At 44.9% G+C, this 57671-nt stretch carries 37 protein-coding genes and 2 pseudogenes (2 of these 39 cut by a window edge); 23 read left to right on the top strand and 16 right to left on the bottom strand.

Annotated features, from left to right (window positions below):
* On the top strand, window positions 1–1956 hold the 3' portion of the coding sequence (locus DWZ67_RS03015) for a response regulator (protein ID WP_022401361.1). Its footprint begins 1149 nt before the window's first position; the window shows 1956 of its 3105 coding nt (coding positions 1150–3105); its start codon lies beyond the left edge, outside the window; it ends in the stop codon at window positions 1954–1956.
* Between the two features lie 84 nt (window positions 1957–2040).
* Entirely contained in the window at window positions 2041–4137 is a 2097-nt protein-coding gene (dnaG, locus tag DWZ67_RS03020; protein WP_005829986.1) for a DNA primase, read from the top strand.
* A gap of 22 nt (window positions 4138–4159) precedes the next feature.
* Here the strand turns inward: dnaG and folE are convergent, their stop codons facing one another.
* From folE to DWZ67_RS03085, 13 genes are all read right to left on the bottom strand, one after another.
* Window positions 4160–4747, bottom strand: a complete 588-nt coding sequence (gene folE / locus DWZ67_RS03025; protein ID WP_005829983.1) for a GTP cyclohydrolase I FolE — start codon at window positions 4745–4747, stop codon at window positions 4160–4162.
* A gap of 9 nt (window positions 4748–4756) precedes the next feature.
* Entirely contained in the window at window positions 4757–5215 is a 459-nt protein-coding gene (locus DWZ67_RS03030; RefSeq protein ID WP_005829980.1) for an SPOR domain-containing protein, read from the bottom strand.
* A gap of 101 nt (window positions 5216–5316) precedes the next feature.
* Window positions 5317–6072, bottom strand: a complete 756-nt coding sequence (gene tpiA, locus DWZ67_RS03035) for a triose-phosphate isomerase (protein WP_005829974.1) — start codon at window positions 6070–6072, stop codon at window positions 5317–5319.
* Window positions 6073–6137: 65 nt separating this feature from the next.
* A complete protein-coding gene (locus DWZ67_RS03040) occupies window positions 6138–7430 on the bottom strand; it encodes a BT_3928 family protein (protein ID WP_005829971.1) in 1293 nt (430 codons plus the stop codon).
* A complete protein-coding gene (locus DWZ67_RS03045; RefSeq protein WP_005829969.1) occupies window positions 7420–7962 on the bottom strand; it encodes a DUF1599 domain-containing protein in 543 nt (180 codons plus the stop codon). The genes DWZ67_RS03040 and DWZ67_RS03045 overlap by 11 nt, the downstream gene beginning before the upstream one ends.
* Window positions 7963–8071: 109 nt before the next feature.
* Window positions 8072–8941 (bottom strand): M23 family metallopeptidase, encoded by an 870-nt coding sequence (locus tag DWZ67_RS03050; protein WP_005837478.1) that lies wholly within the window; start codon window positions 8939–8941, stop codon window positions 8072–8074.
* Between the two features lie 269 nt (window positions 8942–9210).
* A complete protein-coding gene (gene recG / locus DWZ67_RS03055; RefSeq protein ID WP_005829964.1) occupies window positions 9211–11307 on the bottom strand; it encodes an ATP-dependent DNA helicase RecG in 2097 nt (698 codons plus the stop codon).
* The gene (locus DWZ67_RS03060) at window positions 11295–11969 is read right to left on the bottom strand and encodes a 2-C-methyl-D-erythritol 4-phosphate cytidylyltransferase (protein WP_005829961.1); all 675 of its coding nucleotides are present in this window, start codon (window positions 11967–11969) and stop codon (window positions 11295–11297) included. Before DWZ67_RS03060 ends, recG begins: the two co-directional genes overlap by 13 nt.
* A gap of 34 nt (window positions 11970–12003) precedes the next feature.
* Window positions 12004–12558 (bottom strand): DJ-1 family glyoxalase III, encoded by a 555-nt coding sequence (locus tag DWZ67_RS03065; RefSeq protein WP_005829959.1) that lies wholly within the window; start codon window positions 12556–12558, stop codon window positions 12004–12006.
* Window positions 12559–12572: 14 nt separating this feature from the next.
* Complete coding sequence (locus tag DWZ67_RS03070; protein WP_005829957.1) at window positions 12573–13391, bottom strand: TonB family protein; 819 nt, start codon at window positions 13389–13391, stop codon at window positions 12573–12575.
* Between the two features lie 34 nt (window positions 13392–13425).
* Window positions 13426–13836 carry an ExbD/TolR family protein gene (locus tag DWZ67_RS03075; protein ID WP_005833355.1) on the bottom strand — a complete coding sequence of 137 codons (411 nt, stop codon included), beginning with the start codon at window positions 13834–13836 and terminating at the stop codon, window positions 13426–13428.
* A 34-nt stretch (window positions 13837–13870) separates the two neighbouring features.
* Window positions 13871–14587 carry a MotA/TolQ/ExbB proton channel family protein gene (locus DWZ67_RS03080; protein WP_005829951.1) on the bottom strand — a complete coding sequence of 239 codons (717 nt, stop codon included), beginning with the start codon at window positions 14585–14587 and terminating at the stop codon, window positions 13871–13873.
* Complete coding sequence (locus DWZ67_RS03085) at window positions 14587–15300, bottom strand: pyridoxine 5'-phosphate synthase (RefSeq protein ID WP_005829949.1); 714 nt, start codon at window positions 15298–15300, stop codon at window positions 14587–14589. The genes DWZ67_RS03080 and DWZ67_RS03085 overlap by 1 nt, the downstream gene beginning before the upstream one ends.
* A 104-nt stretch (window positions 15301–15404) precedes the next feature.
* On the opposite strand from DWZ67_RS03085, the gene DWZ67_RS03090 reads away from it, so the two are divergent.
* The 13 genes from DWZ67_RS03090 (at window position 15405) to DWZ67_RS03150 (ending at window position 38786) form a co-directional block, all read left to right on the top strand.
* Window positions 15405–16274 carry an NAD kinase gene (locus tag DWZ67_RS03090; protein WP_005829945.1) on the top strand — a complete coding sequence of 290 codons (870 nt, stop codon included), beginning with the start codon at window positions 15405–15407 and terminating at the stop codon, window positions 16272–16274.
* Window positions 16275–16757: 483 nt separating this feature from the next.
* Window positions 16758–17339 (top strand): RNA polymerase sigma factor, encoded by a 582-nt coding sequence (locus DWZ67_RS03095; RefSeq protein WP_005829818.1) that lies wholly within the window; start codon window positions 16758–16760, stop codon window positions 17337–17339.
* A gap of 53 nt (window positions 17340–17392) precedes the next feature.
* Entirely contained in the window at window positions 17393–18397 is a 1005-nt protein-coding gene (locus DWZ67_RS03100; protein WP_120138102.1) for a FecR family protein, read from the top strand.
* A gap of 225 nt (window positions 18398–18622) precedes the next feature.
* Window positions 18623–21946, top strand: a complete 3324-nt coding sequence (locus DWZ67_RS03105; protein WP_005833362.1) for a TonB-dependent receptor — start codon at window positions 18623–18625, stop codon at window positions 21944–21946.
* A 14-nt stretch (window positions 21947–21960) separates the two neighbouring features.
* Window positions 21961–23691: a RagB/SusD family nutrient uptake outer membrane protein gene (locus DWZ67_RS03110; RefSeq protein ID WP_120138103.1), complete on the top strand. Its 1731-nt coding sequence runs from the start codon at window positions 21961–21963 to the stop codon at window positions 23689–23691.
* Window positions 23692–23827: 136 nt separating this feature from the next.
* Window positions 23828–25708: an FAD-dependent oxidoreductase gene (locus tag DWZ67_RS03115; protein ID WP_120138104.1), complete on the top strand. Its 1881-nt coding sequence runs from the start codon at window positions 23828–23830 to the stop codon at window positions 25706–25708.
* 47 nt (window positions 25709–25755) lie between these two features.
* Entirely contained in the window at window positions 25756–27819 is a 2064-nt protein-coding gene (locus DWZ67_RS03120; protein WP_120138105.1) for an alpha-galactosidase, read from the top strand.
* 13 nt (window positions 27820–27832) lie between these two features.
* A complete protein-coding gene (locus DWZ67_RS03125; RefSeq protein WP_016273116.1) occupies window positions 27833–29125 on the top strand; it encodes an acetylxylan esterase in 1293 nt (430 codons plus the stop codon).
* Window positions 29126–29139: 14 nt separating this feature from the next.
* Window positions 29140–31134, top strand: coding sequence for a glycoside hydrolase family 97 protein (locus DWZ67_RS03130; RefSeq protein WP_120138106.1), 1995 nt, complete (start codon window positions 29140–29142; stop codon window positions 31132–31134).
* 39 nt (window positions 31135–31173) lie between these two features.
* Window positions 31174–32970, top strand: a complete 1797-nt coding sequence (locus DWZ67_RS03135) for a glycoside hydrolase family 2 protein (RefSeq protein WP_120138107.1) — start codon at window positions 31174–31176, stop codon at window positions 32968–32970.
* Window positions 32967–35687, top strand: a complete 2721-nt coding sequence (locus DWZ67_RS03140; protein WP_120138108.1) for a sugar-binding domain-containing protein — start codon at window positions 32967–32969, stop codon at window positions 35685–35687. Before DWZ67_RS03135 ends, DWZ67_RS03140 begins: the two co-directional genes overlap by 4 nt.
* Window positions 35688–35698: 11 nt before the next feature.
* Entirely contained in the window at window positions 35699–36469 is a 771-nt protein-coding gene (locus tag DWZ67_RS03145; RefSeq protein ID WP_120138109.1) for a hypothetical protein, read from the top strand.
* Between the two features lie 106 nt (window positions 36470–36575).
* Window positions 36576–38786: a glycoside hydrolase family 3 N-terminal domain-containing protein gene (locus DWZ67_RS03150; RefSeq protein WP_120138110.1), complete on the top strand. Its 2211-nt coding sequence runs from the start codon at window positions 36576–36578 to the stop codon at window positions 38784–38786.
* A gap of 70 nt (window positions 38787–38856) precedes the next feature.
* On the opposite strand, the gene DWZ67_RS03155 is transcribed toward DWZ67_RS03150, so the two are convergent.
* A complete protein-coding gene (locus DWZ67_RS03155) occupies window positions 38857–39405 on the bottom strand; it encodes an RNA polymerase sigma-70 factor (protein ID WP_119961204.1) in 549 nt (182 codons plus the stop codon).
* Window positions 39406–39558: 153 nt separating this feature from the next.
* Between DWZ67_RS03155 and DWZ67_RS03160 the strand changes: the two genes are divergently transcribed.
* From DWZ67_RS03160 to DWZ67_RS20645, 6 genes and pseudogenes are all read left to right on the top strand, one after another.
* Window positions 39559–40578, top strand: coding sequence for a FecR family protein (locus DWZ67_RS03160; RefSeq protein WP_057087273.1), 1020 nt, complete (start codon window positions 39559–39561; stop codon window positions 40576–40578).
* Between the two features lie 106 nt (window positions 40579–40684).
* Window positions 40685–43924: a TonB-dependent receptor gene (locus DWZ67_RS03165; RefSeq protein ID WP_016273123.1), complete on the top strand. Its 3240-nt coding sequence runs from the start codon at window positions 40685–40687 to the stop codon at window positions 43922–43924.
* A gap of 21 nt (window positions 43925–43945) precedes the next feature.
* Window positions 43946–45562 (top strand): RagB/SusD family nutrient uptake outer membrane protein, encoded by a 1617-nt coding sequence (locus DWZ67_RS03170; RefSeq protein ID WP_009037857.1) that lies wholly within the window; start codon window positions 43946–43948, stop codon window positions 45560–45562.
* Window positions 45563–45686: 124 nt separating this feature from the next.
* Window positions 45687–46796: pseudogene (locus DWZ67_RS20345) on the top strand (glycoside hydrolase family 105 protein); the annotation flags it as partial.
* A 1468-nt stretch (window positions 46797–48264) separates the two neighbouring features.
* A pseudogene (locus tag DWZ67_RS20350) lies at window positions 48265–49137 on the top strand (DUF4886 domain-containing protein); the annotation flags it as partial.
* A 495-nt stretch (window positions 49138–49632) separates the two neighbouring features.
* Window positions 49633–50358, top strand: coding sequence for a hypothetical protein (locus DWZ67_RS20645; RefSeq protein ID WP_410492076.1), 726 nt, complete (start codon window positions 49633–49635; stop codon window positions 50356–50358).
* 457 nt (window positions 50359–50815) lie between these two features.
* Here the strand turns inward: DWZ67_RS20645 and DWZ67_RS03185 are convergent, their stop codons facing one another.
* Both DWZ67_RS03185 and mdh read right to left on the bottom strand, forming a co-directional pair.
* A complete protein-coding gene (locus DWZ67_RS03185; protein ID WP_120138112.1) occupies window positions 50816–54073 on the bottom strand; it encodes a S41 family peptidase in 3258 nt (1085 codons plus the stop codon).
* Window positions 54074–54168: 95 nt separating this feature from the next.
* Window positions 54169–55110, bottom strand: coding sequence for a malate dehydrogenase (mdh, locus tag DWZ67_RS03190; protein WP_005829779.1), 942 nt, complete (start codon window positions 55108–55110; stop codon window positions 54169–54171).
* 230 nt (window positions 55111–55340) lie between these two features.
* Between mdh and DWZ67_RS03195 the strand changes: the two genes are divergently transcribed.
* Entirely contained in the window at window positions 55341–56219 is an 879-nt protein-coding gene (locus tag DWZ67_RS03195; RefSeq protein WP_005829777.1) for a hypothetical protein, read from the top strand.
* 121 nt (window positions 56220–56340) lie between these two features.
* A protein-coding gene (locus tag DWZ67_RS03200) for a TolC family protein (protein ID WP_008664221.1) crosses the window boundary here: on the top strand, window positions 56341–57671 show its 5' portion. 136 nt of this gene lie beyond the right edge of the window; only the first 1331 of its 1467 coding nucleotides appear in the window; its start codon is at window positions 56341–56343; its stop codon lies off the right edge, out of view.

Raw genomic sequence — 57671 nt, forward strand, 5'->3', positions numbered from 1 at the left:
CTTATCATAGCTTTAGTCATTTACCGGTTCCAGCAAAAGAAAATCACCTTGCTAAGTGCCCATGATACCCTTTTACGTAATATGCCGATATCTTATACTCAAATAGAGGTTTTCTTCGACAAAACGGGACAGATAGCAGATATGAGCTATCGATGCGGCAATATTATTTTCAACGACCAGTTTACGCCAACTACCGATGGTTCACAGAAAAATGCCTTCTCCCAAATAGAGCACCTGACACATTTCATGGAAATGGTATTCCAAGAAAAGCAAACGGTAACATTTACTCATTACTTCAAACAAACAAACAGCTTTTACGAATTCATTCTTTGCCCGGCATCCCAAAAACACACTTTGGATGTCTTTGCCGTAGATATTACAGCGCGCAAAGATGCCGAAAACACATTGCGAGAGATTAATAAAAAACTGGAAATGACATTGGGCATAGCACGCATCATACCATGGCGCTGGGATTTAAAGGAGGGTCTGATTTATTGCGAAGCACAAAAGATATTAGACCACATGAACTTTACAAAGGAGAAGAACTCTACAGTCCAAGTAGATATTATCAAGGCGTCAGAATATTTCCGAAAGATACACCCGGAAGACTTCGAACGTATGCACCATGTACATGAAAATCTCATTTCAGGCAAGTTGCAGCATATCAAAGAAGAATATCGTATCATCACCGAAGTAGAAGGGCGAAAAATAACAGATTGGATGGAAACCAACGCAGTAATTGACCAGCGCGACAAGAACGGCTATCCAATATCGCTTGTCGGCTCCCTTTTACTGATAACAGAACGCAAGAGGCAAGAAGAAGCGCTTATCCGAGCACGAGAAAAAGCCCAAGAATCCGACCGGCTGAAATCTGCATTTCTAGCCAATATGAGCCACGAGATACGTACCCCCTTGAATGCCATCGTAGGATTCTCCAGCCTGCTGACTGCAACCGAAAACGAAACCGAACGCAAAGAGTTCATCAGTATCATAGAAACCAACAACCAGTTGCTATTGCAACTGGTAAGTGACATCCTGGATCTTTCAAAAATAGAAGCAAATACACTGGAATTCAATTATCAGAATGTCGACTTAAATCAGTTGGCAAAAGATGTGGAAAACACTGTACGAGGCAGACTGCAAACAGGTGTTGCCCTACAATTCGTTCCTGAAGTACCAGTTTGTTATGTACAGACAGAACATAACCGTCTCTCTCAAGTCCTCATCAACCTGCTGGTCAACGCTGCAAAATTCACAGAGAAAGGTGAGATTATGTTTGGATACAAAATCCGTGGAGAAGAACTCTATTTCTACGTAAAAGATACGGGCATAGGCATATCACTAGAGAATCAGAAGAAAATATTTGAACGGTTTACCAAAGTAAACACCTTTATACAAGGAACGGGATTAGGGCTCTCAATATGCAAAAACATTGTCACAAAAATGAAAGGACGCATCGGAGTAGAATCCGAAGGAGAAGGTAAAGGAAGTACTTTCTGGTTTACAATACCTTATAAACCGAAAGAGGCCCAAAAGGAAAATAATCTAACTTTAATGCCTCTTCTGAACGAGAGAAGCAAGGAAAAGCCTATAATCCTGATAGCAGAGGACAACGAAAGCAACTATATGCTGTTCAAGTCTATCCTACAGAAAGATTATGAGTTGGTTCATGCTTGGGATGGGGAGGAAGCCGTGGAACTCCATCAGAAGTTTCATCCGCATGTGGTCATCATGGACATCAATATGCCTAAAATGGATGGATATGAAGCTACTCGCGAAATACGTAAAGTATCCAAAACGGTACCTATCATTGCAGTAACGGCATACTCCTTTGCTTCGGACAAAGAAAAGATTATGCAGAATGGCTTTAACGGATATATGTCCAAGCCGGTTGACATACAAAGATTGAAAGAAAAACTCGACTATACAATCCACGGGAATTTTATGATGATGTAGAGTTCCGGTCTGCTCTTTCCTATATGATATTTTTTGATTATCCAAGAAATATCATGTACTTTTGCACAAGTTAGAAAAGAGACAATGATAGACCAACCCACCATAGACCGCATACTTGATGCCGCACAGATATACGATGTCGTATCAGACTTTGTCACCCTGCGCAAACGCGGTGTGAACTATGTAGGTCTGTGCCCTTTCCACGATGACAAAACCCCTTCCTTCTATGTATCCCCCGCCAAAGGGCTCTGCAAGTGTTTTGCCTGCGGAAAAGGAGGAAATGCAGTGCATTTCATCATGGAGCACGAACAGATGTCTTATCCCGAGGCGCTGAAATATCTCGCAAAAAAATACGGCATTGAAATCAAAGAACGCGAACTATCCAGCGAGGAGAAGATAGCACAGGGTGAACGGGAAAGCCTCTTCATTGTGAACAACTTTGCCCGTGACTACTTCCAGAATATCCTAAAGAACCACGTAGACGGACGGAGTATCGGCATGGCCTATTTCCGCAGCCGCGGCTTCCGGGATGACATCATCGAGAAGTTCCAGTTGGGCTATTGTACCGAGAGCCACGATGCCCTTGCCCAGGAAGCTTTGAAGAAAGGCTATAAAAAGGATTATCTTGTCAAGACCGGCCTCTGCTACGAGACGGACGACCACCGACTGCGAGACCGCTTCTGGGGGCGCGTCATCTTTCCGGTACACACTCTCTCCGGCAAGGTGGTGGCTTTTGGGGGACGTGTGCTTGCCGGCGCCACCAAAGGCGTCAAGGTGAAGTACGTCAACTCGCCTGAATCGGAGATTTACCATAAAAGCAATGAACTGTACGGCATATATTTTGCCAAACAAGCCATTGTGAAACAAGACCGTTGTTTTCTGGTCGAAGGTTATACAGACGTCATTTCCATGCACCAATCGGGCATAGAGAATGTGGTTGCCTCTTCGGGCACAGCATTGACATCCGGACAAATCCGGATGATTCATCGTTTCACCAACAATATGACAGTGCTCTACGACGGTGACGCTGCCGGTATAAAGGCCTCTATCCGAGGTATTGATATGTTGCTGGAAGAAGGCATGAACGTCAAAGTCTGCCTCCTGCCCGATGGTGACGACCCGGACTCCTTTGCACGCAAACACAATGCGACGGAGTTCCAGGCCTTCATACAAGAGAATGAAACGGACTTTATCCGCTTCAAAACCAATCTGTTGCTGGAAGATGCTGGAAAAGACCCCATCAAGCGTGCCGAGCTTATCGGAAACCTTGTGCAGAGCATTTCCATCATTCCCGAAGCCATTGTGCGTGATGTCTATATCAAGGAGTGCGCCCAATTATTGCACGTAGAAGATAAACTGCTGGTTTCTGAGGTTGCCAAGCGTCGCGAAAAGCAAGCCGAGCAACAAGCTGAGCGAGCAGAACGTGAGCGTCGGTCGGCCAATGCCGCAAGAGCCAATGCAGAAACGGGGGTCAATGGCAGTCATACTGCAGCTACCAACCCCGACGCACAACAAGCTGGCTATCCGTCCCAATCACTGCCTGCCGGTCTCCCTTCCGAAACACCTCCACCTTTTCCACCCGAGGAAGAATATGTATCCTTCATCCCGCAGGAGGGCAAGGAGGGCCAGGAGTTCTATAAATACGAACGACTTATTCTGAAGATGGTAGTGCTCTATGGTGAGCGGGTGATGTGCAATGTCACCAATGAAGAGGGGCAGGAAACCCCTATCACTGTAACTGAATATATAGTCAATGATTTAAAAGAAGACGAACTTGCCTTCCACAATCCGCTTCACCGGCAAATCCTGACAGAGGCTGCCGAACGTATCCACAATGAGGGTTTTACCGCCGAACGGTATTTTGTGGCGCATCCCGACCCCGTCATCAGCAAGCTGAGTGTGGAGCTTATCAGCAACCGCTATCAGTTAAGGAAATCACAGATAGAACAAATGGTAACGGACGAAGAACGCCTCTATGAGCTAATTCCACGGTTAATGATAAACTTCAAATATGCCATCGTCTGCGAAGAATTGAAGCATACCCTATTTGCGTTACAGAACCCTGCCATAGCCAATGATGAAACCCAGTGTAACAGCATCATGGAGCGCTACAACGAATTGAACAAAGTAAAAAGCATCATGGCAAAGCGGCTGGGAGACAGAGTCATCCTGAATTTTTAAATTCAATTCGGGGAGTTCTCCGTCAAGAATTATGCCTGATTAAATTCATAAATTCCTCGCGAGTCTTCGCTTGGTTGAATGCTCCGGTAAAATCGGATGTAGTGGTAATGGAGTTCTGTTTCTCTACTCCGCGCATCTGCATGCACATGTGTTTGGCTTCCACAACAACCATAACCCCCAGCGGATTCAGCGTCTCCTGAATACACTCTTTTATTTGGAGAGTCATACGTTCCTGCACTTGCAGGCGGTGAGAGAAAATATCCACTACGCGGGCTATCTTGCTCAGTCCGGTAATGTAGCCGTTAGGAATATATGCCACATGTGCCTTTCCGTAGAAGGGAAGCATGTGATGTTCGCAAAGCGAGAAGAAGTCAATGTCTTTCACAATCACCATCTGACTGTATTCCTCTTGAAATTTGGCCGAACGGAGTACCTCGTGCGGGTCCATATGATACCCTTTCGTCAACGACAACATGGCCTTCGCCACCCGTTCAGGTGTCTTCTGCAAACCTTCACGTCCGGCATCTTCACCCAACAGAGTAAGGATGCGGTGATAATGTTCCTTCAATTCATCTAATGAAGGAGATACAATTTCTTCTTTTCCTAACATGATAATTCTTTATAAGGGGATGTTTATCTGCTCTTTCACGATAGAAACTTCCTTGAATACACCAGTAGCCCGCAACTGACGCATCATGGCATCCGCTTCTTCGATACTGCGGAAATCTCCTGCACGGCACAGCCAACGAGGGGGATTGAAAGAGGTATAAACTGTAAGTTCGGGAAAATGTTCCTTGATGCGGGTAGCTACCGCATAAGCTTCGTTCTTGGCCTGACGGGTATTATTCCCTGCATAAACTTGTATGCGGTAACCCGAACTTTTAATCACTTTCTGCTCATCCGAACCGGCAGGAACATACTCCGAACCTATCAATGCCGCAATGCGTGCATCTTGATGGATAGTCACCTTGCCTTGTCCCGGCACATTACGTTCCAGGCTTTTCACAATATTATTCTGCGCTACAGAAATCGTTGCAAAAGCGAAACATGCAACTAAAAGTAAACCAAGCTTTTTCATGAGTCAATATCTTTATATAACGGAAAATGGAAAGCTGAAAATGGAAAACAGTTATGCAGATACGACATGCAATCCATTTTCAACTTTCAGCTTTCAACTATTTAATTAAAGGCATCGATGATACCCTTGAAGTCAGAAACCTTCAAGGCAGCACCACCAATCAGACCGCCGTCAACATCCGGGTTGGCAAACAGTTCCTTTGCATTAGAAGGCTTACAGCTGCCACCATAAAGGATAGAGCAGTTGTCAGCAATTTCCTTACCATACTTTTCAGCAATCAAGGAACGGATGAAAGCGTGGATTTCCTGTGCTTGTTCTGCAGTAGCAGTCTTACCGGTACCGATAGCCCAAACCGGCTCGTAAGCCAAAATAATCTTAGAGAAATCTTCGGCAGACAAAGAGAATACAGAAGCCAGCTGAGCGGCTACCACTTCATTCTGCTTGTTTGCTTCACGTTCTTCCAATACCTCACCGATACAGAAAATCGGAGTCAGACCGTTAGCCAAAGCCAATTTTACTTTTTCTTCCAGAATAGCAACTGTTTCACCATAGTAAGCACGACGTTCAGAGTGACCCAGAATGACATATTTTGCACCAGTAGAAGCAACCATAGCAGCTGATACTTCGCCGGTATATGCGCCTGACTCCTTGTCTGCACAGTTTTCTGCACCTACACCAATCTTGGCAGCGTCTACCAAAGGAGTAACAGATGCCAGGTGGATAAACGGAGTACAGATGATTACATCACAGTTAGGCTTTTCGTTAGCCAATGTTTCATTCAGTTCTTTTGCAAGAGCAATACCCTCTTGGAGGGTTTTGTTCATTTTCCAGTTTCCTGCAACAATGTTTTTTCTCATTTTGTTTTATTATTAAAAGGGTTAATGTATTTACTATTTGACAATTTACTATTTACTATTTGATACTATTGTTGTCTGAGGCGTTGTTTCTCCCGGCGCCTTACGACTAAAATATCGACACAAAGCACCATCATCAGAGGAAGGATGAACCACAGCAACACATAGCCTATTGTTTGTAAGTCACTTTCCTGCTTCTGCTTGCCCAATTCCAACTTGTCCAGGCTATCGGTCAGCACATATTCATCAGGCAGCCGGTTGTCACTCCACTTATTCAAAATTGTTCCGTCCTTTACCAACAGCAAACCGGGATTTGAACGGATAATGGTCTTCAGCGTAATATCATCTGTCTGGCAGAAAGGGTATTCCGCTCCAGTCTTGTCACGCCACAATTCTATCTCGTCTTCCGGAGATGAAGTCAAGGCATAAAAGCCATAACCATGCTCCACACTGTAATCGTATATTTCATTGATAAGGTCGATGTTACTGTCGTCCGCTCCTTCTATCCGATGGGCAACCAGCAGAAACGTATATCCTTTATCCGACAGTACGCTGTCCGTTATATCTTCCCATGTATCCAGACTCATCATGGAAAAATCATGAATGGGAGGTTCATAACCTTTTTCCTTCAGTATCGTACGCGATTCTACAAACGTCCATGTACTGTCCGGATAGTTGTCCAATGTAAATTCCTGACGCTTTCCTCCTTTTTCCAAAATGAACCGGCTTTCAAACACACTTGGTTTAGCACCTTCCGGAATTTCCATGCCCGCCTTGATATTCGCTCCAATTCTGTAAGGTCGGAAATCAAGTATCGGCAAATTCTCCAGGCAATAGAAGGACAACGCAAACACAAATAGAAACGTATACATGGAAATCATCCACTCCATCTTCGGAGTAATGAAACGCACCAGTAAATCCTGCCACTTGAATACAGATACTGCCGCCACCAACAATACTACGTTCTTGCCGAAAGTCTGCCAATTGGTCAATATCCACGCATCACCGAAGCATCCGCAGTCGGATACCGGATTCGCCAAAGCCAGATAAAGTGTTAGCGGAGTCATTACAACCATCAGCAATAATGCCAATACAGATGCCACCTTCCGGCGTATACCCAAAAACAAGAAAACACCTACACTGAACTCTATGGCAGACAACGCTATCCCTACCAGCAAGGGCGCATAAGAAGGAAACCAGGAAATCATGCCGAAAGCCGTCAGGTAATCTTGAATTTTATAGAAGAAACCCAACGGATCAACAGCTTTCACAAATCCGGAAAATATGAACAAAGCCCCCAGCAGAAAACGGCAGAGGTTCACCCAAACTTTCCCGACAATATGTTTCTTGTCAATCTCCAAATTCAATCTTAATTAAGCCGAATACGGAATAGTTAATCATATCCATATAATTGGCATCAATACCTTCCGAAACCAAAGTCTCCCCGGACAAGCTTTCAATCTGCTTTGTCCGGTAAATCTTCATCAATATCAAATCCGTATACGAACTGATACGCATACTACGCCAAGCCTCATCATAATCATGATTTTTGGCAAGCATCAACTCCAAAGAGGTTTTGGCATATTTGTCATACAGCACCAATGCCTCTTCATTGGTCATATCGGCAGCTTCGGCATAACCAAGTTCCAACTGTATCAGCCCTACAATTCCATAGTTGACAATAGCTATGAATTCAGAACGGATGCCTTCGTCTACCAAAGTCACCCCTTTCGTTTCAATACTTCTGATACGGTTGGCTTTGATGAATATCTGATCTGTTACGGAAGACGGACGAAGAATGCGCCACGCCGGACCGTAATCATGAAGTTTCTTAGAGAACAAGTCACGGCAAACCGCAATGACATGTTCAAATTGTTGCTTGGTATCTTTCATTTCCTTTTTTCACAGTGCGCTGCAAAGATAGGAATAATTAAAGAAAAAGAAAAAGAGGGCACTCTAAAATCTATTAAAGTACCCTCTTCTATAGAGATTGTTTACGTTTTTATGAGCAGCGCAATACTTGTCCCGGTCTCAGGATTGTTTTACGCGTAATTCTGTTCAGTTTGCAAAGCTTGTCGATGGAGGTTCCCTGACGTGCTGCAATCCGTCCCAATGTGTCTCCCTTCTTTACCTTATAGAACAGACCTTCACCCGATGCCATGCTACGCGCCGTACCGGAAGAGCCTTTTGTCTTATGGAAAGTATAGGAATCAGCTACGATATCCTGCTTTTCAAAATCAAACATAAGCGCAGGATTGATGGGAATACCCAAGAAACGGGTTTCAAAGTGAAGGTGTGAACCGGTAGAACGTCCGGTATTTCCTCCCAATGCAATCGGTTCGCCGGCTTTTACCAACTGGTTTGTATCAACTAATTGTTTAGACAAGTGTCCGTAAACTGTTTCCAAGCCATTGTCGTGACGAATAACGACGTATTTGCCGTATCCACGACGACCTTGATTCTTGACAACGCGTACTTTTCCATCAAAAGCCGCACGGATTGTATCGCCTACATACACCTTGATATCCAAACCATAATGAGCTCTTCTTCTCCGGGGACGGTAACCGAATACATCTGTGATACGGGTATTGGGAGTAGGCATACAAAAACCGGTCAAATCAAATGTATAGCTCTCAGGCACAATCGCATTGCCATAGGCTTGTACGAATTCGTTATTCCAGTTGGGATACAAATCCAAACCCGGATACAATGATTGTTCCGCACGTATCTGTTTTTGCAAAGCCAGTGAATCTACACTCTTAAGTTTTCTGTCGATGGGGGCCTGGCGGGCAATCAGGTCTTGCGAGAAAGAATTCAAGCTAACCATTGCCGTCGCAGCCAATAAAGCAGTTTTTATCCAATTAAAATTCATCCGTTTCGTCATTCATTTTGATATCCGTTGCAAGCATCTCGGCAAATCAAACACCACTTGTTCTACGCGAATATCCAGATTGATTTTCAAAAATTCTCCCAAAGGTAACATTTCTCTCTGAAAAACGACATCAGTCATTAACTATTTTTTCGAAGAGGAGGAAACTGTAAAGCTCGCAAAGATGTCTTAATCCCCTATAGATAGGAGATTTACAAGCAAACATGTTTTACAACATAAAATGCAATAAAAGTGCATGTTTAACCGTTTTTTCAGCTAATGGCAGCCCAATTAACGTTCGTTTTTCTCAACGCTTTCAGTTGTCGCCACAAGACCTCGTTCTCAGGCAACATGCCATGTGGATCTGCATCCACCACCGTTTGCGCTACTTCACGGACATATTGCAGCAGTTGTCCGTCACGGGCTATATCGGCAATCTTCAGATCGAAAGCAATGCCGCTCTGCTGTGTCCCTTCCAAATCTCCAGGACCACGCAGTTTCAAGTCTGCTTCCGCTATTTCAAAGCCGTCATTAGTCCGCACCATTATCTCCAAACGCTTCCTTGTATCCTCCGCCAACTTGTAGCCGGTAACCAGGATACAATAGGACTGGTCAGCTCCACGTCCTACACGTCCCCGAAGCTGATGAAGCTGGGACAGCCCGAAACGCTCGGCGTTCTCAATCACCATCACCGAAGCATTGGGCACATTTACACCTACCTCAATCACGGTGGTAGCCACCATTATCTGTGCCTCGCCGGATACGAACAATTGCATCTGAGCATCCTTTTCAGCAGGTTTCATCTTTCCATGTACCTTGCAAACCCTACACTCGGGAAACTCTTCACAAACATGCAGATACCCTTCTTCAAGATTCTTCAAGTCAATCTTTTCGCTTTCCTTAATCAGCGGGTAGACAATATAGACCTGCCGGCCTTCGGCAATCTGCTTGTGCATGGACTGATACAAGCTTATCCGACGGCTATCAAACTGATGAAGAGTGACAATCGGTTTACGTCCGGGAGGCAATTCATCGATGACAGACACATCCAAATCGCCATAAAGCGTCATTGCCAATGTACGGGGAATCGGGGTTGCCGTCATCACCAATACATGGGGAGGCTGCACATTCTTTGTCCACAACCGTGCCCGTTGGGCCACACCGAAACGATGCTGCTCGTCAATCACAACCAAACCGAGCGAAGCAAAATTCACCGTATCTTCAATGACGGCATGGGTACCTATCAGTATATGTATGTCTCCCGTCAACAAACCGGCAAGGATAGCTTCGCGCCGCTTGCCCTTAACAGAACCGGTCAACAGTTCCACACGTACCTCCATTCCATACAGCAGCTCACGGATGGTTTCATAGTGCTGGTTTGCCAAAATCTCGGTAGGTGCCATCATGCATGCCTGAAAGCCATTATCGAGCGCCATCAACATACTCATCAGTGCGACAAGCGTCTTTCCACTTCCCACATCCCCTTGCAGCAAGCGGTTCATCTGCTTTCCTGAGCCTACATCCTTACGGATTTCCTTCAATACCCGCTTCTGTGCATTGGTCAGTTCAAAAGGAAGATTACGGGAGTAGAAAGTATTAAACACTTCGCCCACCCTTTCAAAAATATAACCGCGATATTTCCGCTGACGGTCTTTTGCATACCTCAGGATATTCAACTGTACGTAAAAAAGCTCCTCAAACTTCAGGCGATACTGTGCCTTACGCAATAAATCCGGATTAGCGGGAAAGTGTATATTGACCAAAGCTTCCGTCAACGGCATCAGATGATGCTCGGCAAGTATAGCGGGAGAAAGGGTCTCGGGCAACGGCTCACGCAACTGCTGCACCACCGTATTCATCATCTTCTCGATGGCATGCGAATTGAGAGAACTCCGTTTCATCTTTTCAGTCGTATTATAATAAGGTTGTAACCCCATGGACGACAATTTCAAATCCGAAGCAGAGTCTATATCCGGATGAGCCATATTTATTCTACCATTGAAGAAGGTCGGTTTTCCGAACACAATATATTCCTGATGCACTTTATACTTCCCTACCAAATATTTGATGCCCTGGAACCAAACCAGGTCCACTACCCCCGTACCGTCCGAGAAATGAGCTATCAGCCTGCGCTGGCGCCCTTCTCCAGCCGTCTCAAAACTTAGTATTTCACCTTTCAGCTGAATATAGGGCATCGTCCCATCAATCTCCTGAATATAATAAATCCGACTGCGGTCTACATATTTATATGGAAAGTAATATAGCAAATCGTGCAAGGAGTAAATGCCCAATTCCTTATTGAGCACCGAAGCACGCTGCGGCCCGACGCCCGACAAATATTTTATGTCACGCGTGGCTAAATCGAACATGAACCTATCAGAGCTGTGGCTATTTTTAAATCAAAAGGAGTGGTTATTTTAATGTTTTCCCGGTTTCCCGGCGTCAAAAAGACAGATACGCCCAATGCTTCCACCACAGAAGCATCATCGGTAAAATGGGGTGTATAGGGCTGCTCGTATGCCGCTTTCAGCAGTTCCGCATCAAAAACCTGGGGAGTCTGCACCAATCTATAATCATCCCTGCCGACAGTCACACTGCCTTTCCCTCCCATACGGCGAACGGTCTCCACCACACCTATTACCGGAACCACAGCCTTTTTCCCGGCAGCCAAGTCATAACAGCGTGCAATCACTTCCCGGGCTACGAATGGACGTACCCCATCGTGCACACCGACCAAAGCAGGTGTCTTGACCAAAGCCAAACCGTTCTTTACGGAGTGGAACCGCGTCTCCCCTCCATCTGCAATGGCATGCGGCAATGAAAAACAGTACTCCCTGCACAGCTGCCTCCAGTAATCCTGCTGGCTGTGGGGAAGCACCAATATTATCCGTATCTCAGCATTGTAGTCATAAAACGCCTCCAGAGTGCGCATCAAAACAGGTTTCCCCCCTATCGGGAGAAACTGTTTGGGGAGTTCGGTCCCCATGCGCAAGCCCTTGCCACCGGCAACAATCAGAGCATACTGAACCATTTATGATTTATGATTTATGATTTATGATTTTAAATCATAAATCCGTTACGCACATAGCTTCTTTCAGTTCCTGCACCTTCTCTTTGCCTTGCAACAGCTCCACTACGGCCAATGCAAACTCCATGGCAGCGCCCGGTCCTTTACCAGTGATGATATTGCCGTCTCTTTCTACCGGAGCACCCGTACATTCGGCACCTTCCAAATACTGTTCAAAGCCGGGATAGCAAGTAGCCTTCTTGCCTTTCAGCAATCCCAGCTTACCCAATACCATAGGAGCCGCACAAATAGCAGCAATCGGTTTCTGCTCTTGGGCAAAACGCAGTACCAGATTACGCAGTTCTCCACACTTCTCCAAAGTGGACGCACCCGGCATACCGCCAGGCAATAATACAAGCTCTGCATCAAAGAAGTCGCAGTTCACTACATTCTTATCGCACAAGACCGGAACATCGTGTGCTCCCGTCACTATTTCATCAGGGGTTACCGTCACCATTTCTACGTTCAGTCCGGCGCGTCTCATCACATCCACAGAAGTAAAAGCTTCTATTTCTTCAAATCCGTCGGCAAAAAAAACATAAACTGTACCCATAATTGTTCCTCCTCTTATTTTAGATTAAAATAATACGTTATTGTTCCCGTCTGATTGTTCAAGCCGCTTACCGCATTGAAACGGGCTTTCTTGGCAGCATCCTCTGCCGCTTTCCGCAATGCGGGATTGACGGTATTGGTCTGGCGGTTGATGCTGGTTGCTATCACATGTCCGGCAGGGTTCACTGTGATGGTCACCACAACCCTACCTTCATCCTGCACATTATATACCGGCCGCGGCAATCCGCCCTCACCAAGAGAACGTCCGCCCAAATTAAACGAGCCGTAGCCTCCCGTACCCGAAGTGGCTCCGGACGGAGCATTTCCCGTAGGACTTCCTTGAATACCTTCGCCTTCCGTATCGCCTTTACTACCCATTTGGGCACCTTTGCCAAAAGCGCCAGCTACCCGTTTACGGGCAGCTTCCTCGGCTTCCTTACGTTCCCGTTCGGCTTTTGCCGCTGCCAGTTTGCGGGCCTCTTCCGCTTTTTCGGCTTCCGTCTTTTCCGGTTTCTTCACCTCCTCCTTTTTCTTGGGTTCGGCTTTGGGCTTTATGGCAACGGTTTCTTCAGTTTCCTGCGTAATGATGTCCTGCTCCACCGTTTCCTGCACCTGAGGAGCGGTTTCCTCCGGCATGACATCCACCTTTACTAAAGAAGGGTCGGCAGCGCCCAGTGCATCGGGCACCTCTCCCAGCATAACGGGTACACCGCCTTCTTCCGAGGGTTCCGGCGGTGTGAATCCTACCAGTATCAGAAGGGCAATAATGGCAACATGCACCACAAGTGCACCTGCCATACCTATATATTTTCCTTTCTTCTTCCGATTCACCATTGCATTTACAATTTAGCCATGTACAATGTACGATTTAGTTTTCCGGTGGTCGTGTAGCCAGCACCATCTTGAATTTATTCTCGTTTGCAATGTTCAGCACCTTCACGATTTCCCGGTAAGGCACTGTTTCGTCAGCATACAAAGCTATATACATTTCAGGCTCCCTCTCCGCACACGATTGTAGGAAAGGAGTCAATTCTTCAAGCGTCAGAGACAGTTCCTTGTCATTGCCAAAAGCAGCATAATAATTCAGATTCTTATCTATGATGACTCTTGTCAAAGGCTTTGCAGAAGTCTGTTGCTTTCCCTGCGGCAGCAGTACCTTGATAGCATTGGGCGATACCATGGTAGATGTTATCATAAAGAAAATCAGCAGCAGGAAAATCAGGTCCGTCATGGACGCCATACTGAAATTGGGTGATATTTTAGCTCTACGTTTTAACACGCCTTTAAGTTTTAATTCTTAATTCTTTAATTAATCATTTCGCCGGTTCGTTCAACAAATCCATGAATGCCATTGTCTTGGCTTCCATCTTGTTGACCACGCCATCTATCAATGTCACCAGGTAATTGTAGGCAAACATAGCTATGATACCGACTATCAAACCGCCCACCGTAGTAATCATCGCCTCATAAATACCACCGGAAAGCAACGTTATATCAATATTATTTCCGGCATTTGCCATTTGCCAAAATGCACGTACCATACCCGTCACCGTGCCAAGGAAGCCTAGCATAGGAGCGCCACCGGAAATCGTGGCCATAATCGTCATTCCCTTCTCCAGTTTGGCAACCTCAATATTACCCACATTCTCGATGGCAGCCTGCACATCGTTCACCGGGCGTCCCAAACGGCTGATACCCTTTTCAATCATACGGGCCGAGGGAGTATCCACACTGCGACAATAAGCAATGGCAGCTTTCAATTCCCCACCCAAAATATAATCCTTTATCTTATCCATGAACTGGGGGTCTTCTTTCCCCGCCTTCCGGATAACATAGTTGCGTTCGAACAAGATGTAAAAGCAAAGTACGGACATCAAGCCCAGGACAACCATAATCCAGCCGCCCTTGACGGCCATGCTCCATAAGTTCATTTCGTCGGAAGCGTTTACTTGTGTCAGTACCGGATTGGCACCTGCAATAGAGTCAGTCAGTGCCGGAGCCACTTGGGCCAATAACAACATTACATTCATCAGCGAAGACAGTTTTTATATTCCTTGACCGTACGCTCCAATCCCAGATACAGCGCGTCACTAATCAGCGCATGCCCGATGGACACCTCGTCCAGCCACGGAATGTTTTGATAAAAATAATTCAGATTCACCAGGCTCAGGTCATGTCCGGCATTCAGCCCCAGGCCTAAGCTGCGGGCCACCTTGGCAGCCTCGACAAAAGGAGCTACAGCCGCTTCCCGTCCTTTGGGATAAGCCGTAGCATAAGGTTCCGTATATAGCTCCACGCGGTCGGCACCGGCTTTGGCAGCATATTCTATCATTTCGGCATCGGTGGAAACAAATACGGAAGTACGGATACCAGCATTGTTGAACTCATCCAACACTTCGTTCAAGAAGTCAAAATGGGTCTTGGTATCCCAGCCTGCGTTTGAAGTCAGCTGTGTAGGGCTGTCGGGCACCAAAGTTACCTGATGCGGTTTCACCTTCAAGACCAAATCCATAAATTCGGGTGCAGGATACCCCTCGATATTGAACTCTGTCCGCAGCAACGGCCGCAAATCATATACATCCTTACGGCGGATATGCCTCTCGTCAGGACGGGGATGCACCGTAATGCCATCAGCACCAAAGTCTTCACAATCCAGCGCTACCTTCACAACATTCGGGACATCACCTCCACGGGCATTGCGCAGCGTTGCCACCTTATTTATATTAACGCTTAATCTAGTCATAATTCGGTTTATAGTTTGGGACAAAAGTACAAATAATAGTTATATATTGGCAGCATTCTGAGAAAAAAATAGCATCTTTGCACTTCAATCCAACAGAATTGATTATGAAATTTGCCATATTCGGAAATACCTACCAAGCAAAGAAATCCTCGCATGCAGAAAACCTCTTCCGGTTGCTCGGACAGCATAATGCACAGCTCTGCATCTGCCGGGAATTCCATCACTTCCTGACTGCCGATTTACATTTAAACATACCTGACGCCGAATTGTTTGACGGAGATGATTTCTGTGCCGACATGGTTATCAGCATCGGTGGCGACGGCACTTTCCTAAAAGCAGCCAGCCGTGTAGGAAAGAAGAATATCCCCATATTGGGCATCAATACCGGCCGGCTGGGTTTCCTTGCCGACATCTCACCGGAAGAGATGGAAGAGACCTTCGATGAAATCTACAATAATCACTATAAGGTGGAAGAGCGTAGTGTACTGCAACTGAGGTGCGACGATGAACGCTTGATGCAATCCCCTTACGCCCTCAATGAGATAGCCGTATTGAAGCGGGACAGTTCGTCCATGATCAGTATCCACGCCGCCATCAATGGCGCTCCGTTGACCACTTATCAAGCTGACGGCCTGGTTATCTCCACACCTACCGGTTCCACCGCCTACTCACTCAGCGTCGGCGGTCCGGTCATTGTGCCCCACAGTAAAACCATCGCCATCACCCCGGTGGCTCCACACAGCCTCAACGTCCGTCCCATCGTCATTTGTGACGACTGGGAAATTACACTTGATGTGGAAAGCCGCAGCCACAACTTCTTGGTTGCCATCGACGGCCGTAGCGAGTCCTGCAAAGAAACGACCCGGTTGCACATCTCACGTGCCGACTATAGCATAAAGGTAGTGAAACGGTTCAACCATATTTTCTTTGATACCCTTCGCAATAAACTAATGTGGGGGGCGGACATCAGATAAGCCTATATCACTTCATTCACTCCAGCAGGATAACCTATTCACTCCAGCAGGATAACTTATTTACCTCAGTGGGGAACTCCATTTACCCCAGGATGTAACTACCTTTACCCCGATATGTAACGGCCTTTACCCCGGTGTGTAACGGCCTTTACCCCGGTGTGTAAAGAGTCTTTCCCCGGCATGTAACGTCTTTTACATAAGGATGTAACAACGCTGTAAATGTAATGTATTGACAATAAGTTCCTAAACCCATCCATCAGTTTACCACTTCTTATACTGCAAATGACTATTTCTGCCATCCTCCTTCATCGTGGAATATAGAATTAAATAATAATCACACAAAGTATATTTTCAGCAAAAAACTTTTAAATAAATAATAAAAACACCACCTTTGTAGTTCATTCTTTCAGAGTCTATGTGGAATAGTACTTTACTATACAAAGACACTACCATTCAGAATGCGTAAATGTAAGATGAATCAATATGCAGAAAGAAAATGATACTTTATTGGTAGCCAAGTTGAGAGAAGGCAATAAATTTGCCTTTGAAGCATTGTACGAAAAATACAGTGCCAGGCTGTACAACACCATCGTCCTTCTCGTATATGACAAATCATTAGCCAAAGACATCACCCAAAGCAGCTTCATGACGATATGGGAAAAACGCAGTAATCTGGATACCGAGAAAAGTTTTCCGGCATATCTATGCACCATCGCACGCAACATGGTATACAAAGAAACCGAACGAAGATTATTACACAACAAATTTGTAGAAAACAAGCTGAAAACAGAAGCAGAGGCTATCGAGGAAGATACGATGGATATGGACGTCTCCATCATTGAAAAACAGATAGAGCAACTTCTGCAAAGCCTGCCAGAAGTTTCACGGGAAGTCTTTCAGCTGAAAAGAGCAGGAAAACTGTCCAACAAGGAAATCGCCTCACAGCTAGATTTGACGGAACGTGCCGTAGAGGCTCATTTCTACCGTACTATGAAACTACTGAAAGAAGAATTACGCAAATTCATCATGCTTTTCCTCTCCTTCTACTTTCTAAATAATTGTTAAAGCACGAAAATCCGTGAGTGTTTTGGCAGGCATACAGATATATACTACAGAACATGGATAAAAAAGACAGTCATATTGAACTTTTGGATCGTTTCTTTCGAGGACTGACCAGCCCTGAAGAAGATGTACAGTTGAAATCATGGATTAAGCGACCGGATTTTCAACAGAAATTTTCCGCATACTATCAGCAATGCTGGGCACTGGCTCCGGACACGATGGACAAAGCCGTACAAAATGAAATGTTCACCGAACTTTTAAGCCAGATAGACGCAAGTTCCACCACGGAAACGAAGGTCCTGAAAACAAGGAACCGTTTCCTGCGTCAGATTGGGCGCTATGCTGCAGTTGCCTGCATCATATTGGCAGTGGGAAGCGGAGCCTATTATGCAGGAGTCAAACGACCGGCCGATGACGCCAATACAGAAGTCACCATGTCCGTATCCAACGGGCAGAAGGCCGACATCATTTTGGCTGACGGCACAAAGGTCTACATCAATTCTGATTCAAGAATTGTATATGACAACACTTACAACAAGAAAACACGTATGGTCTCCCTGGAAGGAGAGGCCTATTTTGAAGTTGCAAAGGACAAGGAAAAGCCTTTCATCGTGAAAGCAAATGGCATCAATGTACAAGCGTTAGGTACAAGCTTCAATATACGTGCACATAAAGACGATAAATCAGTAGCTGTAAGCCTGATAAGTGGAAAGGTTAAAGTAGACGACGGCAGACACGAGGCATATATGAAGCCAAACGAAAGGCTCGTTTGCAACCTGACCAATGGACAGTTCGAAAAAAGCGAGCTTCATCCTAATGCAAGTTATTTGCTATGGAGAAGCAATGAACTAGCGTTCTACGGTGAATCTTTTGAAGAAATTTGTACCATGCTTACACGAATGTATAATTGCAAATTTATATTCAAAAACGAGAAAGTAAAACAATATACTTATCACGGCATCATCAAGAATAGCAGTTTGAATAATGTATTAGAATACATCAGCCAAGCTGGCGGCATTAATTACAAAATAAAATCTGATAATACGATCGTAATATATTAGTAGTGTTTAATAAACTCTTTATGTTAACTTAAAAAGGAAAATATGGAATAGATTTTATAAACTTTTTACTTCATCAAACACAACTGCCAGCTTTCGGCAGCAAAATAAAATTCTAGTTTAAACATTCACGAGAAATTCGTCATAAGTTACTCTAATATCTTATTAGAGCAGGTCTTTGGTACGCCTTTCTCAAAATAAAAAACAATTAATCTAATATTATTAGACATGAGACAAAACAAAATGATTATGCGGTCTTTAGTACTGCTGGGTGCCCTGTTTTTCTGGGGAAACAGCTTCGCCCAAATCAGTTTATCTGTAAACAAGCAGACCATCAAGCAGATTATACCGCAAATTGAAAAAGCTAGCGGTTATAACGTATTCTACACAGACAAACTTCCCAATCTTGAAACAAAAAAGGATTTAAATGTATCAAATGCTTCACTTGAGGCCGTATTGAAAGAATTATTTAAAGGAACGAAAATCTCCTTTGAAATAAAAGCAAACAAGCAGATTTTGCTGTTCCAGCAAACCAACAAATCTGTAGGTGCTAAAAAGAAAGTAACCGGTAGAATCGTAGACGAAAATGATGAGCCGCTTATCGGAGCTTCCGTTATTATCAAAGGCTCTACACAAGGAACAATAACCAACATTGACGGTGAATATACATTGGAAGATGTGCCGGAGAAAGCTACTCTAACCGTTTCTTACGTAGGCTATATACCGGCATCTGTTGCTGTCAACGGTAAAAACGCAATCAATGTAGTGCTGCAAGAAGATTCAAAGACTTTGGAAGAAGTTGTTGTTATCGGTTATGGTACCGTAAAAAAGAAAGACTTGACCGGTGCAGTAGGTTCTGTGGGAGGTGCAGAAGTAGCCGCCCGTAAAACAACTTCCCTTTCCACCGCTTTGCAAGGAACCATCCCAGGGTTAATGGTAACCCGTAACAATAATGCGCCTGGTGCAAATGCAGACAAGATATATGTACGTGGTATCACAACCATCGGGAATTCAGATCCTCTGGTTATCGTTGATGGAGTGCCTGGTGACATCAATTCAGTAAATGCCAACGACGTTGAGAGCATTTCTGTATTGAAAGATGCTGCTTCCGCTGCTATCTATGGTTCTCGTGCCGCTGCCGGCGTTATTCTTGTCACCACCAAAAGAGCCAGTGACAAGGAACTGTCATTGACCTATAACGGTGAATTCGGTTGGGAAATACCTACCGCAGAGCCTGAGGTTGTAGGCGTGCAACGTTTTCTGGAAATGGCTAATGAATTACGATATACAGATAATCCGGACGGTGGCAAATACCAAGCCTATTCAGAAGATCAAGTTAATAACTGGGTGAAAAACAATGCAACCAATCCCAACCAGTATCCTATAACCGACTGGCAAGATCTGATTCTTGAGAAATCCGCAACCCGTCAAAGTCACAGTATCCACCTTTCAGGCGGTAGCAAGGTTGTTAAGACCAAAGCATCCTTGGCGTATGATGAAGTAGGCGGTCTGTACGGTGACCGTTATTTCCAACGCTATACATTACGTGTAAACAATGACTTCAACATTACCCAAAAGTTAAGTGCTACATTGGACTTCAATGTTAAGCGCACTAAACACCACATGCCGCAATTCACTCCATTCGGAATGATGCGCTACATGCCTGCTATTTATGCAGGAGTATGGGATGACGGCCGTATAGCTGAAGGCAAATCGGGAGCCAACCCTTATGGATTGATGAAATTGGGTGGTACAACAGAAAAATGGTACACAGCATTGGGCGGTAAAGCATCTATTGATTTCAAGCCTTTTGACGGATTTAAAATTTCAGCAATCGTTGCTCCTCGCTTTAATTACGACAAGTTCAAAACATTCAAGAAAGCAGCCAGCTATACATTGGCAGATGATCCCAATACAATAGGGGGATACTTAGATAACAGCGGACTATACAACACAACCAAACTCTCAGAAACCCGCAATGACAGCTACAATGTCACTACGCAATTAATAGTAAACTATGCAAAGAAGTTTGCCGGAAAACATGACATCAACCTAATGGCAGGTTACGAAAACTATTACGAATATATTGAAGAATTAGGTGCTGACAGAGACGGATACGTTCTCACGAACTTTCCATACCTCAATAATGGACCTAAAGATTTAATTGGCAACTCTGGAAAAGGAAAAGAGTACGCTTATCGTTCCTACTTCGGACGTGTCATGTACAGCTATGCCGACAGATATTTATTCCAGGCCAATATACGTCATGACGGCTCATCACGTTTTGCAAAGAAACACAGATGGGGTACATTCCCTTCCTTCTCTGCCGGTTGGGTACTCAGCGAAGAAAATTTCATGAAGAATCTTAATTGGGAATGGCTGTCATTCTTGAAGATTAGAGCTACATGGGGAGCATTGGGTAATGAACGTATTGGCGATTTTCCATATATGTCAACCATTGCATTTGGGAACACTATTTTCTATCAAAACAACGGTATTTATTTTGACCAAACTGCATCTCAACAGAAATATGCCATTGAAAATGTAACATGGGAGAAAACTGAATCTACAGACATTGGGTTAGACATTTCTTTCTTGAACAACCGCTTACGTGTGAACGGTGACTATTACTGGAAAAATACTAAAGACATGCTATTAGCAATGGCTATCCCTGATTTTCTAGGATTCTCTGACCCAGACGTCAATGCCGGCAAAATGTCAACCAAAGGTTATGAATTGAATGTCAGCTGGAATGACCACATCGGTGACTTCAGCTACGGAATAGCCATTAACTTCTCTGACTTCACCTCCAAAATGGGGGATTTACAAGGAACCCAATTCCTCGGTGACAAAGTTAAAATGGAAGGCAGTGAATTCAATGAGTGGTATGGCTATGTTAGCGATGGTCTTTTCCTGACAGAAGAAGACTTAAAGAATTCTCCCAAAATCAATGATAAGAACACTCAATTGGGCGATATTAAATACAAAGACATATCTGGTCCTGACGGTGTACCTGACGGAAAGATTTCTCCTGAATATGACCGAGTATTACTAGGCAGCTCATTACCCCATTTCCTATATGGTGGTAATATCAATTTGGGCTACAAAAATTTTGACCTTTCATTGGCATTCCAAGGTGTCGGAAAACAAAATGCACGCTTGGCAAGAGAAATGGTAGAACCATTCCGTAACAATTACGGGAATTTCCCCGCCATCATTGATGGAAACTATTGGAGTCCTTATAATACGGACGAACAAAACGCAGTTGCCAAATATCCTCGTCTAACCCATGTAAACAAAAGTTCCAACTATGCCATGTCAGATTATTGGCTGTTCAACGGAGGTTATTTCCGTCTCAAAAATATAACTTTAGGCTATACATTCCCTAAAGAATGGATGAACGCAATAGGTATCAAAGGTGCACGCATTTATGCCAGTGCTTCCGATCTATTCTGTTTGAGCAAATATCCGAAAGGATGGGACCCTGAAATGGGAGTAAGTGAATATCCTATCACAACATCTATATTGTTAGGCGTATCTGTTAACTTTTAAAAGAAAGAAAAAAAATGAAACATAAATTTATAATATTAGCTTTAGGACTTGGACTTTTAGCAAGTTCCTGCAATGACTTGGACTTAGTTCCATTGTCTGAGGCCTCCACTGAAAACTGGTATTCTTCAGAAGAAGAACTATTGATGGCTGCCAATGAATTCTATAAAATCGGATATTGGAATAAAATGAACCAGGGACTTCTGGAACAAGCCACCGACAACTTCACCTATAGAAATGTGAATCGTTGCAACCTCCTAGACGGTACAGTAAATGGTGATGGTGGAACAGAGAACTGGTATCCAGTAGAGCAATGGCAATCAAACTATAAATGTATAACGATGGCCAATACATTTCTTGAAAAATCTGAGCGCGCCGAAAAGGCTGGTGTCTCTGAAAAAATATTGAATCAATACAGAGGAGAAGCTTACTTTACAAGAGCTTGTAAATATGCAGTACTCGTTTCTTTCTTTGGTGATGTTGTCTGGCTAGATAAGAATATTTACATTGAAGAAGCCTTCCAAAAAGGACGTACTCCAAAAAAAGAGATTATACCTTTAATTTACCAAGACTTCGACAAAGCAATTTCTATGTTACCAGTATCTTATACCGGTAACTCGACACAACGTTTCACAAAAGGTGCTGCATTAGCCATGAAAGCACGTTTTGCCCTTTACATGGGTGATTGGGAACTTGCGGCCGAATCAGCTAAAGCGTGTATGAATTTGCAAGCTTATCAATTACATCCCGACTTCAGCGACTTATTTCTGATGAATACCAAAAATTCCATAGAAAGCATTCTTGTATTCCCACGTTCCGTGCAATACAACATTCTATACGATGCTACTGCCACAAAAAATGAGCTGCCTAGAAATGCTGGAGGATACGGTTCGTATGCACCCTCTTGGGACTTGTTGGCTTCGTTCCTCTGTACAGATGGGTTGCCCATTGACGAGTCACCTCTTTTTGATCCCCACAATCCTTTCAAGAACCGTGACCCCCGTTGTACTGCCACCATTGTAGAATTTGGAACCCGCCATTGTAGCTTTGACTTTGATCCTCATCCCGATGCATTAAAAGTAATGAACTACAAAACCGGTAAAATGGTAACCAACCAAGATACCCGTGCCAATGCGCAATACACCTCATTCAATGCATTGCTATGGAAAAAGGGTATTGACGATTCTTGGGTAGATAACAAACAAAAAGTGGAAAGTGACTATATTGAAATACGTTACGCAGAAGTATTGTTGACTTATGCAGAAGCCATGATTGAACTGAACAAGATTGACGAATCTGTATTAGAAGCCATCAATAGTGTACGTGCCAGAGCATACGGAGTGAAATCTTCTGAAACAGACAAATATCCGGCAGTAACAGCACGTGACCAAAAGTCCTTACGCCAGACAGTCAGACTGGAACGTCGCGTAGAGTTTGCTAAAGAAGGACTCCGCTACATGGACCTCATTCGTTGGAAATTGGCAACCAAAGCTCTGAACACCAAGAACTACGGCATTCTATATCCTGCTGACATATTAAGAGACAAAGTTACATCAAAAGGACTGTGGTTCTGGCCTACTACACCACAGATAGATGAAGATGGAATCGCAGACTTCTCTGCTATGGAAAAAGAAGGCTTAATCCAAGTACTTTCCCAGCGCAAATGGGACGAACGGCAGTATTTATGGCCAATCCCCACATCTGAAATCATTATTAATGAAAACATGAAACAGAATCCAGGGTATTAACGGTTAGACATTATAGGTAAAAAGATTGTGAATAAAAGGATAAACAAACTGTAATGAAAGGACTGCCCCTGCAAATTAGAAATCCAGGGCAGCCCTTTTATACCGTTTCCACAACAAAATAAAGAACCGCATATTTATGAGAAGAATTATATTGATTTTAAGTCTACTGTTCTGTAGCCAGCTTATCACAGCCTCCAATCTATTGATAGAAGCAGAAAGCTTTGACCAAAAAGGAGGATGGGTAGTAGACCAGCAATTCATGGACCTTATGGGTTCACCCTATCTAATGGCTCATGGAATGGGAGTCCCGGTTGAGGATGCTTCCACTACCATATCTTTTCCCGAGAGCGGTACATATTATGTATATGTACGTACCTATAACTGGACTTCTCCCTGGTATGATGGCAAAGGACCTGGAAAGTTCACTCTAAAAATCGGTAATAAAAAGCTGCCTATAGTTTTAGGGGATGAAGGCAACCAATGGATGTGGCAACCCGCCGGAAAAATTTCAGTAAAGGCTGGGAATAGTAATCTAACATTAAAAGATTTGACCGGCTTCAATGGCCGTTGCGATGCTATTTATTTTACAACAGAAAAAGAGCAACTACCTCCTAACGAAACTGTACAACTGACAGATTTCCGTAAAAAGATGCTGAATATTCCCGCTGAACTGGAACTATACTCCTATGATGTAATTGTGATTGGCGGTGGTATAGCCGGTATGTGTGCAGCTGCAGCCGCTTCCAGATTGGGATGCAAAGTGGCATTAATCAACGACCGTCCAGTGCTTGGCGGCAACAATAGCTCTGAAGTCAGAGTTCACTTGGGGGGCAATATCGGAGTAGGCCCCAATTCCGGACTGGGACGTATGATAAGAGAATTCGGACATTCTAAAGAAGGAAATGCCAAACCTGCCGCAAACTATGAAGATGAAAAGAAGGAGCTTTTTATCGCCAATGAAAAGAATATCACCCTTTATGCCAACTACCGTGCCATATCTGTAAAGACCGATGGCAACAGAATAGAATCTGTCATCATCAAGCATATAGAGAATGGAAAAGAAGTGGAACTGAAAGCACCATTGTTCTCCGACTGTACCGGAGACGGCACCATCGGGTATCTGGCCGGTGCAGACTACAACATGGGACGCGAATCCCGTACCGAATACGGAGAAGAGCTTGCACCGATTCAACCGGACAAAATGACAATGGGTTCATCTGTACAATGGTACTCTGCAGACAAAGGTAAACCTACCCGTTTCCCTATTTTCTCGTATGGTCTGCAATTCAATGAAAAGAATTGTGAAAAAGTGACGATGGGTGAATGGAAATGGGAAACCGGCATGAACTTCAATCAAATCGACGACTTCGAACGTATACGTGATTATGGCTTAATGGTCATCTATTCTAACTGGAGTTTTCTGAAAAATGAATTAAAGGACAACAAGAAATATAAGAACCGCGCATTGGACTGGGTAGCCTATATTGCCGGGAAACGCGAATCACGCCGATTGTTGGGCGATTATATTCTAAAGCAAGATGATATAGACAAAAATGTCTATCACGAAGATGCCTCCTTCGTCACAACCTGGAGCATCGACCTGCATTTCCCGGATTCGCTCAATGCGTCACACTTTCCTGACGCGCCCTTCAAAGCAGCAACCAAGCACATCCATATATATCCTTACGCAGTGCCCTACCGCTGCCTATATTCCAGGAATATCGAGAATCTTTTTATGGCAGGCCGCAATATCAGTGTTACCCATGTGGCACTGGGCACTGTCCGCGTAATGCGTACCACCGGAATGATGGGCGAAGTTGTCGGGATGGCGGCTTCCTTATGTAAAAAGTACAACACCACTCCGAGAGGAGTATATCAGAAACACCTACCGGAATTGAAAGCACTGATGAAAGAGGGAGTAGGAAAAAAAGAAGGGATTCCCGATAATCAGAAGTTCAATGAACAAAAATTATTAAAAGAGCCTCGTATATTTATCATTGAAAAAAACAAGAAGTAAGAAACACGTTGATACTACAATTTAAGTATTAATAAAACACGCATATCATGAAAAATATTCTAACATTATTATTTGTCCTTTTCGGAGGATATTCGTTACACGCACAAGATACTTGTTACGGCCGTCTGAAAAATGACACTTTAACCATCGGAAACAGCTTGGTCGAACGTACCTTTTTGTGGAACGGGGGAAATATCATAACTTACCGTCTGACCGACAAGAGTAATGGAAAATCATGGAAGAACCACAGCCTTACTCCAGATTTCAGAGTAACGAAAAATTTGCCGCAACCATCAAACGGTTCACTCAAAGTAGTTCCCGTAAAAGAGACTAAAATATTTCCCGCTTATCTGAAAGTAGAAGTTTCTTTCAGCCTGGAGAAGCTAGATATAAAACGGGTATATCGTATTTATGATGATTGTCCAGCCATAGCCTGCGACACCTATTTAAGAGGAACAGTAAACAGTATTTTCGGAGGCAGAGAAGTTAGTGCAGCCGACCGGAAGAATATTGAATTCGCCGAAGACATGAAATCTAAAGAAGTAACCGCTGTACTAGACCAGTTCCATTTCCAAGGACAACATTGGCACGCTCGCAGCGTGGAATTTTCCGATGTGACCGACTGGCACAACAACCTGGTTTTCGAGAAAGAGATTATTTCCTATCGCAAACTGGGATATCGCGGCAATCTGCTGTTTGCCTTTAATGGCGAGGACAACTGTGGCATCTTCTTTTTAAAAGAGGCTCCCTGCTCTTCGGTACAATTAGCCTATCAAGGAAAGGATTTTCTGACTGATTTCGGGAAGTTTACAGTAACCGGCCTGGGCATTACCGAGAAAGACGTGACTCCCGACCGTTGGACCAAAACATACGGATGCGTATTGGGAATATACGGAGAAGATGAACTGAGCCGACTACAAGCGCTTCGTTCATATCAGAAGAATATACGTACTTACCGGGCCGACCGCGACGAGATGATTATGATGAACACCTGGGGAGACCGTAGCCAGGACTCAAAAGTAAACGAATCCTTCTGTTTGAAAGAACTGGAACGCGCCGCCCGTCTGGGAATCACCCATTTCCAGATTGATGATGGCTGGCAAATAGGTAAAAGCCCTAATTCAGCTGTAGCCCGCGGTTCATTCAAGAACATTTGGAACAATAAAGACTACTGGAAACCCGATCCGCAAAAGTATCCACGTGGTTTGCATCCCATCGTAAAACGTGGCAAGGAATTAGGTATTGAAATCGGTCTTTGGTTCAATCCCAGCATACAAAATGATTTTGCCGATTGGCAGAAAGATGCGCAAGCACTCATCAGCCTCTATCGCGAATACGGCATCAAAGTATTCAAGATAGACGGGCTCACCATTCCCAGTAAAGAAGCCGAAACAAACCTGCACCGCTTATTCAACAAAGTGCTGGAAGAGACGGACGAGGAAGTGATTTTCAACCTTGATGCGACAGCCAGCCGCCGCGGAGGCTACCACATGTTCAATGAATATGGAAATATCTTTCTGGAAAACCGTTATACCGACTGGCAGAACTACTATCCTTACTGGACTTTGCGTAACCTCTGGATGCTTTCCAAATATGTTCCGGCAGAAAAGCTGCAAATAGAGTTCTTGAACAAATGGAGAAATACGGATAAATATAAAGGAGAAGTCTTCGCTCCAGAAAACTATTCATTTGAATATCTGTTTGCTACGACTTTAGCAGGACAGCCGCTTGCCTGGATGGAAGGTACCAATCTACCCGAGGAAGCATTTACATTACGAGAACATACAGAAGCCTACAAGAAATTTCAGCATGACATGCATTCCGGCACTATCCTACCCATAGGAGATGAACCATCGGGACGCTCTTGGACCGGCTTCCAGTCTATAAAGAAAGATAGAGGATACTTGATTGTGTACCGTGAAAATCATCCAGAAGGGACTACAGAAGTCGATACCTGGCTGCCAGAAGGTGTCACAGTAAGATGTATCCCATTGATGGGACACGGCAAAGCGATGACAGCAGTAACCGGAAAGAAAGGAAGGCTGGAAATCTCTCTGCCATCAATCAATGACTATGTTGTCTACAAGTATGAAATTAAAAACAAACGCTAAAATAAAGACTGACATGAAAATCACAAGGAGTATACTCTTAATCGCCTTCTTGATGCTGTTTTACCGAGCCTTCGGACAACCTGCCGAACGGCTGATTCGGATACAGATCACTCCCAATCATACAGACTGGCTATATAAGCCAGGCGAAAAAATAAAATTCAGCATTACGGTACTGAAAAACAACGTACCAATTCCTGACACAGAAATTCGGTACGAGATTTCAGAAGATATGATGAAGCCTCACAAAGAAGGCATATTGCAAGCTGAAAAAGGAACAGCCACGGTGGAAGCCAAAACAATGGAAAAACCTGGCTTTCTCCGTTGCCAAGCCTTTGTTAAATATGGAGGACGTGAATACCAAGGGATAGTAACCGTTGGAATCAATCCAGAAAAATTAAAACCTATCACATCATTGCCCGAAGACTTTCTAAATTTCTGGGAAACAGCAAAACTCCAGGCTCAAAAGACACCAATGGATGTACAAATGACCCTTGTACCCGAACGTTGTACAGAGAAAGTGAATGTATTCCATGTGAATATACAGAATTATGAATCCCATACACGCTTATACGGCATGCTGGCTATGCCTAAAGCAAAAGGTCGATATCCCGCAGTTTTAAAGCTACCAGGTGCAGGAATACGTTCTTATGCCGGAGATGTGGAACATGCTGCCAATGGCTGGATTGTTTTCGAAATAGGAATACACGGTATTCCGGTCAACATGTCAGGACCGGTATATACCAATCTCTATATGGGAGCATTAAAAAGGTACCACACGTTCAATCTGGATAATCGGGATAAATACTATTATAAACGTGTATATCTAGGCTGTGTACGTGCCATTGACTTTATTTATTCCCTACCACAATTCGATGGGAGCAATTTGATAACATTCGGCAGTAGCCAAGGAGGAGGATTGTCCATCGTGACAGCTGGACTTGATTCACGTGTCAAAGGACTGGTAGCCTTTTACCCTGCTCTTTGTGACATGGTCGGCTATATACATAACCGTGCCGGAGGATGGCCACACATGTTTAACAAGCAAGAAAATCAGACTGCAGAAAAGGCAAATACAGCACGTTATTATGACGCAGTTAATTTTGCACGCCAAATAAAAGTTCCCGGATTCTACTCATTCGGATATAATGATATGGTCTGTCCACCCACTACTACCTATTCTGCCTACAATGTAATTCAAGCACCCAAACAAATATTAGTATCCGAAGAAACGGCTCATTATGCCTACCCAGAACAATGGGCAGCCGCATGGAAATGGGTCGCTGATTTCTTTCAACAAAACAAATAAAAACTATAAGAATCATGAGAATACTTTTTTTTATTACAACACTGCTTTTCATCATCCCGAACATGTTCGGACAAAAGGAATATCGTCTGAACTCACCGGACGGCAAGTTGGAGGTTACCTTATATATAGGTGACCGGATCACTTACGAGCTGACGGAAGAAGGGCATACATTGGTAGCCCCCTCTCCCTTATCAGTACATCTGGATAATGGGACAGTCTGGGGTAACGGCTCCCATCTTAAGAGAGTCAGTCATCGCCAGGCAAATGAGGTGATTCCCTCTCCTTTCTACAAACGCAGTGAAGTAAAGGATGTCTATAATGAAATGACGTTAAGTTTCCGGGAACATTTCAACCTCATTTTCAGAATGTACAATGAAGGAATGGCATACCGGTTCGCAGCGACCGGAAACAGACCGTTCAAAGTTACAAACGAAGAAGCCGCCTTCAACTTCAACAAGGACTACAAATCGATTGTTCCTTATGTAAAAGATGGCGATAAACAACCGATAGAAGCCCAGTTCTCCAACTCTTTTGAAAACACCTATACACATATAGAGCTATCCGGACTGAACCCCCAAAGACTGATGTTTACCCCCGTAGTAATAGAGCAGGAAAACGGCCGTAAACTTTGTATTGCCGAATCCGACGTGGAGAGCTATCCGGGCATGTTCCTCATCAACAGAAACGGGGGAACAGCACTCACTTCCGCTTTTGCCGCCGTCCCCAAAACAAAAAAACAAGGCGGGCATAACCAACTGCAAATATTAGTCACAGAGCGTGAAAACTACATTGCTTCCTGCCAGCCAAAAGCCAAACTACCCTGGCGCATCATTGTTGTGGCAAGAAATGACAAGGAGCTGGCAGATAACGATATGGTTTATAAGCTGGCTGCTCCATCACGCATGAAAGACATCTCATGGATACGTCCGGGCAAAGTGGCCTGGGAATGGTGGAACCATTGGGGAATCAAAGGCGTGGATTTCGAAGCTGGAATAAACAATGAAACATACATGCACTATATCGACTTCGCCTCCCGGCATGGCATCGAGTATGTGATTCTGGATGAAGGCTGGGCTGTCAACCTCAAGGCTGACCTTTTCCAAATTGTACCGGAAATTGATTTAAAAAAGCTCACGGCCTATGCCAGGCAAAAGAATGTAGGACTCATCCTTTGGGCAGGTTACCATGCCTTTGCCCGCGACATGGAACATGTATGCAAGCACTATTCCGAAATGGGCATCAAAGGATTCAAGATTGACTTTATGGATAGGGATGACCAGGAAATGGTAGACTTCCACTACCGGGCTGCCGAAATTGCCGCTAAATATAAGTTGATGGTAGACTTTCACGGCACGTACAAACCTACCGGGCTGAACCGCACTTATCCCAATGTCATCAACTATGAAGCCGTTCACGGGCTGGAACAGATGAAGTGGAGTGACATCCATACCGACCAGGTAACCTACGATGTCACCATGCCATTTATCCGTATGCTGGCCGGACCGGTGGACTATACACAAGGCGCCATGCACAATGCCAACAAACGGTGTTACCACTCCTCAATGGATACCCCAATGAGCCAGGGAACCCGTTGCCGCCAATTAGCTGAATATGTAGTATTTGAATCACCATTGAACATGTTGTGCGACAGTCCCACCAATTACGACCGTGAAGAAGAATGCACGGAATTCATCGCTGCCATCCCTACCGTTTGGGAACAAACAATAGCCATGAACGGAGAAATTGGAAAATACATTACAATGGCGCGCAGGAAAGGAGATGTCTGGTATGTCGGCTCCCTGACCAATTGGGATGCACGTACTCTGACACTGGACCTTTCTTTCCTCGGTGCAGGCAGATGGAAAGCGGAAATGTTTCATGACGGAGTGAATGCCAACCGCCTGGCTTCCGACTACCAAAAGACCGTCACAGACATTCCTGTATCCCGTAAACTGACCGTCAAAATGGCACAAGGAGGCGGATGCGCATTGAAAATATACAAAGAATAATCCATAGGCTTTTTAAACGTTAACTGATACATACGATTTATGAGAATTAAAAGATTAATGATTACTTGTTTGCTCGCAGTGTCTGTACTGGGAGGCAAGTCACAAGCACAAGACTTATTGTCCAATGTTTACGGACGCGACTACCGGCTACTGAATGGGAAGTGGGGAGCCATTGTAGACCTTTATGACCAAGGGGAAAGGATGCAGGTGTACAAAAACAGAAAACCTCAGGACAACAAGCAATTTTACGAATACTCTTTCGACGGAGGTTTGGTCCTGAATGTACCTGCCGATTTCAATTCACAAATGCCCGAATTGAAATTTTATGAAGGGACTGTATGGTACGGACGCTCTTTCGATACCCCAAAGACTGACGGCAAACGTTTGTTTCTCTATTTCGGTGCGGTAAGTTACCGTAGCAAAATATATCTGAACGGGGAAAAAATAGCCAGCCATGAAGGCGGATTCACTCCCTTCCAGGTGGAAATCACAGATAAGGTAAAGCAAATGGACAACTTCCTGGTGGTGAAAGTCAACAATACCCGCACCACGGATGCCATCCCTGCCATGTCCTTTGACTGGTGGAATTACGGCGGCATCACGCGCGATGTAATGTTGGTAAGCGTTCCACAAAGCTACATCAAAGACCATTTCATCCAGTTGGACAAGATACAATCCAACCTGATTCGTGCCAAAGTAACCTTATCCGAAGCAAAGCCTGGCATCAACGTGCAAGTCGCCATCCCCGAATTGGGCATCAGACAGAACATGGCTACCGATGCCAACGGAATTGCCCGGGCCACCATCAAAACCAAAAAACTGCAACGTTGGTCACCGGATGCTCCAAAGCTGTATGATGTGACCATCACTTCGGAAAGTGACCGGCTCAACGAGCAAATTGGTTTCCGTAACCTTTATGTAAAAGGCGAAGATATCTATCTGAACGACCGGCCCATCTTCCTGCGCAGTGTCAGCTTCCACGAGGAAATTCCGCAACGCCGCGGGCGTGCCTTCTCAGAAGCGGACGCAACAATGCTGTTGTCCGAAGCCAAAGAGCTGGGTGCCAACATGATTCGTCTGGCACATTATCCACAAAATGAATATACTGTCCGCCTGGCAGAAAGAATGGGATTTCTTTTATGGGAAGAGATACCTATCTGGCAAGGGATTGACTTCAAAAATACCGCTACCCGTGAGAAAGCAGGCAGAATGATTAAAGAGATGGTGATGCGCGACAAAAACCGTTGTTCCGTTGCCTTTTGGGGGATTGCCAATGAAACAGCCACTTCCGCCCCGCGCAATGAATTTCTGAAACACATGAAACAATGTTGCCTGGACATCGACTCAACCCGTCTGATTACGGCCGCCTTCGATTTGGTACGCTTCAACCGCGAAAGCCGGAACTTTGAGATGAATGACTCCATTATCAACATCCTGGACATGGTAGCCATCAACAAATATATGGGATGGTATCATGACTGGCCACTGGCTCCGGACCAGGCTGTCTGGAATGTAGCTCCCGGCAAACCTCTTTTCATTTCCGAGTTCGGAGGCGAAGCGCTCTATGGCAAACATGGCGACGCGGAAGTCAAGAGTTCTTGGAGTGAGGATTATCAGGCACAACTCTACAAGGACAATCTGGAAATGTTCAAGCATATCCCCAACCTGCGCGGAACATCGCCGTGGATTCTTTTTGATTTCCGTTCTCCCTTCCGTTTCCATCCACACCAGGGAGGGGAATGGAACCGTAAAGGACTGGTTTCCGACCAGGGACAACGCAAAAAAGCATGGTACATCATGCGTGATTACTATAACCAAAAGAAAACAGAACAATGAAGCACAAAATAAAACACTACATGGCTGCCCTCCTCCTGACCTCTATGGTCTGGAGCGGGCATGCCCAAGAAAAGAATGAAATGGACTTGTCTGGTGAATGGGCATTCCAGACAGATGTCATGGACTTCCGGAGAGGTTCACTGGACGTACGTTACTGCCATCGCCTGCAGGAAAGCATCGTTCTACCGGGAATTACAGATGACTATAAAATAGGCTACAAATCTCCTTACCGCCACCTGGATAGGCTGACCCGTGTCTACGAATATATGGGCCCCGCATGGTACCAGCGGGAAATAGAGATTCCTGCGGCATGGAAAGGCAAACGCATTTTCCTCTATTTTGAACGTACACACTGGCTCAGTTCGGTATATGTAGGCAAAGAAGAAGTGAGTAAAATAGACTACATCAGTATTCCCCACAACCACGAACTGACCCAATGGCTACATCCAGGCAAAAAAGAACTGATAACTTTCTGCATAGACAACCGCTACCAGTACGATACCCATAAATGGGACCATGCCCACTCCGAATTTACCCAAATAAACTGGAACGGAGTATTGGGCGAAATTAAGCTGGTAGCTGTAGACCCGGTCTATGTAGATGACATGCAGGTCTATCCGGACATCAAGAACAAAAGCATCAAAGTCAAAATGACTGTCCGCAACTGTACAGAACATACCGCCAGCGGCAAAATATCCTTCCACGTGACAGGAAAGGACTATAGACTGCAAAAGGAAGTACCGGTAACAGTGACCGATTCCATTACTTATATCGAGGAAGAGATGTTTTTGGGTAAGGATATCCATTTGTGGAATGAGTTCCATCCCAATCTTTATACGTTGGACTGTAAGCTGACTTCCAGTGTAGATGGCCAATCCTATGCGCATGAGAAAAGCACAACTTTCGGTATGCGCGAAGTAGAGGCCGGTGAGGACCATATCATCCTTAATGGCGAACCCATACACCTGCGCGGTACCGTTGAAAACGCAGTGTTCCCCAAGACCGGCTATGCTCCCGTGGACGATGCCTCTTGGGAACGTGTACTCCGTATCCTGAAAGAATATGGTATGAACCATATGCGCTTCCACTCCTGGTGTCCTCCTGCCGCTGCGTTCCGTATGGCAGACAAGCTGGGTGTCTATCTGGAGGTGGAAATGCCGATGTGGGGTAAAGATGCCCAACCCGATGAGAAGCGCTGGAATTTCTTCCGTCGCGAGCTGCGGGGTATCTTGAAAGAATATGGGAATCACCCTTCCTTCATTCTCTACTGTAACGGAAACGAAATTACCGGCGATTTCAGTTTCATAGAAGAGCTTACCGCCACGGCCCGCCAGTTGGATAACCGCCGTCTATACAGCGGTTCCACAGCCCGCACACGTGTCAAATCAGACCAGTTCTACATTACCCATCAGACTACCAAAGGACACATGGCTATCTACGAAGGACGTCCTTATACAAACTGGGACAAAAACAAGGAACTGGGAGTAGGCCTGCCCATCATCTCGCATGAATCCGGACAGCGGTGCATCTATCCCAATTTCGAGGAAATAAAGAACTTCACCGGCCCCGTACAAGCGCGTAATTTCGAGATATTCCGTGAACTGCTGGACAAGAACCACATGCTCGACCAGGCACATGACTTCTTCCGTGCTTCTGGAGCCTTGACCGCCATAGAGTACAAGGATGTCATAGAAGCCCAGTTGCGCACTTATCTGAAAGGCGGTTTCCAATTACTGTCTCTGAATGATTTTACCGGACAAGGATATGCACCGGTAGGCATTCTCGATCCTTTCTGGAATACCAAAGGGCTCATCACACCGGAAAAGTGGCGCGAGTTCTGTGCACCGACTGTTGCGTTGCTCCGTTTCGACAAACGCGCACTTTACAATGATGAAGTGTTTGAAGGAAAAGCGGAAATATACAATTATGGACCTGCCCTATTGAAAAACGCAAAAATCAATTGGAGTATCACCGACAGCAACGGTAAAACCCTTAAGAGCGGAAAACTGAAAACACAAACTGTCGGAAAGAACGGGGTATTTCCACTTGGCAATTTCAGTTATGCATTGGACAATATCACTGAACCACAGAAGCTGACGGTCCATCTTTCTGTTGCACACGTAAAAAACAGCTGGGATATCTGGGTATATCCCCGTCATAGCAACTTAATGCAGTCCACTAGTGAAGTGCTCTACACCACAGTATTCGATGAAAAAGCAAAACAACACCTTGCCGATGGCAAGAAAGTGGTACTCTGCCCCAAACCTTCCAAAGTAAAAGGTCGTAAATCCGTGTTCCACAATCACTTTTGGAATCCGATAATGTTCAAATGGCCTCCTATGACCATTGGCAGTCTGATTCATGACGACCAGCCTATATTCGAGCATTTCATAACTTCCTACCATACTGACTGGCAGTGGTGGGACATTCTGGAAAATGCCAAGGTTATTGAGATGAAAGATGCTCCGGCAGCACTGCGGCCTTTCATACAAGTAATAGACCATTACGACAATAATGAAAAGCTCGGTATTGGTTTCGAAGCAAAAGTGAAGAAAGGCAGTCTACTGGTACTGGCCGTAGATACCCAGAAAAACATCAACGAACGTCCTGCCACCCAGCAATTGCTGGAAAGCATTGACCGCTACGTAAAGAGTGACAAATTCGCTCCACAAATTACCGTTGACGAGTCCTACATTGAATCATTCTTAAAGAAATAAATAAAGGAAATATGATGAAATTATTCTTGCTTTGGGCTCTTTTGTTGCTGCCGGTCGGACCGGCAGCAGCACAAGAGATAAAAATGTCACAAACAGCTCCATTGGAACAAGTTTATGGAGAAACTGTAGAAGATGATGCCTTACTGCCCATGAATGAACTGGATATGGATTTTGGCTATGCCCTCTATGAGACAACCGTTGATGTGGAAGAGGAGAATCCCACACTAACTATTGAAAACGTACGGGATTATGCTGTGGTCTATGCAGACGGCAAACTGCAAGGATATTTAAAAGATAGCAGTAAAAGCTTGAAAACCAATCTACCGATAGGTATACACAAACTTAGTATCTATACTGAAAATATCGGACGTATTACCTATGGTCCTGAAATTCTGGACAATTCAAAAGGTATCTACGGCAGCATAATATTGGGAAAGACAGATTTAGAAGGCTGGAAGATGACCCCATTGGAAATTAAGGAATGCGATGTGGCCGGAATAACTTTCAAAGAAGGCGCCTCCTCCATCCCCTGCTTCCGTAAAGGTTGTGTCACAGTAAGCAACCCGGCACAAGAGACCTTTCTTGACGTGTCCGGCTGGGGAATGGGAGAAGTCTGGATAAACGGGCAATACTTGGGTGCCTACTGGGAAGAAAATGCAGAAAAGACCCTGGAGATACCTGCCGGTGCTCTGATAGCAGGTAATAATGAAATAGTGGTATTTGAACTAAAAAATAACGAACAAGCTTCCATGACACTAACCGATAAGCCTATTTTCAAATAAGCCCTTGCATGTACTTGTTTATATTCCTTAAAAAAACGACCTTTGTGTAGGAGCAGATTCCGAAAAACGTGTCTTATTTAATGAGAATAGCATAATTATATATATCATGAAGAAACTAACATTTATCAGTTGCCTCCTTTTAAGTGGTTGCCTGGCCGGAGCAATGGCTGCAGACAAAAAGCAACCCATCTACAAAGATGCCAAAGCTCCCATTGAGGAGCGTGTGAATGACCTGGTCAGCAGAATGACGCTGGAAGAAAAGGTACAACAACTCAACCAGTACACTTTGGGGCGGAATAACAACGAGAACAATCGTGGTGAGGAAGTAAAAAAAATTCCTGCCACACTAGGCTCCCTCATTTATTTTGATGAAGATGCCAATCTGCGTAACGAGGCTCAGAGAAAAGCAATGGAAGAATCACGTCTGGGTATCCCCATCCTTTTCGGATACGACGTCATTCACGGGTTCCGTACCATTTATCCCATCTCTTTGGGACAAGCATGTTCTTGGAATCCCCAATTGGTAGAACAAGCATGTGCCGTTGCCGCCCAGGAAGCACGCATGTCCGGGGTAGACTGGACTTTTTCCCCTATGATTGACGTGGCAAGAGACGGACGCTGGGGACGTGTTGCAGAGGGCTATGGCGAAGACCCTTATACCAATGCTGTATTCGGTGTCGCATCCATCAAAGGATACCAAGGTGAAGACATGTCCGACAGCAAGCGAGTAGCCGCCTGCCTTAAACATTATATCGGATACGGCGCTTCTGAAGCAGGACGTGACTATGTTTATACGGAAATCTCCAATCAGACTCTGTGGGACACCTATATTCCTCCCTATGAAGCTGGCGTAAAAGCCGGTGCCGCTACTTTAATGAGTTCATTCAATGACATCAGCGGCACTCCCGGAAGCGCCAACCATTACACGATGACAGAAATTCTGAAGAACCGTTGGAAACACGACGGCTTTGTTGTTTCAGACTGGTCTGCAGTACCGCAACTTATTGACCAGGGCCATGCTGCCGACCGCAAAGAAGCTGCCCGTCTGGCTTTCAACGCTGGCCTAGAAATGGACATGATGGGGCATTGCTATGACAGGCATATGGCAAAGCTGGTGGAAGAAGGTAAAATAAGCATGCAACTGGTGGACGATGCAGTAAAACGCGTGCTCCGTATCAAATTCCGCCTTGGACTTTTTGACAATCCCTACACCCCGACATCTACAGAAAAAGAGCGCTTCCTCCTTCCACAAAGCCTGACTATTGCAGAGAAACTGGCAGAAGAGAGCATTGTTCTACTGAAGAATGAAAACAAGGTACTCCCTCTGGCAAACGGGAACAAGCCAACTATCGCCGTCATGGGGCCTCTGGTAGAAAACTGTGCCGAGCTCCTGGGGTCATGGTATGGACATGGACATGCAGAAGATGTCCTCCCCATCAAAAAGGCGCTGGATGCAGAATTTGCAGGCAAGGCTGAACTGATTTATACCGAGGGTTGTGATTTCGACGGTAACGACACTTCCAAATTCAGTGAGGCACTGGCTGTAGCCCGGAAAGCAGATGTCATTCTACTCTGTATGGGTGAAAAGAAAAAGTGGAGTGGCGAAAACGCATCGCGTTCCATCATAGAACTGCCTGCCATTCAAGAGGAATTCATTGCTGAAATGAAGAAAGCAGGCAAACCGATTGTTCTGGTACTGGCTAACGGACGTCCTTTGGGACTCTCTAAAGTGGAACCTCTCTGTGACGCCATCGTTGAAATGTGGCAACCGGGAGTACCTGGCGGTAAACCATTGGCAGGTGTCTTGTCCGGCCGGGTAAATCCTTCGGGCAAGCTTTCCATTACTTTTCCACATTCCACCGGACAGATTCCAATCTATTACAATCAGCGCAAAACAGCCCGTCCACAAAGTGGCAAATATCAAGACCTCCCCTCTACCCCACTGTATGAATTCGGATACGGCTTGAGTTATACCACCTTTAATTATGGTAATATCAACTTGCCCAAAGAAACCATCAGACGCGGTGAAAAGTTGGTAATGGAAATCCCAGTCACCAATGTAGGCAAACGTGACGGTGCAGAAGTGGTGCATTGGTTTATCTCAGACCCATTTAGCACGATTACCCGTCCATGCAAAGAGTTGAAGCACTTCGAAAAGCAACTAATTAAAGCAGGTGAAACACATATATTCCGCTTTGAAATAGACCCGATACGTGATCTTGGTTTTGTAAATGCCAATGGTGAACATTTCCTTGAAAATGGAGAATATTATGTAATAGTGAAAGACCAGAAAGTAAAATTCACGGTTATAGATTAATCTTCTTTTTATATTGTAGGCCATCCTCCTTTCATCATTCTAAAAGACAGATGGCCTGCAATTTCTATTTTTAGAACAAATAAGTATACTGTTCTCCTAAAAATTTCTTGATATGCTTCAAGGCTTTGGTTATTTGGGCCTCCACCGTCTTGACAGAAATACCCATTTCCCCGGCAATTTCTTGATTAGTCTTCCCTTCTTCCCTACTTTTGCGATAAACCTGCCCACATTTGTTCGGAAGGGAACAAACAGCTTCTTCAATCAATCGATTAAGTTCTTCCATCTCCACCGAAGTATCAGCCGCAAGAGCATATCCATATTCTTCTCCTCCCTCGATGGGAACCGTATCCTTTTCATCGCGTAAAGCATTCAGGCAACGATTACGTGCAGACTGGAAAAGATAAGCCTTGAATGAGATTTTAAGAGTCAAGTCGGCCCTACCCTCCCACAAATTCATAAAGATAGAAAGGGCCAGTTCTTCTATCTCCTGCTTGTCTCTCAGATAAAGGGACATGAAGCGGCAGAGTGAAACAAAATAAGTATCGAAAAGGTGCTTGAAAGCCTTCTCGTCATCTTGTTTGATTAACTGTAACAATAGGATATCATCTTCTGCAGGCATATCGAAGTTATATTAGATAAGGGCTTCTTGAGCGGCAAAGATACTAATATTATTTGTTCCTCGAAATTTATTAAAAAAATAATTGGAATCGGAATAAGGGTTAAACTCAAGTGATGTGTCATATAAGTGAAGGCCTATAAAAACATCATGATCATGAAAAAAAGTGTTCCTTGGAATTTAATCATTCCTAAGTTGAAACAGGAAATTTCCGCAGACGAAGAGCGGCAATTGGAGACTTGGTTACGCAGCAGTAACAACGAAGCGTTATTCAAGGAATTGCAACTGTTATGGGAAAAAATTCAGGCAAATGTAGAAAACTACACGCCCAATACCGAATATTATTGGAATGAACTTGTCAACCGTATGCACGCCAGCGAGCCTAAGCAGACTGCAAAACCTGCAAAGAAACGCTTCGAACTGAAACGGATATACCGCTACGCAGTAGCTGCATGTATAGCTGTTGCCATCGGTTGCTCATTCTACATAGGATTCCTTAACGGACAGCCTGAAGCCATGCCGCAGTTATACTCTAATTTGTCGGGTAAGTCTAAGGTTCTCCTTCCTGACGGAAGCGAAGTATGGATGCATACAGAGACCTCTTTGCAATACGAATCACAAATGAATAAGGATGAGCGTATCGTAAATGTAACTGGTGAAGCTTACTTCGATGTAGCACACGATGCTGACAAACCTTTTATCGTGCAGACAGAAGGTATGCGTATCGTAGTTCACGGAACCAAATTCAATGTCGATGCATTCCCCGGTTCGGAAAATACATTGGTGAGTTTGGTAGAAGGGTCCGTCTCTTTGGAAACCGAGACAGAGAACCGTTTCCTCAAACCGGGCGAAACAGCTACTTTTAATCGGAAAACCCTGACACTTAAGGTAGAAAAAGATGATGTACATTTTGCCTCTTCGTGGGCAAATACACAACTCGTATTCAGAAACCGTTCATTGGGAGACATTTGCAAACTGCTTTCTAAATGGTATCGGGTAAAGATAGACGTGGATCCTACATTATCCAATAAATATTTCTATACGTTTACGTTGCGTAGCGAACCGCTGGACGAAATACTCCGCATCATGGCACGCATCCAACCTATGAAATATACCTTTAACGAAGAGAATGAGTTGACAATTTCGTTTGCAGACACAAAACAAAAAGTAAAATGAAACAGTAACAAAATTAAAAACTTATGCCAAACAAATGAGAAATGCACATTATTTAATAATTAACGAAAAGTAAACACCTACATTAATCTTTAAATTTAAGACAATTATGGATATAAGAAAACAACTCATCATTCTTATACTGGTATTTCTATGTGCCCCGGTTTCTGCACAAAAGAAAGAGAAACTGATCACACTGAAGTTCACAAATATCCCATTATCAGAGGCTATGCCAAAAGTGGAAAAGCAAAGCGGATACACTTTCTTCTATGAATCGCAGCAAATAGACATCAAACAGAAAGTCAGCTTGAATGTTAAGAATGAAACTATTAATAAGACAATAGCAGCCTTATTGAAAGGGACCAATGTTAAATTTGAAATCGACGCAACACACATTATTTTATATACCGGAAAGAATAACAAGGCAATATCCGGACAACCACAGAACATCTCTGGTACAGTAATTGACGAAAGTGGTGAACCGATTATCGGAGCAAATGTCATGGTGGAAGGAACCAGTACTGGTGTCATTACAGATCTTGACGGAAAATACACAATCAACGCACCGGCAGGGAGTAATCTCAAAATCTCCTATATCGGTTATGTGACACAGACTGTAAAAGCTGGTAGAAACAGTACCGTAAAGTTAGTGGAAGACAGTAAAACACTGGCAGAAGTCGTGGTAATCGGCTATGGTACACAGCGTAAGTCCGACCTGACTGGAGGTCTGGTATCAGTAGACCAGAAGAAACTGAACATGATAAATAGCAGTAACTTGATGGACCGTCTCGCAGGACAAATTCCGGGCTTAAGCGTAACTACTGGTGATGCGAAACCGGGGGCAGACCAAACCCTCCGTGTACGTGGTGAAAACTCATTAAGTGCTGACAATGCACCGCTTATTGTATTGGACGGTATTCCTTACAATGGTTCTTTGAGTGATATTGACCCAAACATCATCGAAAGCCTTAGTGTCTTGAAAGATGCTTCCGCAGCAGCTATCTACGGCTCACGCGGTTCCAATGGTGTTATCTTGATTCAATCAAAGAAAGGCAAGAAAGGTGCACCCCAAGTTACATACAAAGGGCAGTTCAGAATGTCGCAACCCCAACAGACTATTGATGTGATGACTCCAGACGAATACATCACATTTAAACAAGACATTGCACGCCTGAAAGATGGATGGAGCGGAGACCAATTGGCTCCTGAGAATATTCTGAGTGCCAGCGAACTTATAAATTACAAGAAAGGCGTTACAAACGACTGGCAGGACTATATTTTCCGCAATGCATTTACCATGGAACATCAAGTAGGCATTTCCGGAGGTACTGAAAGCACCACTTATATGGGGGCAGTTTCCTATCTGGATCAAGAAGGTGTAGTCTACAATTCTGCTATGAAACGTTACAATATCAATTTGAATGTCACACAAGTATTAAACAAATGGCTGACTATTGGTATACAGACCCAATTTATTCAAAGAGATGGCGGTGGTATAACCCCGAATATTGAACATGCTGTAAAGCAAAGTCCTTATGGTATCTACAAAGATGAAAACGGCAAGTATTATGAAGAACCTATGGACCAATCCCTGATTATTAACCCGATGGCCAATGTCAATGCCGACCAAGATCAAACAAGACGTAACTTCTTCATCAACACCTATGCTGACATTCTGTTGCCGGTAAAAGGTCTTTCAGCCCGTACAACCTTTGGTTACAACTATCGTAGCGACTTTACCGGCACATACTATGGCCGTGACACCAAAGACGGTAGAACAGCCAGCGGAAAAGCCAGCATCAACAATGAACACTACTGGGATTACACTTGGGAAAATCTGCTCAAATATAATCGTGAATTTGGCAAGCACCGTTTCGACGCTACAGGTTTGTTCAGTGTACAACAAACTCAGAAAAAGACTTCCAAGTCAAGCGCCGAAAGTTTTGTAAACGATGATTCCAGTTATCATAACATCAATGCAGGTGAAAAGAATAAAACCGTAAGTTCTGGTTTATCAGAAACCTCGATGCTGTCTTATATGCTTCGCTTGAATTATTCATATGCAGGAAAATATATGTTGACCCTGACCGGACGTTCCGACGGTTATTCTGCCTTCGGTGCAAACAACAAGTATGCATTCTTCCCGTCAGTGGCTGCTGCATGGAACATTGCTTCCGAAAGTTTTATGGAAAATGCACAAAACTGGCTGGACCAATTGAAGCTCCGCGTATCTTATGGTTCTAACGGTAACCAAGCCATCAACCCCTATCAGACATTGGACCGTCTGCACCTCACAAACTATATCTGGGGTGACGGTGGAGCAGGTGTCAACGGTGCTTATCTGGCCAACGACGGTGTCGGAAATCCGAATCTAAAGTGGGAAACAACCCAAACATTCAACGTCGGTATCGACTATTCATTCTTCAACGGCCGTATCAACGGTAACATTGAAATGTATGTCGCCAACACAAAAGACTTGCTGATGAAACGTACTGTTCCTATCATGAACGGCTATAAAACCATTTGGGATAATGTGGGTAAAACACGCAATAAAGGTGTTGAATTTACCTTGAACACCGTCAACATACGTAATAAGGACTTCGAATGGAGCACCGGAATCATCTTTTCACTGAACCGTGACAAGATTGTAGACCTGCGTGGTGACAAGAAAGATGATATCACCAATAAATGGTTCATCGGCAAACCTTTGCGAGTTTACTACGACTATGACGTCGACGGCATCTGGCAGGAAGGTGACAAATTCACCTATACCGCAGCAGACGGTACAGAAAAAGAGATCCAGAAAGGTGCCAAACCAGGTTCTGCCAAAGTGAAAGACGCAGACGGAAACGGTTATATTGACTCCAATGATAAAGTTATCATCGGTTCAAAAAATCCAAGCTTCCTCATGTCTATGAGCAATACATTGACTTACAAGAACTTTTACTTGTCATTCCTACTGAATGGAACCTTCAAAGTTACGCGTGAGTTGAACGAAGCCAATATCGGAAGTTGGAGTTACAACCTATACAACTATCTGCATAATGCCGATTACTGGACACCGGAACACACCAATTCCAAATATGCTTCTCCAGCATATAACAACTTCGACGGACACAGCTATTACAAAGACTTTACATACATCCAAATAAAGAATATCACTTTAGGATACAATTTTGAAAAGAATTTTGTAAAAAAATTGGGACTGAGCGGTTTGGGAGTCAATATCAGTGTGGAGAATCCTTATACATTCTGTGACATACGCAGCGTATTGAACTATGACAACAGTTGGTTTGCCTCTTACCCGACTGCACGTTCCTACGTACTTGGACTGAACTTATCATTCTAAACTTACTTAAATATATATACAATGAAAAATTATATATCAAAAGCAACTCTAGCTCTGTTAGTAGCTCTGTCTGCTACCGGTTGCTCTGACTTTCTGGATGAGAAACTGAAAAGTGAACTGGCTCCGGACAACACATATACAAGTTCCTATGGTTTCGAAGTAGGTTCTACCGGACTTTATGCCGAAGCACGCTCTGAATACAACACTTGGGGTGAAAACGGTGCCTTCATGCACAATGCCGCTTGCCCTTACGAAGCATTACAGATTGCCACTGACCTTGCTACCATGGGTACCAAAGACGGTTCTATCCAACCGTTCGGTTTCTTGACATTAACTCCAAATACCGGTATTGTAGGCTCCTACTGGAACTGGGCTTATAGTCTGATTGCAGGAGCCAATGAGATGTTGAAATACTCGGAAATAAACACGAACTGGGATAATAGCACAGACAAGGCGCTCTATCAGGCAGAATCACGTTTTTTCCGCGCCTATGCATACCGTACATTGGTTTATCTGTATGGAGACGTTCCTTATGTAGACAAGATTCAAGATCAGTTCAGAATCGATTTTACCCGTACACCGAAGGAAGAGGTTATTGCCCACATGGTAGAAGACCTTCAGTTTGCTGTCGAGAACCTGCCTACTGACCCTGATGCCGTAAAAGTCGGCAAGCTGACCAAATGGGCGGCAGAACACTTACTAAGTGAGGTTTACTTGATGCAGGGTGATTATGCAAAGGCTGAAACTGCTGCAGAGAATGTCATCAACAGCGGATATTTCCACTTGATGGAAGACCGCTTCGGTGAAAAGGCAAAAGCAAACGGCGATGTGTTCTCCGACCTATTCGTTGAAAACAACCAAAATCGCACATCCGGCAATATGGAAAGCATTTGGGTCATGCAGTTTGAATATAACACTACTGGTGGCGGTACAAATTCCGATGACTGGACACGCCGTGCCTGGGAACCCAAATACTTCGAGATTACCGGTTTTGTTTTGGCAGACTCACTGGGTGGCCGCGGCTTGTCGCAATTGGTACCAATGAAATGGTGGATTGGAGAAGATACCGGTTTCTTTGATGAAGAAGACATTCGTAATTCCGAATACAACATCAAACGTAACTGGTATTACAACAACGAGAACATGCCCGACCTTTATGGTAAAAAAGCCACGATTACAGACGAAACATGGTTTACCACCTTCCGTCTTTATCCGGCTCTGACAAAATTCTTCTATGGCCGTTCCGAAAACCTTTCTTTGACCGGTTCCTACCGTGACCGCATGAAGTTCCGTTTGTCCGAGACTTATCTCTTACTCTGCGAAGCAAGGTTGGGGTTGAACGATATTTCAGGTGCCCGCGAAGCAATCAATGTTGTACGCCGTCGCGCACATGCTCCTGAAATTACGGACAGTGAAATGACCATGGACTTCTTGCTGGACGAACGTATCCGCGAGTTGGTAGGTGAAGAATCACGCCGCTTTACCTTATGCCGTACCGGCAAATTATTGGAGCGTACCCGCAAATACAATACAGAATCGGGGCCCGTTATGCGTGATTACCACACATTATGGCCGATTCCTCAGAGCATAATCGATTCAAATACGGGTGCAGAATTCCCGCAAAACGAAGGATATTAACAGCACAAAGACAAAATAAAACACGAATAAAGGTAAAAAGATAGTTTTCAAGATTCTCATAAAGGGAATTGTCCGCGTCCATTGAGAACAAAGGCAATTCCCTTAATTTTATCAATAAACAATCATGAAGATACACAGACAATTAACAGCAGCAGCCTTTCTGTTTATCAGTATGGCAATCATGGCACAAGTGCCATTCAGCAAAAAGGAAGTAAAAGAGAAAATGAAGCAAGTGGCAGACTGGCAAATTTCCAATCCTAACACTGCCCACGAACACCACGACCTGGATTGGACCAATGGAGCACTTTATGTAGGTATGGTAGATTGGGCTAAACTGGCAGAAGAGGAGTACAATGACAGCACCTACTATCAATGGCTCTATAAAATAGGAAGACGAAACTGCTGGCAACCCCATCAGCGGTTGTACCATGCAGACGATATAACCGTTTCCCAATCATTCATTGACTTATACCGTAAATATAAAAAAGAGGAAATACTGGCTCCTACCCTGGCACGTACGGAATGGATTGTCAACCATCCATCCAACGGTACATTCAAACTGGAGTATGGTGACAACAAAACCCTAGAACGCTGGACCTGGTGTGATGCCTTGTTTATGGCCCCCCCGGTTTATGCCAAGCTATACCGTGAAACCAACAACCGGAAATACCTCCAATTCATGGACAATGAATACCGGGCTACCTACGAATACCTATTCGATAAGGAAGAGAACCTTTTCTACCGCGATTGGCATTATTTCGGTAAAAAAGAAGCCAATGGCAAAAAGGTGTTCTGGGGACGTGGAAATGCCTGGGTACTGGCCGGTCTGGCAGAAGTATTGCAGGAGTTGCCCAAAGGCTTGATGGAACGCGCTTATTACGAAGAACTGTTTATCCGGTTATGCACACGTATCGCCGGATTGCAGAACGAAGACGGTTATTGGCATGCCAGCCTTCTGGATCCGGCTTCTTATCCTTCTCCCGAAACCAGTTCCACCGGTTTCTTTGTATATGCGTTGGCCTATGGCGTAAATGCGGGACTCTTGAGTGAAGACGATTTCATGCCAGTCATTATAAAAGGCTGGAAGGCACTGACCGATGCTGTAGATGCAAGCGGTAAACTTGGCTGGGTACAGCCTATCGGTGCCGACCCCCGTAAAGTGACGCGTGACATGACAGAAGTTTACGGTGTCGGTGCGTTTCTTGCAGCAGGATGCCAGATATACAAGATGGCTGTAGATACGGAAGCTGATTATATAAAAATCTGGCCAGACAGAAAAACCATGCAGGGAAACCCTTTAAGTGGTTGGGTTGTTTATGCAAATGAGAATGTCAGCGATGACTTCTGGAAGAAATACGACCATATCTATGTACCGGAAAAAGGAACAACCGTGAAAATCTCCGATTATGCACGCACACTCTATATCCGTACGCATTGGAGTACCTTCAATCCCGCCGAAGGAGTCTACGGCTGGGATACCAACGAAAAGTTGAAAAAAGTAATTCAAGGGGCACTCGACAGAGGTATGCGTCTCTCTTTCCGTGTAGTTGTCGACAGCCGCGACCGAAAAAATGAAGCCACTCCGGCCTATGTATTCGATGCAGGAGCCAAATACTATACAGACAATGGAAAACGCTCTCCCTATCCTGATGACCCTATCTTCCAGAAGAAATATGCAAAGTTCATAGAAGCATTTGCCAAAAAATACAATGACCCTGACCTGGTGGAATTTATAGACGGCTACGGTCTTGGCAAATGGGGTGAAGCACACACCATGAAGTACATTGACCCCAAGAACCGGGAAGCTGTGTTCAATTGGATTACAGACCTCTACGTCAAACACTTCACCAAAGTACCTTTAGTTATCAACTACCATCGTTGGATGGGTGCAGGCAAAGACTGGGCAGGTGAGGAGAACTTTGATCCCGATAGTAAACGCTTGTTGGACAGTGCTTGTGAGAAAGGTTTTTCTTTACGCCATGATGCTTTCGGAATGAGAGAGTATTACGGCCAGTGGGAACGGAATTATGTAAAGCCTTGGATTATGAAGCGTCCGGTATTGCTGGAAGGTGGCTGGATTGTAAGCAAACACCCTTACCACAATGACCCGAGCGGTTACAAAACAGCCAAAGAAGTTCGTATAGGAGAATTTGAAGACGGTCAGGAAGCTCATGTCAACATGATGGATTTCCGTGTAGGAGACGAAACCATGAGTTGGTTCCGTGATGCCTATCCTCTGGTTGAGCGTTTCATCTCCGAAGGAGGTTATCGTTTGTATCCCGATTCCATTGTGGTTCCCAAAGAGATAAAGAACGGGACAAAAATAAGAATAGCACATCGTTGGAACAATTTAGGCTGGGGATACTGTCCTACCAATATACCACAATGGAATCAGAAATACAAAGTAGCCTTTGCCTTATTGAATCAAGACAATCAGATAGCCTACTCCTATCTGGACAGCAATACCGATTTGTCGGTCTGGATTAAAGACCATCCCACTTCTTATGAGTTTACTCCTAAAATCAAGGGAGTCAAGAAAGGCAACTATACTTGGGCAGTGGCTTTGGTAGATACGACCAAAGGCAATGGCAGTAATGTAAAAGGACTGAATATCTCTGCCAAAGGTACTTACACAGACTCCGGTTGGCTGAAACTGGCAGAAGTAACTATAAAGTAAATACATTAAAGCGTACAAAGGTATGATGAAAAGAAACGACTTGCATGTTTCAAGATTATCGGTAAAGCTCTTCCTCCTGCTTGCTCTACTGCTTTCCTCCTCCGGAGGACTGCAGGCAAAAGCAACTGACGCAGACACTCTTAGAGTGCTGGCCATAGGCAACAGTTTCTCACAAGATGCAGTGGAACAATATCTGCACGAACTGGGAAAGTCCGAAGGTTATATCATGATTATCGGCAACATGTATATCGGAGGATGTTCATTGGAACGGCATGTAAAAAATATACGCAACAATACACCGGCCTACGCCTACCGCAAAGTAGACAAAAATGGGGAAAGGGTAGAAATCCGGGAAATGACCATTGAGAAAGCCCTTGCCGACGAACCATGGGACTATGTAAGCCTGCAACAAGCAAGTCCGGTATCAGGCATTTACGAGACATACAAAGCGTCTCTCCCGGAACTGGTGAATTATGTCAAGCCACGGGTCAGTAAAAAGACTGTTTTAATGATGCATCAAACTTGGGCCTATGCCGGCAACAGCACTCATTCGGGATTCAAGAACTACAATTCAAGCCAGATGAAAATGTACACCGATATTGTCGATGCCGTTAAGGAAGCGGCCGGATTGGTGGGCATCAAAAAAATCATCCCCTCCGGAACTGCCATCCAGAATGCCCGCACCACCTTTATAGGCGACCACATGAATAGGGATGGCTATCATCTGGACCTGAAAATAGGCAGATATACCGCCGCTTGTACCTGGTTCGAAGCTTTGACCGGCCAAAAAGTCATAGGAGCCCCCTACTCCCCAAAAGGCATGAACTATGACGAGAAGGAAGTAGCCCAGACAGCCGCACATGCAGCCATACTTTGTCCGGACAAGGTCACCCATCTGGTCGATTTGAAGCAGCCGGCCTCCAAAGCCAATTACAATGAAGCGAATGTTCCCGAATACACCTTGCCCGATGCGTTGACACTGGAAAACGGGAAACCGGTAACAACAGCAGAACAATGGACGAAAAAACGCCGTCCCGAACTATTGAGACTTTTTGAAACAGAGATGTTCGGTAAGGCTCCCAAGCATCCTAAGGACATGCATTTCGAAGTATTGACGGAAGACAGCCATGCCCTTGGAGGACTGGCTACCCGAAAAGAAGTCAATGTCTATCTTACAAAGGACAACAAAAAGTATTTCACCATACTCATGTACATTCCCAACCAACGTGCGGGAACCGTACCGTTGTTCTTCGGACTCAACTTCAAAGGTAACCACACCATCAGCACCGACCCCGGCATATCATATCCTACACTTGAAAAACAAAAAGAGTTCAGATGGAGGAAGCTCCCCGAAAGAGGTATCGCCTCGGCACGCTGGCCCATAGAAACGATAATGAAGAACGGCTATGCACTTGCCACTATTTACCGGGGAGACATTGACCCTGATTTCGATGATGCCTTCAAAAACGGAGTTCATCCTTTGTTCTACCAAAAGGAGCAACGCCGTCCTGCCGATAACGAATGGGGGACCATTGCAGCATGGGCATGGGCCATGAGTTGTGCTATGGACTATTTTGAGACGGACAAAGAGATAGATGCATCCAAGGTGGCCGTCTTCGGTCATTCCCGACATGGCAAAGCAGCACTATGGGCCGGTGCTACAGACCAACGTTTTTCCCTAATCATTTCCAACTGTTCCGGTTGCGGAGGTGCAGCGCTCTCTCGCCGTGCCTTTGGCGAAACAGTCCGTGCCGTCAACCGGCAATTCACGCATTGGTTCTGCCGCAACTTCTGGAAATACAATGATAAGGAGGAAAATTTACCGTTCGACCAACACGAGCTCATTGCCCTGCAAGCTCCCCGTCCGGTCTACATAGCCAGTGCAACCGAAGACCGCTGGGCCGACCCCAAAGGCGAATTCCTATCCGGAGTATATGCCACTCCCGTATATGAGCTTTTTGGCAAGAAAGGATTAGAGTCTACAGAGATGCCTGCCACAGATACCCCCGTCCGAGATGGAAGCATTGCCTACCATATCCGCACCGGAATCCATGACATTACGGTTTATGATTGGGAACAATACATCTGGTTCGCTGATAAATGGTTCAAAGGCAAATAAGAAACTTCCCCTTCAGGACATTCGGAGAGATATGAGTCACCAGGAATGAAGAAATGAGCGCCCGAACAGGATAACGAAACCCAGCATACAATAGTCCGGGACTTTGTTTCCTTTACATAGGGACTTAGCCCCTTTCACATTACGACTGTATACCCAAAACACCCGGATGTTTTGACCCAATACATCCCCATGTTTTACCCTAAAACATCCGGGTCTTTTGGGGTAAAACATCCGGGTGTTTTCACAGACATCATCCGGATGTTTAGGGGTTACAGTCGTAATGCGAAAGGGGCTAAGTCCCTATATGTCGGGAACTCAGTCATACACTCTTGCAGATAGAACACTGACGTGAGAAAACTTTAAAAAACGTGAATCCGACGAATCAACAGAGTATCTGAATTCGTCGGACTCACGTTAAATAATCTGAGTTCTATATAAAAATCAGCGCTTTAACAACTCATCTCTTCTGTTGCAACCCCTTCAGCAAGTGGTCCACCGCCGCTTTCAGCTGTGCATCTTCTCCCTTCAAAACAGCTTCCGGCTCATTATAAACCAAGATGTCCGGCTGTAAAGTCCGGTTCTCCAGATAGTTACCCTGCATATCCACACAACCTACCTGCGGAATACCGAATACAATACTTGGATCAATCTGGCTTTCCCACCAGACAGCAGTCATGGTTCCTGCCACTGGAGCACCTATCAGCTTACCGATACCCAACGTCTTGTACACAAAAGGAGTACCGTGGGCATTGCTGTAATTATCCTCGCAAACCAACATACACGAAGGTTTCAGCCATCTATCAAAAGGATCGCTGCCGATGTACTGGCCGCGCGGCACAAAGCGTTCATACTCCTTGCCGCTAAGTAACGTCGCTACTTGTTCGTGCAGCCATCCGCCTCCGTTATGGCGGGTATCCACCACAACAGCCTCTTTCTTACGACTGCTTTCGCTCAACAAATCGGAGTAAATCTTACGGAAGCTCGGACTATCCATACCTTTGATGTGAATATAAGCAATGCGTCCGCCGGAATATTCATCCACCTTCTTGCGGCAGTTTTCCACCCAGCGCTTATACAACAGCTCATTCTGGGCACCGTAAGATATGGGCTTCAAGGTTTCTTCAAACCGCTTTCCGGTAACAGGATCATAGACCGAGAGAATCACCTTGCGGCCTGCCTTACCTTCGAGTAACGGGAAATAATCAGCGCCAGCCTTAATGGCAACACCATCCACTTTCTCGATAATACAGCCCGGCTTGACATCCGTCTTTTTCTTCGTCAATGGACTCTGAGCTATAATTTCTTTAATCTTCAATCCATCGCCCGCATAAGCTTCATCATAGAACACTCCCAAAGCAGCCGTAGGAAGTGCTGCGCCCGAAGCATAATAACGCGCTCCCGTATGAGAACCGTTCAATTCACCCAGCATCTCACTCAGCATTTCCGCAAAATCGTAGTTATTGTTGATATACGGCAAGAAGCGCTTATAAGTTTCTTTGTATCCATTCCAGTCCGTACCTTGCAAGTCTGCCACATAGAACTTATCATTTACCTGCTGCCAGATGTGGTCGAAGATATATTCACGCTCACCATAAGGGCGGTAATCGAAGAAAGCCTCAAATTCAATTGGAGAAATCTTGCTGCCTTCAATCTCTATCTTCTTCATTCCGTCGCGGGCACAAAGGAAGATATTCTTCCCTTCCTTGTCAGGCTGCAAAGCGCCTGCACCTACTTTCTTCAAAAGAACTTTTGTAACATTCTCTTTCAGATTGTGTTCCCAAAGATCGTACCCATCCTCGAAAACAGAAAGATAATAGAGTTTATCCCCTTTAGCAGAAAGCATGGCATCTGCCATATGCGAGGAGTTGACGGTCAGGCGTACAATACGGTCAAAGCGGTTTGCGAGGTCGAACTTTAACGGCTCTACCTTTTTCTCCTTATCTTTGTCGGCATCCCCTTTTTTCTTCTTGGCATCCTTTTCGTCTTTCTTCCCGGCTTTTTCCTTCTCTGCCTTCTCCGCTTCCTCGAGTAAAGCGGTTTCTTCCTTATTCATCAAAAAACGGTCGTATGCTTCAGCATCAAAGAACATGATATAAGTATCGTCTTCGGCTCCCCAACTGCCGTGGCTGCGATACCCCGCACGGTCACTGGTCCAAATCATGGCTTTTCCACCCAATACCCATTTGGCATTGCCATCGTTGTATCCGCTCTCGGTCAGGTTCACCATTTCACCCTTGCCATCGGCATTCAGCAGCACAACATCTTTGTTGTTCCATCCACCTACACCGATATAGTCCGAAAGAATCCATTTGCTGTCCGGACTCCACTGAAACCACTGGTCACCGTCCGAATAAGAGTATTGATACTTGCCATCCATAACGGTACGCACATCCTTTGTCTTCAAATTGATGACACGGATGGTGCTGCGGTTTTCGAGAAAGGCAATCTCTTTACCGTCAGGGCTGTATTGGGGTTGGAAAGAAGCGGCATCCGAGTTTGTCAAGCGTTCTTCCTTCAGCTCTGTGGCATAGGTAAACAGCTTTTCATCCTTACGCACAATCGTCGAAGTGTAAAGTTGCCAAAGCCCGCCACGTTCGGAAGCATAAACCAGTGTCCGCCCATCGGGGGCAAAGTCTACGGTACGTTCCTGACAAGGAGTATTCGTTATCTGCTTCGTAGTCTTATATTCCACTGAAGTGACGTAGACATCGCCGCGCAAAACGAAAGCCACTTCCTTACCATCCGGAGACACTGCCATTTCCGTGGCACCGCTACTCTTAATCTGGCGGATAATATCCTTGTCGTTTCTGTCGGAAACAATGCTGATGTTCACCTTTTGCGCTTCTCCACCGGGAAGCAGGGTGTAAATCTCACCATCAAATCCATAGCACAACCTTCCGTCCGTAGCGGCACTGAGATAGCGTACCGGATTTTTGGTATAGTGCGTCAACTGCACGGCCTTCGCATCTCCGGGAGTACGTCGGTAGATATTGAAAGAGCCGTTTTCCTCACTCAGATAGTAGAATGTTTTTCCATCAGGAGCCCAAACCGGTTCACGGTCTTCTCCTCCGAAAGTGGTCAGCTGGCGGTACTGCGGTTCTTTTCCCGGAGTATACATCCAGATGTCACGGGCAATGGGCGATACGTGATGTTTACGCCAGTAGTCCTCGTAACCTTTCTTATCTTGATACAACATCGCTCCCTCCTTATTGATGGAGATGCACTCCATAGGCATGGACGAAATCATCGTCGGGCGCCCTCCCTCCACTGATACTCGATAGACCTGATTGAACTGCCCGTTAGAGGGAAAGACAACAGCCTCGGCAGACGGCATGATGCCCGCAGAGAACAAGACATGTCCGGCATCTGTAAAAGCAAGCGGCGTTTCGCTTCCCGAGTGGGTAGTCAGCCGTCGTGGTTCGCCTCCGTCTTTGGCCACAATGTAGACGTCCAGGCTTCCCATACGGTCCGAAGCAAAAGCAATCCGCTTACTGTCCGGACTCCATACCGGAGCCGTATCATATGCGGGATTGGTAGTTATCTGCATGGCACGTCCACCGGCAACCGGCACCGTATAGATGTCTCCTTTATACGTAAAAGCAATGGTGGTCCCATCGGGAGAGATGACACTATGACGCATCCACAGCGGAGCATCCTGCGCAAAAGTAAAACCAGCCAGGCAAACGGCAGCAATACCTAATAGTAGTTTTTTCATAATGATTCTTGTTTTTGGAGAATAAAAAAAACCTCACGACTTTTCCTTTCGGAAAAAGACCGTGAGGTTTGCTTATCATTTTAAGTTACCCTCAATTAGAGAGCACCTACTTCCTTCAAAGCGGCATTTGTCTTGTGAACGGCAGCAGCGCTGGCAGCAAATTTAGCTTTTTCGTCAGCAGTCAGTTCCAGTTCAACGATTTTCTCGATACCGTTCTTGCCAAGGATTACGGGAACACCGATACAGATGTCTGATTCACCGTATTCTCCTTCCAGATATACTGAACAAGGAATCATCTTCTTCTGGTTGTGGATGATAGACTCAACGACATAAGCGCCTGCCGCACCCGGAGCATACCATGCAGAAGTACCCAGCAACTTAGTCAGTGTAGCACCACCTACCATAGTAGAAGCTACCACTTCGTTCAGTTTTTCTTCGCTCAGCAGTGTGCTTACCGGCTGTCCTTTGTAAGTAGCCAGACGAGCCAACGGAATCATGGTAGTATCACCGTGACCACCGATAACCATGCCTTCCACTTCGTTGGCGTTGCAGCCCAAAGCCTGAGACAAGAAATATTTGAAACGAGAGCTGTCCAAAGCACCACCCATACCGATGATACGGTTCTTCGGCAAGCCCAGAGACTTCAATGACAGATAAGTCATGGTATCCATCGGGTTGGAGATAACCACAAGGATAGCATTCGGAGAATATTTCAAGATGTTCTGTGCAACCGACTTAACGATACCTGCATTAACACCGATCAATTCTTCACGAGTCATACCCGGTTTACGGGGAATACCGGAAGTAATCACTACAACGTCGGAGTTGGCAGTCTTCTCATAATCGTTGGTACAACCTACAACAGTGGTGTCGAAGCCCAGCAGTTGAGCAGTCTGCATCATATCCATTGCCTTACCTTCTGAAACGCCTTCTTTCACGTCCAGCATTACCACTTCGTCAGCCACTTCATTAAAGGCTAACACATTAGCGCATGTAGCACCTACGTTACCTGCACCTACTACGGTTACTTTTGACATAATTTCTAAAGTTTTTTGTTTATAAGTGTTCTTTAAAGATGACGCAAAAGTACAGCGAACTTCGTAATTAGAGAAATATTTCCGTAATAATTTTAGTTAAATACACATTTAGCCAATGATTAGTGGACGATGATTAATGATTAATGATTAATTTTGCGGACGATTAATGAATGTAGGACGAATAATCAGCCACCAACCATTAATCACTTAACCATTAATCATTATCAAAAATGGCAGTTAAGAAGAATACACTTCTCATCGTGGCAGGCAGCCTCCTTATCTTATTATTAATAGGAGTTACCATTCTGCTGATTTCCGAAAAGCAAACCAACAAGGAACTGGTGATGGAATTCAATCTGGATAAAGAAGACCTTGAAAATCAATACACAGACTTCGCCAGACAATATGACGAACTGAAGTTGACAGTCTCCAACGACTCCCTCTCCGTACTCTTAGAGCAGGAACAATTGAAGACCCAACGTTTATTGGAAGAACTCCGCACCGTGAAGAGCAGCAATGCCACCGAGATACGCCGTCTGAAGAAGGAACTGGCCTCTCTCCGCAAAGTCATGATAGGCTATATCAACCAGATTGACTCGCTGAACCGCCTGACTGCTCAACAGAAGGAAATCATAGCCGATGTCACCAAGAAGTACAACGCCGCTTCCCGGCAAATCAGCAACTTGTCCGAAGAGAAGAAGAACCTTACCAAGACCGTGACACTTGCCGCCCAACTGGACGCCACCAACATCTCTGTGCAGCCCACAAACAAACGCGGCAAGACTGCCAAGAAGGTGAAAGACATCGTGAAGTTCAAAATAAACTTCTCCATCGTGAAAAACATCACTGCAGAGACCGGCGAACGTACCCTCTACATCCGCATCACCAAACCGGACAATGACGTGCTGACCAAAAGTTCCTCGAACACCTTCCCATACGAGAACCGGGAACTGGTATATTCCATCAAGAAGTATATAGAATACAACGGAGAAGAGCAAGCCGTCACCGTATATTGGGATGTAGAAGAATACCTCTATGCAGGCACCTACCGCGTAGACATTTTTGCTGACGGTACCCTTATCGGTTCGCAATCATTCAGCTTGAATTAATACAAAAAAATCTAAATTATTTTGCAATATCATTGAAAGCCTATACATTTGCATCGTTGTTTATGCAATTATTGTTGCTGTATAAACAACAGATTCATCACCTTAATTAATGTATAGCCCAATGAAAAAGTTCTTCTGTTTCATCTGTTTGGCATACCTATCCTTCCCCATGAAGGCCCAGGAAGCATTAAGCTTGGATAGTTGCCGTGCATTGGCAATCTCCAACAACAAAGAACTGCTGATAAGCCAGGAAAAAATCAACGCCGCCCACTATCAAAGGAAAGCGGCATTTACTAATTACCTTCCCAACATTTCGGCCAGCGGCGGATATATGCGCAGTCAAAAAGAGTTGTCCATCCTCAGCGACGCTCAGAAAGGAGCCTTGTCCGGATTGGGTACAAGTCTCAGCGGACCGTTACAGCAGGCTGCCCAAGTCATCGCACAGCTTCATCCAGAACTGGCAGGCCAATTGCCGGCTTTAGGACAAAGCCTGGTAGGTGCCCTCGACGGTGCAGGCCAATCCTTGGTTGACGCCTTTCGTACAGACACCCGCAACATGTATGCGGGCGCACTGACCTTGACCCAACCCCTATATATGGGCGGCAAGATACGTGCCTACAACAAAATTACCAAATACGCCGAAGAGCTGGCCCGCCAGCAGCACAACACCGGTATGCAGGAAGTAATCCTGAGTACAGACCAGGCATATTGGCAGGTAGTGTCCCTTGCCCATAAAAAGAAGCTGGCAGAAGGTTATCTGAAACTACTGCAGAAGCTCGACAGCGACGTTGACAAAATGATTGCCGAAGGCGTTGCCACCAAAGCAGACGGACTCTCCATCAAAGTAAAAGTGAATGAGGCCGAAATGACCCTGACCAAAGTAACCGATGGCCTGAGCCTTGCCCGGATGCTGCTGTGCCAATTGTGTGGTCTCGACCTTTCCACTCCCGTCATGCTCACAGACGAACAGAAGGAAGACCTGGCTCCCACTACTCCGGAAAACGGTGCCATCGACATCAACAATGTTTATGCTACCCGTCCCGAAGTGCGTAGCCTGGAACTTGCCACGCAGATTTATAAGCAGAAAGTAAATGTCACCCGTTCGGAATATCTTCCTTCCATAGCACTAATGGGCAGCTATATGGCAACCAACCCTTCCGTCTTCAACAGTTTCGAGAAAAAGTTCAAGGGGATGTGGAATGTGGGTGTCATGGTGTCGGTACCCATCTGGCACTGGGGCGAAGGCATCTATAAAGTAAAAGCAGCCAAATCGGAAGCACGCATCGCCCAATACCAGTTGGATGACGCCAAAGAAAAGATAGAGCTGCAGGTCAACCAGTCGGCTTTCCAAGTGAACGAAGCTGCCAAGAAACTGACCATGGCCGAAAAGAACCTGGAAAAAGCCAACGAGAACCTGAGATACGCCACACTTGGCTTTGAGGAAGGCGTTAT

The sequence above is a fragment of the Bacteroides sp. AF34-31BH genome, assembly GCF_003602795.1.
In the GTDB taxonomy this organism is placed as follows: domain Bacteria; phylum Bacteroidota; class Bacteroidia; order Bacteroidales; family Bacteroidaceae; genus Bacteroides; species Bacteroides uniformis.

Excerpts from the sequence above, each read along its gene's own strand:
- dnaG (WP_005829986.1), top strand. The coding sequence starts at position 2,041 with ATGATAGACCAACCCACCATAGACCGCATACTTGATGCCGCACAGATA.
- folE (WP_005829983.1), bottom strand. The coding sequence starts at position 4,747 with ATGTTAGGAAAAGAAGAAATTGTATCTCCTTCATTAGATGAATTGAAG.
- DWZ67_RS03030 (WP_005829980.1), bottom strand. The coding sequence starts at position 5,215 with ATGAAAAAGCTTGGTTTACTTTTAGTTGCATGTTTCGCTTTTGCAACG.
- tpiA (WP_005829974.1), bottom strand. The coding sequence starts at position 6,072 with ATGAGAAAAAACATTGTTGCAGGAAACTGGAAAATGAACAAAACCCTC.
- DWZ67_RS03045 (WP_005829969.1), bottom strand. The coding sequence starts at position 7,962 with ATGAAAGATACCAAGCAACAATTTGAACATGTCATTGCGGTTTGCCGT.
- DWZ67_RS03050 (WP_005837478.1), bottom strand. The coding sequence starts at position 8,941 with ATGAATTTTAATTGGATAAAAACTGCTTTATTGGCTGCGACGGCAATG.
- recG (WP_005829964.1), bottom strand. The coding sequence starts at position 11,307 with ATGTTCGATTTAGCCACGCGTGACATAAAATATTTGTCGGGCGTCGGG.
- DWZ67_RS03060 (WP_005829961.1), bottom strand. The coding sequence starts at position 11,969 with ATGGTTCAGTATGCTCTGATTGTTGCCGGTGGCAAGGGCTTGCGCATG.
- DWZ67_RS03065 (WP_005829959.1), bottom strand. The coding sequence starts at position 12,558 with ATGGGTACAGTTTATGTTTTTTTTGCCGACGGATTTGAAGAAATAGAA.
- DWZ67_RS03070 (WP_005829957.1), bottom strand. The coding sequence starts at position 13,391 with ATGGTGAATCGGAAGAAGAAAGGAAAATATATAGGTATGGCAGGTGCA.
- DWZ67_RS03080 (WP_005829951.1), bottom strand. The coding sequence starts at position 14,587 with ATGAATGTAATGTTGTTATTGGCCCAAGTGGCTCCGGCACTGACTGAC.
- DWZ67_RS03085 (WP_005829949.1), bottom strand. The coding sequence starts at position 15,300 with ATGACTAGATTAAGCGTTAATATAAATAAGGTGGCAACGCTGCGCAAT.
- DWZ67_RS03090 (WP_005829945.1), top strand. The coding sequence starts at position 15,405 with ATGAAATTTGCCATATTCGGAAATACCTACCAAGCAAAGAAATCCTCG.
- DWZ67_RS03095 (WP_005829818.1), top strand. The coding sequence starts at position 16,758 with ATGCAGAAAGAAAATGATACTTTATTGGTAGCCAAGTTGAGAGAAGGC.
- DWZ67_RS03100 (WP_120138102.1), top strand. The coding sequence starts at position 17,393 with ATGGATAAAAAAGACAGTCATATTGAACTTTTGGATCGTTTCTTTCGA.
- DWZ67_RS03105 (WP_005833362.1), top strand. The coding sequence starts at position 18,623 with ATGAGACAAAACAAAATGATTATGCGGTCTTTAGTACTGCTGGGTGCC.
- DWZ67_RS03110 (WP_120138103.1), top strand. The coding sequence starts at position 21,961 with ATGAAACATAAATTTATAATATTAGCTTTAGGACTTGGACTTTTAGCA.
- DWZ67_RS03115 (WP_120138104.1), top strand. The coding sequence starts at position 23,828 with ATGAGAAGAATTATATTGATTTTAAGTCTACTGTTCTGTAGCCAGCTT.
- DWZ67_RS03120 (WP_120138105.1), top strand. The coding sequence starts at position 25,756 with ATGAAAAATATTCTAACATTATTATTTGTCCTTTTCGGAGGATATTCG.
- DWZ67_RS03125 (WP_016273116.1), top strand. The coding sequence starts at position 27,833 with ATGAAAATCACAAGGAGTATACTCTTAATCGCCTTCTTGATGCTGTTT.
- DWZ67_RS03130 (WP_120138106.1), top strand. The coding sequence starts at position 29,140 with ATGAGAATACTTTTTTTTATTACAACACTGCTTTTCATCATCCCGAAC.
- DWZ67_RS03135 (WP_120138107.1), top strand. The coding sequence starts at position 31,174 with ATGAGAATTAAAAGATTAATGATTACTTGTTTGCTCGCAGTGTCTGTA.
- DWZ67_RS03140 (WP_120138108.1), top strand. The coding sequence starts at position 32,967 with ATGAAGCACAAAATAAAACACTACATGGCTGCCCTCCTCCTGACCTCT.
- DWZ67_RS03145 (WP_120138109.1), top strand. The coding sequence starts at position 35,699 with ATGATGAAATTATTCTTGCTTTGGGCTCTTTTGTTGCTGCCGGTCGGA.
- DWZ67_RS03150 (WP_120138110.1), top strand. The coding sequence starts at position 36,576 with ATGAAGAAACTAACATTTATCAGTTGCCTCCTTTTAAGTGGTTGCCTG.
- DWZ67_RS03155 (WP_119961204.1), bottom strand. The coding sequence starts at position 39,405 with ATGCCTGCAGAAGATGATATCCTATTGTTACAGTTAATCAAACAAGAT.
- DWZ67_RS03160 (WP_057087273.1), top strand. The coding sequence starts at position 39,559 with ATGAAAAAAAGTGTTCCTTGGAATTTAATCATTCCTAAGTTGAAACAG.
- DWZ67_RS03165 (WP_016273123.1), top strand. The coding sequence starts at position 40,685 with ATGGATATAAGAAAACAACTCATCATTCTTATACTGGTATTTCTATGT.
- DWZ67_RS03170 (WP_009037857.1), top strand. The coding sequence starts at position 43,946 with ATGAAAAATTATATATCAAAAGCAACTCTAGCTCTGTTAGTAGCTCTG.
- DWZ67_RS20645 (WP_410492076.1), top strand. The coding sequence starts at position 49,633 with ATGAAGAACGGCTATGCACTTGCCACTATTTACCGGGGAGACATTGAC.
- DWZ67_RS03185 (WP_120138112.1), bottom strand. The coding sequence starts at position 54,073 with ATGAAAAAACTACTATTAGGTATTGCTGCCGTTTGCCTGGCTGGTTTT.
- mdh (WP_005829779.1), bottom strand. The coding sequence starts at position 55,110 with ATGTCAAAAGTAACCGTAGTAGGTGCAGGTAACGTAGGTGCTACATGC.
- DWZ67_RS03195 (WP_005829777.1), top strand. The coding sequence starts at position 55,341 with ATGGCAGTTAAGAAGAATACACTTCTCATCGTGGCAGGCAGCCTCCTT.